We start from the raw sequence: 56012 nt of genomic DNA, 5'->3' as shown, positions 1-56012 counted from the left end.
GGCGGGCTCCTCCATCGCGGTGAGCGCCATCAGCTGGAGCAGGTGGTTCTGGATGACGTCACGGGCGGCGCCGATGCCGTCATAGTACCCGGCCCGGCCGCCGATGCCGATGTCCTCCGCCATGGTGATCTGCACGTGGTCCACGAAGGACCGGTTCCAGATCGGCTCGAACATGGTGTTGGCGAAGCGCAGCGCCAGGATGTTCTGGACGGTCTCCTTGCCCAGGTAGTGGTCGATGCGGAAGACCTGGTCCGGGGCGAAGACCTCGTGGACGACCTTGTTCAGCTCCTCGGCCGACTCCAGGTCGTGGCCGAACGGCTTCTCGATGACCGCGCGCCGCCAGGAGCCGCCCGTCTGGTCGGCCAGCTGGTGCTTCTTCAGCTGCTGGATGACGACCGGGAAGGACTTCGGCGGTACGGACAGGTAGAAGGCGAAGTTGCCGCCCGTGCCCTGCGCCTTGTCGAGTTCCTCGATGGTGCCGCGCAGCCGTTCGAACGCCTCGTCGTCGTCGAAGGTGCCCTGCACGAACCGCATGCCCTGGCTGAGCTGCTGCCAGACCTCCTCGCGGAACGGCGTGCGCGAGTGCTCCTTGACGGCGTCGTGCACGACCTGGGCGAAGTCCTCGTGCTCCCAGTCGCGCCGGGCGAAGCCGACCAGCGAGAAGCCCGGCGGCAGCAGGCCGCGGTTGGCGAGGTCGTAGACGGCGGGCATCAGCTTCTTGCGCGACAGGTCGCCCGTCACGCCGAAGATGACCAGGCCCGACGGCCCCGCGATACGCGGGAGCCGTCGGTCGGCGGGGTCACGGAGCGGGTTCGCCCCGGTGCCGGAAAGAGGCGACAAGGCGTCAGCCCTCCGCGGGGGCGAGGCGCTCCAGCTCCGCCTCGGTCGACTTCAGCAGGTCGTTCCAGGAGCCCTCGAACTTGTCGACGCCCTCGTCCTCCAGGACCTGGACCACCTCGTCGTAGGAGATGCCGATCCTCTCCAGGGCGTCGAGGTCGGCACGGGCCTGCTCGTAGGTGCCGCGGACCGCGTCGCCGCGGATCTCGCCGTGGTCCTCGGTGGCCTCCAAGGTGGCCTCCGGCATGGTGTTCACCGTGTTCGGCGCCACCAGTTCCTCGACGTACATGGTGTCCTTGTACGCCTTGTCCTTCACACCGGTGGAGGCCCACAGCGGACGCTGCTTGTTCGCACCGGCGTTCTCCAGCGCGTTCCAGCGGTCGGAGGAGAAGACCTCCTCGTAGGCCTGGTAGGCCAGGCGCGCGTTGGCCACGCCGGCCTTGCCGCGCAGGGCCTTGGCCTCGTCGGTGCCCATCTCGTCGATGCGCCGGTCGATCTCGGTGTCGACGCGGGAGACGAAGAAGGACGCCACCGAGTGGATCTTGGACAGGTCCAGGCCGCGCTCCTTGGCCTTCTCCAGGCCGCTCAGGTAGGCGTCCATGACCGCGCGGTAGCGCTCCAGCGAGAAGATCAGCGTGACGTTGACGCTGATCCCGTTGCCGATGGTCTCGGCGATGGCCGGCAGACCCGCCTGCGTGGCCGGGATCTTGATGAGCGTGTTGGGGCGGTCCACCAGCCAGGCCAGCTGGCGGGCCTCGGCGACCGTCGCCTTGGTGTTGTGCGCCAGACGGGGGTCGACCTCGATGGAGACCCGGCCGTCCTGGCCGTCGGTGGCGTCGAAGACCGGGCGCAGGATGTCGGCGGCGTCGCGGACGTCCGCCGTGGTGATCATGCGGATGGCCTCTTCGACGGTGACCCGGCGGGCGGCGAGGTCCGACACCTGCTGGTCGTAGCCGTCGCCCTGCGAGATCGCCTTCTGGAAGATCGTCGGGTTGGTGGTGACGCCCACGACGTGCTGCTGGTCGATCAGCTCGGCGAGGTTGCCGGACGTGATCCGCTTGCGCGACAGGTCGTCCAGCCAGATCGCGACGCCTTCATCGGAGAGGCGCTTGAGTGCGTCTGTCATGGAAATTGCATCTCCTACGTGTCGTATATGAGCGTCAGCGCTGGGCGGCGGCGAGGGATTCCCGCGCCTTGGCGGCCACGTTCTCGGCGGTGAAACCGAATTCGCGGAACAGCACCTTGGCGTCGGCGGAAGCACCGAAGTGCTCCAGGGAAACAATGCGTCCGGCGTCCCCGACGTACTTGTGCCAGGTCAGGGCGACACCGGCCTCGACCGCGACGCGGGCGCGCACGGCCGGGGGCAGCACGCTGTCCCGGTACCCCTGGTCCTGCTCCTCGAACCACTCGACGCACGGCATGGACACCACGCGGGTGGGAACGCCGTCGGTCTGGAGCTGCTCCCGGGCCTCCACGGCCACGTGCACCTCGGACCCGGTGGCGATCAGGATGACCTGCGGCTCGCCGCCCTCGGCCTCGAACAGGACGTAGCCGCCGCGCACGGTGTCGTCGTTGGGCTCGTACGTCGGCACGCCCTGGCGGGTCAGCGCGAGGCCGTGCGGGGCGCCCTTGCCGAACTCCTTGGTCCAGCGGCGCTGGATCTCGGTCCAGGCGATGGCGGTCTCGTTGGCGTCGGCGGGGCGGACCACGTTCAGGCCGGGGATGGCGCGCAGCGAGGCGAGGTGCTCGACCGGCTGGTGGGTGGGGCCGTCCTCGCCCAGGCCGATGGAGTCGTGCGTCCACACGTACGTCACCGGCAGGTGCATCAGCGCCGACAGGCGCACCGCGTTGCGCATGTAGTCGGAGAAGACGAGGAAGGTGCCGCCGTACGCGCGGGTGTTGCCGTGCAGCGTGATGCCGTTCAGCTCGGCGCCCATCGAGTGCTCGCGGATGCCGAAGTGGATCGTGCGGCCGTAGGGGCTCGCCTCCGGCAGCGGGTTGCCCTCGGGCAGGAACGACGACGTCTTGTCGATCGTGGTGTTGTTCGAGCCGGCCAGGTCGGCGGAGCCGCCCCACAGCTCGGGCAGCACCTCGCCGAGGGCCTGGAGCACCTTGCCGGAGGCCGCGCGGGTGGCCACGCTCTTGCCCGCCTCGAAGACCGGGACCTTCTCGGCCCAGCCGGCCGGCAGCTCGGCGGCGGCGATGCGGTCGAACTCGGCGGCCCGCTCCGCGTTCGCCTCACGCCAGGCCTGGAAGGACTTCTCCCAGACGGCCTTCGCCTCCCGGCCGCGCTCCAGAGCCTCGCGGGTGTGGCCGATGACCTCGTCGGAGACGTCGAAGTGCTTGTCGGGGTCGAAGCCGAGGACGCGCTTGGTGGCCGCGACCTCGTCCTCGCCCAGCGCCGAGCCGTGCGCGGCCTCGGTGTTCTGCGCGTGCGGGGCCGGCCAGGCGATGATCGAGCGCATCGCGATGAAGGACGGCCGGTCGGTGACCGCCTTGGCCTCCTGGATCGCCGCGTAGATGGCCTGCGGGTCCAGGTCGCCGTCGGCCTTGGGCTCCACGCGCTGCACGTGCCAGCCGTAGGCCTCGTACCGCTTGACGGTGTCCTCGGAGACGGCCGTCTCGGTGTCGCCCTCGATCGAGATGTGGTTGTCGTCCCACAGCAGGATCAGGTTGCCGAGCTTCTGGTGGCCGGCCATCGAGGACGCCTCGGCGGAGATGCCCTCCTGGAGGCAGCCGTCACCGGCGATGCAGTAGACGAAGTGGTCGAAGGGGGACTGGCCGGCGGGGGCCTCCGGGTCGAACAGTCCGCGCTCGTAGCGGGACGCCATCGCCATGCCCACGGCGTTGGCCACGCCCTGGCCCAGCGGACCGGTCGTCGTCTCCACACCGGCCGTGTGCCCGTACTCCGGGTGGCCCGGGGTCTTGGAGCCCCAGGTGCGGAAGGACTCCAGGTCCTCCAGCTCCAGGCCGAACCCGGCCAGGTACAGCTGGGTGTAGAGGGTCAGGGAGGAATGACCGGCGGACAGCACGAAGCGGTCGCGGCCCACCCACTGCGGGTCGGCGGGGTCGTGCCGCATCACCTTCTGGAACAGGGTGTAGGCGGCAGGAGCCAGGCTCATCGCCGTACCCGGATGGCCGTTTCCGACCTTCTGTACGGCATCGGCGGCCAGGACGCGCGCGGTGTCCACCGCACGCTGGTCCAACTCGGTCCACTCGAGGTCTGTGGTGGTCGGCTTGGTGCTCACCCTGGTTCAGGGCTCCTCTCCACATGTCGGATGCCGGTGCGCGTGTCCGGGCACCGGCTGCCGGCGTTCTGGCGCCGGCCGGCCGCTGTTGAGCCTACCCCCGTAAAGACGTGCGTTTTTTCGAGTCATTCAAGACTGCCGGGACTCCGGGAAATCCGCCTCCCGACGGCTCCTTCCCTTATTCGGCAAGTGAATACGGGGGCGCTCATCCGATCGCTCATTCGAGCCGTCGCGCGCCCGTCGGAAACCCATTCCGGACGCCCGCGCCGGCCCGCCCCCGCGACCGGCGTCCGGCGGCTGCCGGGCGGGCTGCGCCAACACGACCCACCCCCGCGAATGTCCGGGTCTGGGCAACGTCTACAGTGGCGTGGTACGCGCGAGTCTTTACCCCCTGTTCACAGGGGCGGGGCTCGCTGGGAGTCTCTGTCAGGGGTGTGCGTGACGGCCGTCGAATCCCGTCCTGGGGGTCCCTCCCAGGCCCTTAAGGCCCTGGGGGAGGGAGTACTCGGTGCAGGTCAGAGCCCGAGCAACCGGTCGTTCGGGGCCCGTGTCAAGGCGTTCGTGGCACTGACCAAGCCGCGGATCATCGAGCTGCTGCTCATCACCACCGTTCCGGTGATGTTCCTGGCGCAGCAGGGTGTGCCCAACCTGAAACTGGTGCTGCTCACCTGCGTCGGCGGCTACCTGTCCGCGGGCGGCGCCAACGCGCTCAACATGTACATCGACCGTGACATCGACGCGCTCATGGACCGCACCTCGCAGCGCCCGCTGGTCACCGGGATGGTCAGCCCGCGCGAGTGCCTCGCCTTCGGCATCACCCTGGCGGTCGTCTCGACACTGCTGTTCGGTCTCACCGTCAACTGGCTGTCGGCGTGGCTGTCGCTCGGAGCGCTCCTCTTCTACGTCGTCGTCTACACGATGATCCTCAAGCGGCGCACGTCGCAGAACATCGTGTGGGGCGGCATCGCCGGCTGCCTGCCGGTGCTCATCGGCTGGTCCGCGGTCACGAACTCGATGTCGTGGGCGCCGGTCATCCTCTTCCTCGTCATGTTCTTCTGGACGCCGCCGCACTACTGGCCGCTGTCCATGAAGGTCAAGGAGGACTACGCGCGCGTGGGCGTGCCGATGCTCCCGGTGATCGCCTCCAACAAGGTGGTGGCCCGGCAGATCGTCATCTACAGCTGGGTGATGGTCGTCGTCTCGCTGCTGCTGACGCCGCTCGGCTACACGGGCTGGTTCTACACGGTGGTCGCCCTGCTGGCCGGCGGCTTCTGGCTGTGGGAGGCGCACGGGCTGCAGAACCGCGCCAAGGCCGAGGTGACCGGCGCGAAGCTGAAGGAGATGCGCCTGTTCCACTGGTCGATCACCTACGTGTCGATCCTCTTCGTCGCGGTGGCGGTGGACCCCTTCCTGCGCTGACATCCCCTGACGTCCGCCACGGGCGGGGCACGTGGTCAAGGCCACGTACCCCGCCCGTCGCCGTTCGCTCTACCCGTCGGTAGCATCCTGGCCATGGCAGACACGCAGCAGGTTGACCCCAAGGCCGAGCGCAAGGCGGCCCGCCTCGCCCAGCGGATCGGCTCCTTCGCCAAGGCGCACGGCGGGGCCGAGGGACAGGTCGCGTACATCGGACAGCGCGGCGCCCGGATCGTCCTCGTCGGCGAGGACGGCACCTGGGGCGACGTCGTGGCCCCCACCTACGCCATCGCCGAGCAGGCCGTGCGCGAGTCCGGGATCACCGTCCACGAGTCCTTCGACGGCGAGTTCGCCGCCAAGGTGCGGACGGGCCCCTACGAGTGGAAGCGGATGGCCGGCATCCAGCTCGGCGGCCCGGCCAACGGCTGAACAAAGCCGCGGGGCGGGCAACACCTGAGAGCCGGTTCACCCGTTAGGACCTTACGGAGGATGTGGTCCAGCCGGGGGAGACCGGATGATCGAAACGCCGTCCCTCGTGGACCAGCACTGCCACGGCGTCCTGCGGACGGAACTGGGCCTCGGCACCTTCGAGGCCCAGCTGGCCCGCACCGAGGGGCCGCCCGCCCCGGGCACCACCCTCTTCGACACCCAGACCGGTTTCGCCGTACGCCGCTGGTGCCCCCCGCTGCTCGGCCTGGAACCGCACTGCCCGCCCGCCCGCTACCTCGCCCGGCGCCGCGAGCTGGGCGTCCTGGAGGCCGGCCGCAGACTGCTGCGCGGTAGCGGCGTCACCGCCTACCTGGTGGACACCGGGCTCCCCGGCGACCTCACGGGACCCGGCGAGATGGCCTCGGCGGGGGCCGCCGCCGCCCACGAGGTCGTCCGCCTGGAACTCCTCGCCGAGCAGGTCGCCGACACCTCGGGAACCGTCGGGTCCTTCCTGGCGAACCTCGCCGAGTCGGTGCACGGCGCGGCGGCCCAGGCGGTCGCCTTCACCTCCGTGGCGGCCCTGCGGCACGGCCTGGCGCTCGCGCCCGAGCCGCCGGGGCCCAGCCAGGTGCGCGGCGCCGCGGGACGCTGGCTGGCTGGGCGTGAGGTCGGCGGGGAGCTGAGCGATCCGGTGCTGCTGCGCCACCTGCTGTGGATCGCGGTGGCCTCCGGGCGGCCGCTCCAGCTGCACGCCGGGCCGGCCGGGCCGGGCGGACGCGCCGGCCGCACGGACCCGGTGCTGCTGACGGACTTCGTCCGCGCGACCGCGGGTCTGGGCACGGACCTGGTCCTGCTGCACGGCTACCCGCACCACCGCAACGCCGCGCACCTCGCCGCGGTCTTCCCGCACGTGTACACCGACTCGGGCGCCGCGCCGGCGCGCACCGGCGCACGGGCCGCCACGGTGCTCGCCGAGGTCCTGGAGCTGGCCCCCTTCGGCAAGGTCCTCTTCTCCAGCGGCGCCGGCGGACTGCCCGAGCTGCACCTGGTGGGGGCCCGGCTGTTCCGTGAGGCGCTGGGGCGGGTGCTCGGCGCCTGGGTCGCGGAGGGCGCCTGGTCGGCGCAGGACGCGCGGCGGGTGGCACGGATGGTCGCGGCGGGCAACGCACGGCGGGTGTACGGACTGGAGTGACCCGTCGGCTTCCGTGACCGGCGGGGCGCCCCTGGGCGCGGGCTCCGCGCGCGGGCGCCCTGCCCGCAGGCGCCCCTGTGCGCGGATCCCCGACGCGGCCCGGCGCCGTTACGCCTTCGTCAGCGAGGCCGTCTCCACCGGCGCCTCCGGCAGCCTGCCGCTCACCGTCTCAGGCCGCTCGCGCAGCGACAGCAGCACCCGCAGCACGCCGATCCACATCAGGCAGGACCCCAGCATGTGCAGGCCCACCAGGACCTCCGGCAGGTGCGTGAAGTACTGCACGTACCCGATGACGCCCTGGGCGAGCAGGACCAGGAACAGGTCCCGCGTGCGGTGCAGCGGCCCCTTGGGCGCGTCCACGGCCTTGAGGACGAACCACAGGGCGAACGTCAGCGTCACCACGATCCAGGCCAGCACCGCGTGCGCCTTGGCGACCGTCTCCCAGTCGAGCGGGATGCGCTCGACCTCCGCGGAGTCGCCCGCGTGCGGACCCGCGCCGGTCACCACCGTGCCCGCCGCGATCAGCAGCACGCTCGCGACGACCAGGAACCACACCAGCTGCTGCACCGCCTTGCCGACCAGCGGACGCGGCTGCCCGTCACCCTCACGGGTGCGCTGCCACATCACCGTGGCGACCGCGATCAGCGCGGTGGTGAGCAGGAAGTGCGCCGCGACGGTGTAGGGGTTCAGCCCGACGAGGACGACGATGCCGCCGAGCACCGCGTTGCCCATGACCACCCAGAACTGCGCCCAGCCCAGCCGGGTCAGGCCGCGCCGCCAGGGCTTCTGCGCGCGGGCGGCGACGATGGCCCAGCCGACGGCGGCGCACAGCACGTACGTCAGCATGCGGTTGCCGAACTCGATGACCCCGTGGAAGCCCATCGCACGGGTCGTGGTCAGCGAGTCGTCGGTGCAGGTCGGCCAGGTGGGGCAGCCCAGGCCGGAGCCGGTCAGCCGCACGGCGCCGCCGGTGACGACGATGATCACCGCCATGACGAGCGCGGCCATGGCCGCCCGCCGGACGGTCCTTGGCTGCGGGGTCCAGCGTCCGGCGATGAAGGCGAGCGGGTTGCGTACGGCGGACACGGCGTCGTCGCGGGTCAGGTTCGGCACGCGTTCCATCGTAGGGCGCCGCTTGTGCACGCTTTCACGAGGGTCCGTCTCACGAGGGTCCATGGGGTCCGCGGTCCTACTCCCAGCGGAAGAACTTCCCGGCGGCGGCCAGGGCCACGACCGCCCACCCGGCGAGGATCCCGGCGTCGCCCCACGGCATCGCGGCGCCGTGCTGGAGCACGTCCCGCAGCCCGTCGGACAGGGCCGAGATCGGCAGCAGACCCAGCACGTCCTGGGCGCCGGCGGGGAACTTGTCCAGCGGCACGATCACGCCGCCGCCGACGAGCAGCAGCAGGAACACCAGGTTGGCGGCGGCCAGGGTCGCCTCGGCCTTGAGCGTGCCGGCCATCAGCAGGCCGAGCCCGGAGAACGCGGCCGTACCGAGCACCAGCAGCACCAGCACGGCGAGCGGCCCGCCGTGCGGGGACCAGCCGAGCGCGAAGGCGATCACCGTCAGCAGGATCACCTGGAGCACCTCGGTGACCAGCACGGACACCGTCTTGGCGGTCATCAGGGCCCAGCGCGGCAGCGGGGAGGAGGCCAGCCGCTTCAGAACGCCGTAGCGGCGCTCGAAGCCGGTGGCGATGGCCTGCCCGGTGAACGCCGTCGACATGACGGCGAGCGCCAGGACGCCGGGTGTGAGGAAGTCCACGGCCTTGCCCGCGCCGGTGTCCACGATGTCCACGGAACTGAACAGCGCCAGCAGCAGGGTCGGGATGACGACGGTGAGCAGCAGCTGCTCGCCGTTGCGCAGCAGCATCTTCGTCTCCAGCGCCGCCTGTGCCGCGATCATGCGGCTCAGCGGGGCGGCGCCGGGATCGGGCGTGTACGTGCCCGTCGGTGAGCCGGTGGCGGTGGTCACGAGCGCAGCTCCTTGCCGGTCAGCTCCAGGCTGTGTCCTCCCGGGGGGCGACCCCCGGACCCCCGGCCGGGCTCGGTGCGGGACGGATTCATGAACGCAGCTCCTTGCCGGTCAGCTCCAGGCTGTGTCCTTCCGGGGGGCGCCCCCCGGACCCCCGGCCGGGCTCGGTGCGGGACGGGTTCATGAACGCAGCTCCTTGCCGGTCAGCTCCAAAAAGACGTCCTCGAGTGTGTGCCGTTCCACGGAGATCCGGTCGGGCATCACACCGTGCTGCGCGCACCAGGACGTCACCGTGGCGAGCAGTTGGGGGTCGATCTCGCCGACCACCCGGTACGCGCCGGGCGTCAGTTCGGCGGCGGAGGACTCGGGGGGCAGGGCCTTGAGCAGGGAGGCGACGTCGAGGCCGGGGCGGCCGCTGAAGCGCAGGGTGTTCTCCGCGCCGCCGCGGCACAGCTCCTCGGGGGAGCCCTGTGCGATGACCCGGCCGGCGTCGATGATCGCGACGTCGTCGGCGAGTTGTTCGGCCTCGTCCATGTGGTGGGTGGTGAGGATCACGGACACCCCGTCGGCGCGCAGGTCGCGCACCAGGTCCCAGGTGGCCCGGCGGGCCTGCGGGTCGAGACCGGCGGTCGGTTCGTCGAGGAAGACCAGCTCGGGGCGGCCGACGACGGCCATGGCGAGCGCGAGGCGCTGCTGCTGGCCGCCGGAGAGGCGGCGGTAGCTCGTCCGCCCGCAGCCGCCCAGCCCCAGCCGTTCGATCAGGGCGTCCACGTCCAGGGGGTGGGCGTGCAGCCTGGCGACGTGCCGGAGCATCTCCTCGGCCCTGGCCCCGGAGTAGACGCCGCCGGACTGCAGCATCACGCCGACCCGGGGGCGCAGCGCGGCGGACTGCCCGACCGGGTCGAGGCCCAGGACGCGCACCGTGCCGGAGTCCGGCTTCCGGTACCCCTCGCAGGTCTCGACCGTGGTCGTCTTGCCGGCGCCGTTGGGACCGAGAACGGCGGTCACACCCGCCCGCGCCACCAGGTCGAGGCCGTCCACCGCGGTCTTGGTGCCGTACCGCTTCACCAGGGACTGCACCTGGACCACTGGCTCACTTCGCATGGGTCCAGAGTCTAGGGACGCGCCGGGCGCTTCAGGCGGGCGGGTGCGTGATGTCCTCCTCACGGGGACGGTGCAGGGGGAGCCAGCGTTCGGCGTAGGCGACCGCGTCGGCCACGGGGAAGAGCCGGGCGTCGGCCGCGCCGACCTTTCCGATGGCGACGGGCCGGTCCCGTTCGAAGTCGTGCCCGAGTTCGCCGAACCGTTCGGAGGTGACCGACACCTCGGTCACGGTCTCCCAGCCGCGCGGTCCGGGTCTGCCCTCCCGCACGAGGGGCGCGGGGACGCGGTACTCGGCGAGGTGGAAGCAGGTGCAGGTGTCGTATCCGGCACCGAGCAGGAGCACGCGGGCGCCGGCGGCCTCCAGCCGGGCCAGGGGACTTTGCTCGCCCAGCCGGCAGTCGGTGGCGTGGCCGTCGGTGATCTCCCGCGCGCGCGGGCCGACCGCGGCGAACGACGTCTGGGGGTGGGCGCTGCGCAGGGCGCCCGGCCAGGTCCGGACGGTCTCGGGGACGACGCCGACGCCGCAGGTGGGCGTCGTGGCGGGGTCGTAGGCGGGCAGGGTGGCCCGGATGGTGTCCCACCACTCCTCGGGCACCGGCGGGTTGCCCCACAGGGCCGGGTCGGAGAGGTCGCCGCTGTGGGCGGGGACGACGAGGGTGCCGTCCGGGCCGAGGGCGTCGAGGAGCCCCCGGACGACGGCGACGGGGCCTCCGCAGACCCAGCCGAGGGACTTCAGGGAGGAGTGGACCAGAAGGACCTCGCCGGGCCGTACTCCGAGGGCGCGCAGGGCGGCGGCGACCGTGTCGCGGGTCACAAGAGGGCCGGTCGGCAGGGGTGCGGGCATGGCCGGGGAGTCTGGCGCACCCGGAGGGAAGCCGCCACCCGTTTGATCGATCACCGACCGTTTCCGCAGGTCGGATTAGGTTCGCCTAAGTGACGCAGGGCACCGTGCGCCCTGACCGGCGGCGCTTGTCAGGGTCCGAGGAATTACGCAACAATGGCGTTGTGAAAAACGTCGGCGAGGCTCGGGAGACCCCCACGGGGGCCCCGCAGGAGGAGTTCGCGACCGGGGAGCGTTCCACGCGCAACCGGGTCGCGCGGTCCATCCTGGACCACGGTCCCTCGACCGTCGCCGAGCTGGCCGGCAGGCTGGGGCTCACCCAGGCCGCCGTGCGGCGCCACCTGGACGCGCTGGTCGCCGACGACGTCGTGGAGGCCCGCGAGCGGCGGGTGTACGGCGCCCGGACGCGCGGCCGGCCCGCCAAGGTCTTCGCGCTCACCGACTGCGGCCGGGACGCCTTCGACCAGTCGTACGACAAGCTCGCCGCGGACGCCATGCGCTGGATCGCCGAGCGCGAGGGCGGCCAGGAGGCGGTCGCCGCCTTCGCCCGGGCCCGCATCGCCGCCCAGGCGAGCGCCTACCGCCGGGCGATCGAGGCGGCGGGCCCCGGTGAACGCGCCGAAGCGCTCGCCAAGGCCCTGAGCCAGGACGGGTACGCTGCTACGGCGCGCAGCGCACCGGTCGGCGAGCAGCTCTGCCAGCACCACTGCCCGGTCGCCCACGTCGCGGAACAGTTCCCCCAGCTGTGCGAGGCGGAGACGGAGATCTTCGCCGAACTGCTGGGTACCCATGTCCAGCGACTGGCGACCATCGCCCACGGCGACGGCGTCTGCACGACGTTCATCCCCAGGATTTCCCAGACAGACAACGCATCCGCAAGCACGGCCGGGAGGAACCCCGCATGACTCTCCCCACGGAGACTGCCCACCCCGAACTCGAGGGCCTGGGCAAGTACGAATACGGCTGGGCCGACTCCGACGTGGCCGGTGCCTCTGCCAGGCGCGGCCTGAACGAGGACGTCGTCCGTGACATCTCGGGCAAGAAGTCCGAGCCGGAGTGGATGACGAAGCTGCGCCTCAAGGGCCTGAAGCTCTTCGAGAAGAAGCCCATGCCGAACTGGGGCTCGGACCTGTCGGGGATCGACTTCGACAACATCAAGTACTTCGTGCGCTCCACGGAGAAGCAGGCGGAGTCCTGGGAGGACCTGCCCGAGGACATCAAGAACACCTACGACAAGCTGGGCATCCCCGAGGCCGAGAAGCAGCGCCTGGTCGCCGGTGTGGCCGCCCAGTACGAGTCGGAGGTCGTCTACCACCAGATCCGCGAGGACCTGGAGGAGCAGGGCGTCATCTTCCTGGACACCGACACCGCCCTGAAGGAGCACCCGGAGCTCTTCAAGGAGTACTTCGGCACGGTCATCCCGGCCGGCGACAACAAGTTCGCCGCGCTGAACACCGCCGTGTGGTCCGGCGGCTCCTTCATCTACGTGCCGAAGGGCGTGCACGTCGAGATCCCGCTCCAGGCCTACTTCCGCATCAACACGGAGAACATGGGCCAGTTCGAGCGGACCCTGATCATCGTCGACGAGGGTGCCTACGTGCACTACGTCGAGGGCTGCACGGCCCCGATCTACAAGTCGGACTCCCTGCACTCCGCGGTCGTCGAGATCATCGTCAAGAAGAACGCCCGCTGCCGCTACACGACCATCCAGAACTGGTCGAACAACGTCTACAACCTGGTCACCAAGCGCGCCGTCGCCTACGAGGGCGCGACCATGGAGTGGATCGACGGCAACATCGGCTCCAAGGTGACGATGAAGTACCCGGCCGTCTACCTGATGGGCGAGCACGCCAAGGGCGAGACCCTGTCCATCGCCTTCGCGGGCGAGGGCCAGCACCAGGACGCCGGTTCCAAGATGGTGCACATGGCGCCGAACACCTCCTCCAACATCGTCTCCAAGTCGGTGGCGCGCGGCGGCGGCCGCACCTCGTACCGCGGCCTGGTCGAGATCGGTGAGGGCGCCGCGGGCTCCAAGTCCAACGTGCTGTGCGACGCGCTGCTCGTCGACACCATCTCCCGCTCCGACACCTACCCCTACGTGGACGTCCGTGAGGACGACGTGTCCATGGGCCACGAGGCGACCGTCTCCAAGGTCTCCGAGGACCAGCTCTTCTACCTGATGAGCCGCGGTCTGTCCGAGTTCGAGGCGATGGCGATGATCGTGCGCGGCTTCGTCGAGCCGATCGCCAAGGAACTCCCCATGGAGTACGCGCTGGAGCTGAACCGGCTGATCGAGCTGCAGATGGAAGGCGCGGTCGGCTGACGACCGCCCGCCGAGACAGCCAGCGAACACTGACGTAGGAAGAGAGCAGACCGACAGCCATGGCTGAGGCCCAGAACTCCCCCCAGTCCCCGACTCCGCTCGGACAGGGGGCGCCCCCACCGGTGGGTTCCACCACCGCCGGCCAGATCGCGGTGGCCGCGGAGTCGACCGTCGCCACCCGCATGAGCGCGCCCCCGTCCTTCGACGTGGCGGACTTCCCGGTCCCGCACGGCCGGGAGGAGGAATGGCGCTTCACCCCGCTGGAGCGGCTGCGTGGTCTGCACGACGGCACCGCGACCGCCACCGGCACCGGCGTGAAGGTGGACATCCAGGCCCCCGAGGGCGTGACCGTGGAGAGCGTCGGCCGTGACGACGCGCGGCTCGGCAAGGCCGGCACCCCGGTCGACCGCGTCGCCGCGCAGGCCTACTCCGCCTTCGAGCAGGCCTCGGTCGTGACCGTCCCCAAGGAGACCGTCCTGACCGAGCCGATCCGCATCGCGGTGCACGGCGAGGGCGGGGTCGCCTACGGCCACCAGGTCGTCGAGCTGGGCGCCTTCGCCGAGGCCGTCGTCGTCATCGACCACACCGGTGACGCGGTCCTCGCCGCCAACGTCGACTACCTCCTGGGCGACGGCGCCAAGCTCACCGTCGTCTCCGTCCAGGACTGGGACGACAAGGCCGTCCACGTCGGCCAGCACAACGCGCTGGTCGGCCGGGACGCCACCTTCAGGTCGGTCGTCGTCACCTTCGGCGGCGACGTGGTCCGGCTGCACCCGCGCGTGACGTACGCCGGGGCCGGCGGCGAGGTCGAGATGCTCGGCCTGTACTTCACCGACTCGGGCCAGCACCAGGAGCACCGCCTCTTCGTCGACCACGACGCCCCGCACTGCAAGTCGAACGTCGTGTACAAGGGCGCCCTCCAGGGCGAGCAGGCGCACGCGGTGTGGATCGGTGACGTGCTCATCGAGGCCCGGGCCGAGGGCACCGACACCTACGAGATGAACCGCAACTTGGTGCTGACCGACGGCGCCCGGGTCGACTCCGTGCCGAACCTGGAGATCGAGACCGGTGAGATCGTCGGCGCCGGCCACGCCTCCGCCACCGGACGCTTCGACGACGAGCAGCTCTTCTACCTGATGGCCCGCGGCATCCCGGAGCACGAGGCCCGCCGCCTCGTCGTCCGTGGCTTCTTCGCCGAACTGGTCCAGCAGATCGGTGTCAAGGACATCGAGGAGCGCCTGCTCGCCAAGATCGAGGAGGAGCTGGAGGCGTCCGTCGCATGAGCGGTGCCTTTGTACGTGTGTGCGCGCTGAGCGAGCTGGAGGAGGACACCCCGAAGCGGGTGGAACTCGACGGCACGCCCATCTCCGTGGTGCACACCGAGGGCGAGGTGTTCGCGATCCACGACATCTGCTCGCACGCGAACGTCTCGCTCGCCGAGGGCGAGGTCGACGACTGCCACATCGAGTGCTGGCTGCACGGCTCGCGCTTCGACCTCCGTTCCGGCAAGCCCGACAGTCTTCCGGCGACGCGTCCCGTCCCCGTATACCCCGTAAAGATCGAAGGGGACGACGTGCTCGTCTCCCTCTCCCAGGAGTCCTGAGGCATCCATGGCAACGCTTGAAATCCGAGACCTGCACGTCACCGTCGAGGCCGACAACGCCACGAAGGAGATCCTCAAGGGCGTCGACCTCACCGTGAAGCAGGGCGAGACGCACGCCATCATGGGCCCCAACGGCTCCGGCAAGTCGACCCTCGCCTACTCGCTCGCGGGTCACCCGAAGTACACGATCACCGGCGGCACCGTCACCCTCGACGGCGAGGACGTCCTGGAGATGTCCGTCGACGAGCGCGCCCGCGCCGGCCTGTTCCTGGCGATGCAGTACCCGGTCGAGGTCCCCGGCGTCTCGGTCTCCAACTTCCTGCGCACCTCCGCCACCGCCATCCGCGGCGAGGCCCCCAAGCTGCGCACCTGGGTGAAGGAGGTCAAGGAGACCATGGAGCGGCTCCACATGGACCCCGCCTTCGCCGAGCGCAACGTCAACGAGGGCTTCTCCGGCGGTGAGAAGAAGCGCCACGAGATCCTCCAGCTCGAACTGCTCAAGCCGAAGGTCGCGATCCTCGACGAGACCGACTCCGGCCTGGACGTCGACGCGCTGCGGATCGTCTCCGAGGGCGTCAACCGCGTCCGCGAGACCGGCGAGGTCGGCACCCTGCTGATCACGCACTACACGCGCATCCTGCGCTACATCAAGCCCGACTTCGTGCACGTGTTCGCCGACGGCCGCATCGCCGAGTCCGGCGGCGCCGAGCTGGCGGACAAGCTGGAGAACGAGGGCTACGAGGCATACGTGAAGGGTGGCGCATCCGCGTGACACAGCTGCCGGGCCTCCTCGACACCGAGGCGATCCGCAAGGACTTCCCCGTGCTGGACCGGCTGGTCCACGACGGCAAGAAGCTCGTGTACCTGGACAACGCGGCGACCTCGCAGACCCCGCGCCAGGTGCTCGACGTGCTGTCCGAGTACTACGAACAGCACAACGCCAACGTGCACCGCGGTGTGCACGTGCTCGCCGAGGAGGCCACGGCGCTGTACGAGGGCGCCCGCGACAAGGTCGCGGCGTTCGTCAACGCGCCCAGCCGCGACGAGGTGATCTTCACGAAGAACGCCTCCGAGTCGCTCAACCTCGTGGCGAACATGCTCGGCTGGGCCGACGAGCCCTACCGGGTGGACCATGACACCGAGATCGTCATCACCGAGATGGAGCACCACTCCAACATCGTGCCGTGGCAGCTGCTGGCGCAGCGCACGGGCGCGAAGCTGAAGTGGTTCGGCCTGACCGACGACGGCCGCCTGGACCTGTCGAACATCGAGGAGGTCATCACCGAGAAGACGAAGATCGTCTCCTTCGTGCTGGTCTCCAACATCCTCGGCACCCTCAACCCGGTCGAGGCGATAGTGCGCCGCGCCCAGGAGGTCGGCGCCCTGGTCTGCATCGACGCCTCGCAGGCCGCCCCGCACATGCCGCTGGACGTACAGGCCCTGCAGGCCGACTTCGTGGCCTTCACCGGCCACAAGATGTGCGGCCCGACCGGCATCGGCGTGCTCTGGGGCCGCCAGGAACTCCTGGAGGACCTGCCTCCGTTCCTCGGCGGCGGCGAGATGATCGAGACGGTGTCGATGCACTCCTCGACCTACGCCCCCGCCCCGCACAAGTTCGAGGCCGGCACCCCGCCGATCTCGCAGGCCATCGGCCTGGGTGCGGCGATCGACTACCTGAACGCGATCGGCATGGACAAGGTCCTCGCGCACGAGCACGCGCTCACCGAGTACGCGGTGAAGCGGCTCGCGGAGGTCCCCGACCTGCGCATCATCGGCCCGACCACGGCCGAGGACCGCGGCGCGGCGATCTCCTTCACGCTCGGCGACATCCACCCGCACGACGTGGGCCAGGTCCTCGACGAACAGGGCATCGCGGTCCGGGTCGGTCACCACTGCGCCCGGCCGGTCTGCCTGCGGTACGGAATTCCTGCGACCACGCGAGCGTCGTTCTATCTGTACTCCACGCCGGCCGAGATCGACGCCCTGGTCGACGGCCTGGAGCACGTACGGAACTTCTTCGGATGAGGGGCTGAGGCGTGAAGCTGGACTCCATGTACCAGGACGTCATCCTGGACCACTACAAGCACCCGCACGGGCGGGGCTTGCGGGACGGTGACGCCGAGGTGCACCACGTCAACCCGACGTGCGGCGACGAGATCACCCTCCGTGTGAAGTACGACGGTACGACGATCGAGGACGTCAGCTACGAGGGGCAGGGCTGCTCCATCAGCCAGGCCTCGGCCTCGGTGCTGAACGACCTCCTGGTCGGCAAGGACCTGGCCGAGGCGCAGAAGATCCAGGAGACCTTCCTGGAGCTGATGCAGTCCAAGGGGAAGATCGAGCCCGACGACGCGATGGAGGAGGTCCTGGAGGACGCGGTCGCGTTCGCCGGGGTGTCCAAGTATCCGGCCCGGGTCAAGTGCGCCCTGCTGAGCTGGATGGCCTGGAAGGACGCGACGGCCCAGGCGCTGGACGGCGCCGACGCCGAAAGGAAGACGGCATGAGCGAGACCGTGGAGATGAAGCCCGCCTCGGAGGAGGAGCTCCGCGAGGCCCTGATGGACGTCGTCGACCCCGAACTGGGCATCGACGTCGTCAACCTCGGCCTCATCTACGGCATCCACGTCGACGAGTCGAACATCGCGACCGTCGACATGACCCTGACGTCGGCGGCCTGCCCGCTCACCGACGTCATCGAGGACCAGGCCAAGTCCGCCACGGACGGTCTCGTCAACGAGCTGCGCATCAACTGGGTCTGGATGCCGCCGTGGGGTCCGGACAAGATCACGGACGACGGCCGCGAGCAGCTGAGGGCGCTCGGGTTCAACGTCTGACGGACGCGGCGACGGACGGCGGCACCCCCCGGGTGCCGCCGTTTCGCTGTCCGCGCCCCCTGTTCCCGGCCCTCCGCCGTTATGTACGCTCGTACACATGGGATACCTCTTCCTGGCCGGGGCCATAGCCGCCGAGGTCGCCGGAACCACCGCCATGAAGTACAGCGAGGGGTTCAGCAGGGTGGGTCCCTCGGTCCTGACCGCGCTCGGCTACCTGATCTCCTTCGCGCTGCTCGCCCAGACCCTCAAGACCCTCAACGTCGGCACGGCCTACGCCATCTGGTCCGGCATAGGCACCGCGGCCATCGCCACCATCGGTGTGGCCTTCATGGGCGAAGGCATGAACCTCGTGAAGGCCGCCGGGATCGCGCTGATCATCGTCGGCGTGGTCGTGCTCAACCTGGGCGGCGCCCACTGATGCCCCGGCGCTACGATCCCGGCCGGCGGCAGCGGATCATCGACGCGGCGATCCGGGTCGTGGGGGCCAAGGGCATCGCCGGGCTCAGCCACCGCACCGTCGCCGCCGAGGCCGATGTGCCGCTGGGCTCCACGACCTACCACTTCGCCACCCTCGACGATCTGCTGGTCGCAGCCCTGCGCCAGGCCAACGACGGCTTCGCCGAGGCGGTCGCCGCACGCGGCGCGCTGGCCGCCCCGCACCCCGACCTGGCGCGCGAACTCGCCGCCGCGACGGGGGAGTGGCTGGCCGGCGACCGTACCGGAGTCGAGCTGGAGTACGAGCTGTACCTGGCCGCCCTGCGCCGCCCCGCCCTGCGTCCGGTCGCCGCCGAGTGGGCCGACGGCCTCGCCGCCCTCCTGTCCCGGCACACCGACCCGGTCACCGCCCGCGCGCTGGTGGCCCTGGTGGACGGCATCTGCCTCCAGGTGCTGCTGACGGGCGGTTCGTACGACGAGGAGTACGCCCGCGAGGTGCTGGCTCGGGTGATCCCACCGAGGCCGCCCGGCACGTGAGACACGGTTCGCTCCCGCACCCGCCCCCACGTTAGGTTTTCCCCATGACCGACACTGCTCCCCGCACCACCGGCGCCGTCGCCGCCGGACTCGCCACGATCGCCGCCGACGGCACCGTCCTCGACACGTGGTTCCCCGCCCCCGAACTGACGGACGAGCCCGGCCCGGCCGGGACCGAGCGGCTGTCCGCCGAGCGCGCCGCCGGACTGCTCGGCGGCGGCGCGACCGCGGCGACCGGTCCGGACGCCCGCCGGGGCGTCGAGGTGGTCGCGGTCCGTACGGTCATCGCCTCGCTGGACGAGAAGCCGATCGACGCGCACGACGTCTACCTGCGCCTGCACCTGCTCTCCCACCGCCTGGTCAAGCCGCACGGCCTGAGCCTGGACGGCATGTTCGGCTTCCTCGCCAACGTCGCCTGGACCTCGCTGGGCCCGGTCGCCGTCGACGACGTCGAGAAGGTGCGGCTCAACGCCCGCGCCGAGGGCCTGCACCTGCAGGTGACCTCCATCGACAAGTTCCCCCGCATGACGGACTACGTGGCCCCCAAGGGCGTCCGTATCGCCGACGCCGACCGGGTCCGCCTCGGCGCCCACCTCGCCGAGGGCACCACGGTCATGCACGAGGGCTTCGTGAACTTCAACGCGGGCACCCTGGGCACCTCCATGGTCGAGGGCCGCATTTCCGCGGGTGTCGTGGTCGGCGACGGCTCGGACATCGGCGGCGGCGCCTCCACCATGGGCACGCTCTCCGGCGGCGGCAACGTGATCATCTCCATCGGCGAGCGCTGCCTGGTCGGCGCCGAGGCGGGCGTGGGCATCGCGCTCGGTGACGAGTGCGTCGTGGAGGCCGGCCTGTACGTCACCGCGGGCACCCGCGTCACCATGCCCGACGGACAGATCGTCAAGGCCCGCGAACTCTCCGGCGCCTCCAACATCCTCTTCCGCCGCAACTCGGTCACCGGCGCCGTCGAGGCCCGCCCGAACAACGCGGTCTGGGGCGGACTGAACGAGATCCTGCACAGTCACAACTGACGTCGCGCCAGCGATCGTCACGGTGCGGCGTCCTTTCCGTCAGGAGGGGCGCCGCATGCTTTTGCAGCGGTGACGGCGGTTGGACCCACGGCGTGACGGAGGGCGCGAAGGCGGTCGGTGCCGCGAGGTGCGGGGTGCGTCGGCTCCTGCACGGGTTCACGTGGTGGATCAGGGTGGCCCCCCGGGGGCCCTGCCGTCGTGGGCGCGGGGTCCGCCGGGCTCTTTGCGTCGCCGCACCCCGGCGAGCGGGCGGCCCGCCGCGTGCGCCGTGCGGGGTCAGGGCGCGGACGCCATGAGCCGTTCGCGGGCCGTGAGCAGGGCGTCGACCGCCTCCCGGTCCGCGGGGCGCAGGGGCGCGCGGACCGGGCCCGCGGGCAGCCCGAGCGCGTTCAGCAGGCCCTTGACGGTGACCGCACCGGGCAGTCCCGCGGACATCGTCAACTCGACGAGTTCCGTGGCCTGTTGCTGCAACCGGGCGGCCCGCGCCGTGTCGCCCGCGTCGAACGCGTCCAGGACGGCGCGCAGTCGGCCGGGAACGACGTTCGCGACCGTGCTGACGTATCCCGCGCCGCCGACCGCGTAGAGAGCGAGGTTGTGCTCGTCGCAGCCCGCGTAGAACGCCAGGTCCGTGCGCGCCAGCAGCTTCTGGACGCCGAGGAAGTCGTAGGAGCAGTCCTTGACGGCGACGATGCGCGGGTGCGCGGCCAGGCGCAGCAGCGTCGTGGCCTCGATGCGGGTGCCGGTGCGGCCCGGGATGTCGTAGAGCACGACGGGCAGTCCCGAGGCGTCCGCGACCGTGCGGAAGTGCGCCTCCACCGCGTCCTGCGGGGGTCTGCTGTAGTACGGCGTCACCACCAGCACCGCGTCGGCACCGGCCTTCTCGGCTGCCAGGGCGAGGTCGACGGTGTGCCGGGTGTCGGCCGTGCCGACGCCCGCGACCAGTGTGGCCCGGTCCCCGACGGCCTCCCGGACGGCACGGACCAAGTCCGCCTTCTCGGCGTCCGTGGTGGTCGGCGACTCGCCGGTCGTGCCGTTCAGGACGAGCCCGTCGCACCCCTCGCTCACCAGGTGGTCGGCCAGGCGCCCGGCGCCGTCCAGGTCGAGGGCGCCCGACGGGGTGAAGGGCGTGACCATGGCGCACAGGGTGCGGCCGACGGGGCGGGCGGGGGCACCGGCACCCGGTGTGCTCTTCGTGATCGTCGTCATGGAGGTAGTCTCGGCGGACTGTTCATGAAGCTCCACTTAATTCTTCTACAGAGAATCGGTAAGCAATGCTGGAACGACAGTGTGCTGTGTCCAAAGTCGGCCGTTTGGGTCACCATGGGGGGTGAAGGTCACTGACCGGCAGCTCATGGGAGGCGTCATGAAGCTCGGCAAGGCACTGGCCACCGGAGTCGCGCAGGAGGAGGAGCAGCCGCGGCCGGTCGAGGAGGAGACTCCCGCGGAGGCCGTCCGGGTCCCGGAGGAGACACCCGCCGCCACCGCGCCCGAAGAGGTCCCGGCCGCCCGATGAGGCTGCGGCTGCCGACGGAACACCCGACGGAGCCGCCGACCGGTTACAAGATCGCCCACCCGGTGCTGTCACGGGACGGCACCCGGGCCGGGTTCACCGGAGTGTCGCTCGGCGGTGCGCTGCCGTACGGCGTCGTCGCGGACGCCGGCTGCGTCTACGGTCGCCGGCACCGGCCGCCCGCCCGGCTCTGCGACTGCGGCTTCCACTGCGTGCACGAACGCGCCGCCGCGCAGGCGCTGTTGTGCACCGCCGAGCACCGGTCCGCGGTGCTCCTGGAGGTGTCCGTCCTCGGTGCCTACATCCGCTTCGAACGCGGGTACCGCTATGCCCGCCAGCGGGTGCGGGCGATGACGGTCGGACCGTGCGCGTGTGGCGCGCCTGCCGCCGCGCTGGCCGACGCGGGCTGGGGCCGGCCCGGCCGGCTGGCCCTGGCCGCCGCCTGCGCGGGCTGCGTGCGCGGACGTACGGCCCTGACCCTCACCGGGTTCGCCCGGCTGGCCGGGGACGGGCTGCGGGTCCTCGCGGAACCCGGCCCGGCGGATGAGGCCGGGCAGGCCGCGGCGAGCGCTGCGGGCGCTGCGGGCGCTGCGGGCAGTCCGGCGGGGCTCGCGGACGTGGCCGGTCCGGACGGCCGGGGCGGCCCGGGCGTGCCCGAACTCGTCGCCGAGGCCGCCCTGTTGCAGGCCCGGCTCGACTGGTTCCAGACCCAGCTGGCCCTGCTCGGCGAGCGCGGCCCGGGCCAGGGGTAGCGGAGGCGTCGACGGGTACCCGGCCGTCCCGGACCGAGAGGAGGCGGGACACCGTGACCGGGACCATCGATGCCAGACCTGTCCGCGCGCAGCACCCCGTAGCGGGCGACCGCCCGGCGCACGACCGGTCGGTGGGCGAACTCGTCCACGACGCCACCGAACAGCTCTCCCTGCTGGCACGGCAGGAAGTCGCCCTCGCCAAGGAGGAGCTGACCGCCAAGGGGCGGCGCATGGGGCGCGGCGGCGGACTGCTGGGCGCCGCGGGCGCACTCGCGTACGTGGGGGTGTTCGCGCTCGCCGGGACGGGCGTGGCCGCACTCGCGCTGGTGCTGCCCGTGTGGGCCGCCGCACTCATCGTGACCGGCGTGCTGTTCGCGCTCGCGGGCCTGCTGGCCCTGACCGGACGCGCCCAGTTGCGGCGCGCCGGACCGCCCACACCGCAGCAGGCGCTCGGCAGCGTCAAGGCGGACGTCGAGGAACTCAAGGAAAGGGCACACCACCGATGACCGACGGCAGGCAGGGGGCGGCCGGCGGGGCCGCGCGAGCCCTGGGAGCGAAGGGGCCGGACGAACTGCGCCGGCAGATCGAGCAGACCAGGACCCGGCTCGGCGACACCGTCGAGGAACTGGCGGCGAAGGCCGACGTCAAGGGCCGCACCAGGGCCCGCGCGGCCGACCTGCGGGACCGCGCCGGGGCCATGAGCGTCCAGATGCGCAGCGGTGCCGCGCAGGCCGGGCACCGCGCCGAGGAACGGGCCGCCGACGCGCTGCGGCGCACGCGGCAGTCCGCCGGCCGGCCGGTGAGCGACGCAGCCCGCGCCTGCCGCCGCCATCCGCGCCCGCTGCTGATCCTGGGCGCGGCGGGAATGGTCGCGCTGACGGCGGGACTGCTGAGGCGGCGGCGCGCGCACAGGTGAGAGGACGCAGAGTACGGCCGAGGTGCGGCGCGCCACGAGCCAGTGGCGCGCCGCACACGTGCGCCGGGGCGCGCGTGCGCGCGTCCGAGGGCGGGCGGAGGAGGGGCGGCGGCGTACCCGTACGGGAGACGGCCCGCGGATAGGGCCGCGCCCCGGATACGGCCGCGCCCGCGGATACGGCCGCCCCCCGATACAGCTGGTTCGCGCATAGGGGTGGTACGGGCACGGGCCGCTCGCGGGCAGGGTGGTGTGGTGCCTCGGACACGGCTGGTAGGCGGACGCGGCTGGTACGCGCATGGGGCGTGGGCCGACACGAGCCGCACGCCGAGAGGGCCGTCACGCCGAGAGGACCGGTGCGCGGATATGGCTGGTACGGGGGCATGGGCCGCATACGGACGGGGCTGGTGCCCTCGGATACGGCGGGCACGGCGGGCACGGCGGGCACGGCCGGTACGCGGACCGGGGCGGAACCGTGCCGCGCGAAGCGGGGTTGACCTCGACTTTGGTTGAGGTCCGAGAGTGGGGGCGTCCCGGTCGGACGCCGTCGCGTCCGTCGTGTCCCGCGAGCACGGAGGCCCGCCCAGATGATGTCCGTACCCCGTACGACCCGCCGTACCACCGCGCACCCCGACCTCACCGACCCGCGCGTGGGCGCCCCCCTCTTCAGCACGTGGCGGGTGGGCACCCCCGAGCGGCAGCGGCAGACCGTCGAGGCCATCGCCGAGACCTGGACCCGCCGCCCGTGGCCGGCCCGCGACCTGCTCTCGTACCACGTCTACACCGGCGAGGACGGCTCCACGCTGCTCCACCACTCGCAGTGGGCGAGCGAGCAGGCGTTCGAGGCGTTCGTGAAGGCGCACCGGCAGGAGCGGGTCGACGAGATCGACACCGCCGTTCCCGGCATCGAGCGGGTCCGGCTCGGCCGCTACCGGTACCACCGCGGCTCCGCCGGCCGTCCTGGACGGGTGCCCGGGAGCATCGTGATCGTCGACGTCGAGTTCGACGGCCCCGACCCCGGCCGGCAGCGCGCCTGGGCCGACGCGGTCCTCGAAGCCCTGGACGCGGAGCCGGACCCGCACCCCGGCGGGATCGCCGCCCACTTCCACCTGAGCACCGACGGCACACGGGTCCTGAACTACGCCGAGTGGGAGAACGCCCGGGCGCACCGGGAAGCGCTCGCGGCCCCGGGCGAGGGCGTCGGGTCACCGACCGGACAGTGGAAGCGCGTCCAGACCTGGCCCGGCGTCAAGAGCAGCACCGTCAGCCGCTACGAGCACGCGCTCGGGCTCGTCCCCGCCTGAAGCCGGCCGGCCCGGCCGCGGCCGGGCGCGTCGCCGCCCGGCCGCAGCCGCCCGCTACGGGCGCAGCCGCAGCACCTGCGGGTCGTGGTCGCTGATCTGGTCGTGGAACTCGGAGTTGATGTGCACGCTGTCGTAGTCGAAGCGGTGGCCGTGCCGGATCGACGGGCTGATCAGGATCTGGTCCAGGACCTGCGCGTTGCCCTGGTAGTCGTACGTGTACCGCTCGCTCCTGGGCAGCGACTTGATCGCCGACCACAGCTCGCCGCCGCCCTCCAGGATCCGCGCGGTGCCGGAGAACTCGAAGTCGTTGATGTCACCGAGGGCGATCACGTCCGCGTTCCGCTGGACCTTCAGGATGTCCTTGACGAAGGAGTTCACCTCGGCCGCCTGGAGGTGGCGCTGCGTCTCCGAGCTGCGCACCGGCGGCTGGTACTGCGAGGTCAGCCCCTGGTCGCCGCCCTTGGACGCGAAGTGGTTGGCGATCACGAAGACCGTGCGGCCGTGGAAGACGAACTCGCCCGCCAGCGGCTTGCGGCTGGACTTCCAGGCCTCGCTCGCCGGGTCGACGCGCCCCGGGGAGGCGGTCAGGGCGGCCTTGCCGTGCACCCGGGTGACGCCGACGGCGGTGGTGGAGTCCCCGCCGGGGCGGTCGGTGAAGGAGACCCGGGCCGGGTTGAACAGGAAGGCCTGGCGGATGTTGCCGCCGGGCTCGCCGCCGTCCTGGTCGTTGACCGGGTCGATGGAGCGCCACTCGTACCGCGGGCCGCCCGCCGCGACGATCGCGTCGATCAGCTTGGTCATCGTCACGCCCGCGGTGACCGTGCCGTCGTCGGTGGCGCCGTTGTCGTCCTGGATCTCCTCCAGCGACACGATGTCGGGCGAGCGCAGGTTGTGCACGATCGCCGAGGCGTGCGCCGCGAAAGTGGTGTCGGACGGGTCCAGGTTCTCCACGTTGTAGGTGGCCACCGCCAGCTCGCCGCGGGACTGCGCGCGGGTCGTCTCGCGCCGCAGACCGCCGCTCTCCAGCGTGCCGAGCCGGTCGGCGACCAGCGTGTAGCCGCCGAACTGGTTGTAGTCCAGCGGGCCGGTGGTGGCGCCCGCGAGGGTGTCCCCGACGTCCGCCACCGGGAAGCCGGCGGTGGGGCCCAGCGACTGGATCTGGAGCCGGCCGGTGTTCTGGGAGTCGTAGGAGCCGTACACCGTGCCGCCGCGCCGGGTGGCGTGCTCGTGCGGCTTCACCGTCACCCACAGCTCGGTGTACGGGTCGGTGGCGGTGACCACACGGGCGTCCTGGACCTGGACGTTCATGCCCTCCAGCGACTCGTAGCGGTCCAGGGCGTAGCGCTCGGGGCGCAGCGGCAGGGCGTTGACCGAGCCGTTCGCCGCGCTGTCGCCGGCCGGGGCGTAGGCCGCGGGCACCGACTCCGCGTCGAGGACGACCGGGGCCGGGACGGCGTTGCCGTGGGAGAGCACGGTGACGGCGGGCTTGGTGATCTCGGTGATCGACTGGTTGCCCGAGGAGGTGCCGCCGGGGACGTACTCGGAGACCGTGCCGGTGACCGTCACCGAGTCGCCCACGGCCGCCTTCGGGGCGGAGCTGGTGAAGACGAAGACGCCCTCGCTCGTGGCCGGGTCCGCGTCCGGGTCGGGGTCCTGCATCCAGAAACCCTTGGAGGAGCCGTAGGCACGGACCCCGGTGACGATTCCGGCCACGTCCGAGACCTTCTGGCCGGCGTACGGGGAGATCCGGGTCGTGCCCTGGATGTCATGGATGCGCACGGAGTCCGCGTGCGCGGGCGCGGGGAGCACGATCATCTGGGTGACCGCCGCCGCGGAGCAGACGGCGGCGACGGTCAGCGCGGCCAGCCGCGCGGAAGACTTGCTGGGCAACGGAATCCCTCCGGGGACGTACAGGAGCGCCGGGACGAGGGTGGTGCGTGGAACCGGACGCCGCGACCGACGGGCGGCGCGGCGCGCAGAGCAGTCGGTGAACAGCTGTCCCCCGAATTTCTACGCGCGTCAATCTCCTGCGCGGCCAGGGTGGTTGTCAAGGTTTCGGCCATGTACGCGAGGGGTCCGGCAGATGAACCGGTCGGCATGGGTGGAAATCCGTCTAGGCTGAGCGGTTGAGTCGTCAGGCTTTTTCGGCCCGGGGGCGCGCACCCCCGGCCACCAGGTCCTAGGAGAACCAGTCGATGTCAGACACGTCCCCGCTGCCGCCGGTGCGGCTGGCTTCCGAACCGGAACTGGCCCGGGACGCCCTCGCCACCCCGCTCCTGTCCCGGGCCGCCCGGCTCGCCCGGTGGGCCGGACCCGGGACCCGGGTCGACGCCGGCGGCGCGCTGGTGCCGGAGCAACTGCCCACCGCCGCCGGGGAACTGGGGCTCGACGGCGACGACGCGGCGGCCTGGGCGAGCGAGGCCTGGCGGCTGGCCGTCGACACCGGGCTCGTCGAGATCACCGACGAGGAGGAGGGAACCGTCACGGCGGGCGCGGAACTGCGGCTGCTCACCGGCGGCTCCCCGCACGACGTGCTCACCGTCTGGCTGGCCGCGCTGGACGCGGTCCTGGCCGACGCGAGCGTGCCCGACCTGGACGGCCTGATCGGCGCGATGGACGAGGGCGGCGCCGTCGACCTCTCCACGCTGGACTGGGACCCGCAGGCCGAGGCGGAGTTCCTGGACGGGGTGCTCGCCAACCTGTACCTGCTCACCGTCGGCGAGGAGGGCCCCGCCGGCGCACCCGTGCCGCTGCCCGCGCTCGCCGCCTCCATGATCGTGCCCAGCGACATGGGGGAGCCCACCGACGACATACTGGAACAGGTCTCCGAGGCGATGATGCGGCTGGACGACCAGTTCCGGCTGCTGGAGCCCGTCGGGCTCGTCGACTACCGGCCGGTGGACGAGGCCCTTCTGGAGGACACGGGGGAGGCCGCGGACGGCGAGGGCGCGGGGCGGACGGGGGAGACCGCCGCGACGCCGGTGACCGACGACGAGGTGGAGGTCGCCCGGTACGGCATGGTGCGGCTCACCCCGCTCGGGCTGTACGGCATGCGCGCCCGGCTCCTGGAGGCCGGCCACGACGCCCCGGCCGTCGGCGACCTCGCGGACAAGGGAGCGGACGCGCTGCTCGACGGCACCGCCGCCTTCCCGCCCGCCGCCACGCACGCCGAGACCGAGCAGTGGCTGGCGCGCCGCGAACCCCTGGCCGCCGCCCGCGAACTGCTCGCCGCGGCGCGCGGCACGGACGCCGGGGCCCCGCTGCGCCGGCTGCGCTGCCAGCAGGCGCTGTCCCTGGTGGGCGCCGTGGCCGAACCGGCGCTGCGCGAGGTGCTCGACGACGCCGAACTGGGCGGCCTCGCCCGGGTCTGGCTGACCGAGCGCGGCCTTCCGGACGTGCCCCCGCCGACCCAGGACATGGTCTTCTGGCTCACCATCGACACCGTGGCCGCGCAACTGGCCGCCGAGGGCGAGTCCGACGAACTGCACGCCCTGGTGCAGGGCCTCGCCGAGCAGCACAGCGGGTTCTTCGCCGCCGCCTGGCGGGTGGACCACCCGCGGACGGCGGACGTCCTGGAGGCCATGGGACGGCTGCACCCCGACAAGAAGATCGCGAAGGAGGCCCGCAAGGCGGCCTTCAAGGCGCGCTCCGCGCAGGGCGGTTGAACCAACCGGGGTGAACGCGGCCGGCCGGAGCACGGACGGGCCGGCCGCGGAACAAATTCGTTCGCCCGGCCCGCGGTCTCCCTCCTAGAGTGATGCACGTCCAGGTGCGACAGGCAGGACCTACTTCCATTCATCTTGGGGAGGCCGCGGGTTCGAATCCCGCCACCGGCACCACGCGCCGGTGTGGCTCAGAGGCAGAGCACCACACGTCGGTTCAGCCGCCCTCGATCTCTGGACACCGAAAGCTTCACGCACCTCCCGGTGCGCGGGCCGCGGCTACTTCTTCGCACAGAATCCACGCCGCTGCCGAACTGATCTCGGGAGGCGCGGCTCATGGTGGGTGCCCGGTGCGCAGGCAACGGTTACTTCTTCGGATCGGACGGTTGCGGGTTCGAATCCCGTCACCGGCTCAGGGCCGGTGCAGCTCAAACGGCAGAGCATCTGACACAGTCCGTCGCCGACCCCTGATCTCGGGCACCTTCCTTTTGCTGCGCCTCCCTTTCGAAGACCGGCACACGCCGCCGGCGACGAATTCGGGGGAATTCACCATGGCGCGATTCAACACCAAGGCCGCCCGGCCGCGGCCCGTTTCCCGGGTCACGTCCACGGGCCGCGTGCTGCGCACCCACGAGGGCGGCCGGGGCCGGGAGCGGGACACGCGCTCGGAACTCTTCCTGCTCGCGGTCTCCCACATGGTGTCGCAGCAGACCTTCTACGAGGACGGCGCCGGCCGCGACGACCGGTTCGTGCGGCTCGTGCGCGACCTCGCCGTCACCGACCCGGCCTGGACGGCCGGTCTGCTCGGCTGGCTGCGCGGCGAGGGCAGCCTGCGCACCGCGGCGGTCGTGGGCGCCGCCGAGTACGTGCACGCCCGGCTGGCGGCGGGCGCGACCGACGGCCCCGCCAACCGGCGGGTCGTGGACTCGGTGCTGCGGCGGCCGGACGAGCCCGGTGAACTGCTGGCGTACTGGACGGCGACGTACGGGCGGGCCGTGCCCAAGCCGGTCAAGCGCGGGATCGCCGACGCCGTACGCCGGCTGTACCACGCCCGGTCGCTGCTGAAGTACGACACCGCCTCCAAGGGCTACCGCTTCGGCGACATCCTCAACCTCGTGCACGCGGTGCCCGACCCGGACAGGCCGGGGCAGGGCGAACTGTTCCGGTACGCGCTGGACCGCAGGCACCACCCCGAGACGGCGGTGCCGCCGGCGTCCGACCCGGTGCTCACCGCGCACCGGGAGCTGATGGCGCTGCCGGTGGCCGAGCGGCGCGCGGTGGTCACCTCCGCCGGCGGCGCCGAGCGGCTGGCCGCGGCGGGCCTGACCTGGGAGGCGCTGGCAGGCTGGCTGCAGGGCCCGATGGACCGGGCGGCCTGGGAGGCCGTGATCCCCTCCATGGGCGTGATGGCGCTCGTGCGCAACCTGCGCAACTTCGACCAGGCCGGTGTCCCGGACGAGGTCGCCGCACGGGTCGCGGCGAAGATCAGCGACCCGGAGCAGGTGGCCCGCTCACGGCAGTTCCCCTTCCGGTACCTGGCCGCCCACCAGCACGCGCCGTCGCTGCGCTGGGCGTACCCGCTGGAGCAGGCGCTCGGCCACTCGCTGGCCAACGTGCCCGCGCTGCCGGGCCGCACGCTGGTGCTCGTGGACCGCTCGGGGTCGATGTTCTGGTCGCGGATGTCGGAGCGCTCCGAACTGAACCGGGCGGACGCGGCGGCCGTCTTCGGCACGGCGCTGGCGCTGCGCGCGGCGCACGCGGACCTCGTCCAGTTCGGGTCGTCGAGCGACCCGGTGCCCTTCCGGCGGGGCGAGTCGGTGCTGAAGATCCTGGACCGCTTCGGCGACCTCGGCGGCACCGACACCACCGAGGCGGTACGGCGCCATTACCGGGGGCACGACCGGGTGCTGATCGTCACCGACGAGCAGTACGCCTCCAGCCGGCACGGCGACCCGACCGAGCAGATCCCGCCGCACGTGCCGGTCTACACCTGGAACCTCGCCGGGTACCGCGCGGGGCACGGGCCGTCCGGCCGGGACGGACGGCACACCTTCGGCGGCCTGTCGGACGCGGCCTTCCGGATGGTGGGGCTGCTCGAAGCCGGGCGGGACGCCGACTGGCCGTGGACCGGCTGAGGACGGGACCGCCGGCCCCCGGCGCCGGACGAGCCCGTCGTCCGGGGCCGGGCCCGGCCGTGCGTCCAGCGCTCCGGTAAATTACGGAGATGGTCCCCGGTTCGCGAGGAGGGTCTGGATGACGCAGGTCAGGCCGATGCGCGCGGACGCCCGGCGCAACTACGAGCGGCTGCTCGAGGTGGCGGCGCGGGCCTTCGCCGAGCACGGGGAGAACGCGTCCCTCGACGACATCGCCAAGCGCGCCGGCGTCGGCTCCGGCACGCTGTACCGGCACTTCCCGAACCGGCAGGCGCTGCTGGAGGCGGCCTACGTCGACCGGATCGAGGCGATCGCCGCCCGCGCGGGCGAGCTGGCGCAGGACCTGCCGCCGGGCGAGGCGCTGACGGCCTGGCTGGAGGAGCTGTGCGTCTGGACGATCCAGGCGCGCGGTCTGAAGGCGCTGCTCGGGTCGGCCGTCACGGACGGCAGCGCGGCGGCGGTCACGGTGTGCGGTACGTCGCTCAAGGGCGCCGCGGCCCGGCTGGTGGAGGCCGCGCAGCGGGAGGGGACCCTGCGGGCGGACCTGGAACCGCTCGAACTGCTGCGGCTGGCGCACGGCGTGGCGACGGCGTCCGAACTGGCCGACGGACAGCAGGCGGGACAGGGGGCGCACATCCGGCGCTATCTGTCCCTGCTGCTGGAGGGCCTGCGGGCCTGAGCGCACCCGTGCCCGGGGCCGCGGGCCTCGGGCCCGGGGAAGCGCCGGGCGTCGGGCGGCGGGAGAGGGCGGGGCGGCCCGGGGCCAGGAGGTGTGCCGGGCCCCGCGCCGCCGCCGTGGTGCCTACAGTGCCTGGGCGGCCGGTTTCACCATGTTCCGTACGGTGCGCGCCTTGACGAAGTCGCCGATGGCCGTCATCTCCCACTCGCCGGAGTACTGCCGGATCAGCTTGGCCATCATCACGCCGGTCTGCGCCTCGGCGCCGGTGAGGTCGAAGCGGACCAGCTCCTCGCCCGTCCCGGCGTCCAGGAGCCGGCAGTACGCCTTGGCGACCTCCGTGAACTTCTGGCCGGAGAAGGAGTTGACCGTGAAGACGAGGCCGGTGACCTCCTGCGGGAGGCGCCCGAGGTCGACCACGATGACCTCGTCGTCACCCGCGCCCTCACCCGTGAGGTTGTCGCCGGAGTGCTTCACCGCGCCGTTCAGGATGGACAGCTTGCCGAAGTAGCAGCTGTCGACGTGGTTGCGCTGCGGGCCGTAGGCGATGACCGAGGCGTCCAGGTCGATGTCCGCGCCGCGGAAGGCGGGCTCCCAGCCGAGGCCCATCTTCACCTGGGACAGCAGGGGCCGGCCGCCCTTGACGAGGGACACCGTCTGGTTCTTCTGGAGGCTGACCCGGCCCTTGTCGAGGTTGACCTTCCCGGTGCCGGCGGCGGGCGGGGCCGGCGGCGGGGGCGGCACGGCCGGCCCGGTGACCTGGGTGTGAGGGGCGGGCGGCGGGGCCATCGGCTGGGGCGGGGTGCCCGGGTGCGGCGGGGCCACCGGCTGCTGCGGGGCGGCCGGTGCGGCCGGCGGTTCCTCCACGCTCACGCCGAAGTCGGTCGCGATGCCGGCGAGCCCGTCGGCGTACCCCTGGCCGACGGCCCGCGCCTTCCACTGCCCGCCGCGCAGGTAGATCTCCACGATCACCAGCGCCGTCTCGGCGCCGAGCCGGGGCGGGGTGAACGTGGCCAGCGGGGAGCCGTCGTCCGCGTCGCGGATGGTGGCCGTGGGCTCGATGCCCTGGAAGGTCTGCCCGGCGGCGTCCGGGCTGGCGGTGACCACGATCTTCTCGATGCCCGGCGGCACCGCGGCCGTGTCGACGGTGATCGCGTCCGGGGCGGTGCCGCCGCCCGAGCGGTAGGTCACGCCCGGGCCGGAGGGCTGGTTGTAGAAGATGAAGTCGTCGTCCGAGCGCACCTTGCCGTCGCCGGTGAGCAGCAGGCCCGAAACGTCCAGCCGCACGGGCGCGGTCACGTCGACCGTGACACGGGCGGCGGAGAGGGGAATGTTCGAGCCGGGGGTCATAGCTGTCATGCCGGGTGAACGAGCGAGGGGACTTTGCCGTTCCCTTACTCGGCGGGAAGGGGCCGTCCGGGGGACGGGCCGGAGGGCGCGGGCCGCAGCGGCCCCCAAGGAACGGACCTGCGGCGGCGCCGCAGCGGCCCACAGAGTTCCGCCCCCGCCGCGCCTTCCCTTCCCGTCACCGGGGGCTGCCGCCCCCAGACCCCCGTTTCGGCCTGGACGGCCTCGTCCTCGAACGCCGGACGGGCTGATTCACGGCACCACCACGATCTTGCGGCCCACCCCCGCCGCGAACTGCTCCAGCGCCTGCGGATAGCTCTCCAGCGGGAGGCGGTCGCTGATGAAGACGTCCGGGTCCAGGACGCCGTTGGCGAACAGTTCGGCCGCACGCTCGTAGCTGTGCAGCACGGCCATGGACCCCGTGATGGTGATCTCCTGGTTGTAGATGCGGTACGGGTCGATCTCCACCCGCGTGGCGTAGTCGGCCACGCCGAACTGGAGGAACGTGCCCGCCTTGGCGACCCGGCCCAGGCCGTCCTGGATGGCCGCCGCGTTGCCGGTGGCGTCGATGACCAGGTCCCAGCCCTCGGGCCGGTCCAGTTCGTCCGCGTTCGCGGCCGATGCCGAGACCCCCAGACCGCGGGCCGTCTCCAGCCGGGCGGGGTTCACGTCGACCACGTCGACGCTCGCCGCGCCGGTCCGCTTGGCCAGCTCCAGCATCATCAGGCCCATCGTCCCGGAGCCGTAGACCAGGACGTGGGCGCCGAGCCGGGACCGCAGGACGTCGTAGCCGCGCACCGCGCAGGACAGCGGCTCGATCAGCGCCGCGTCCTCGGTGCGGACGTGTTCGGGGAGCTTGACGCAGTTGGCGACCGGGGCCAGCGCGTACTGCGCGGCGCCGCCCGCCGTCGTCACGCCGATCGCGGCCCAGCGTTCGCACAGGTTGTTGTGGCCGGTGCGGCACTGGCGGCACTCGTAGCAGTACAGGGACGGGTCCACCGCCACCCGGTCGCCCGCCGCGACCTCGGTGACCTGGGTGCCGACGGCGACGACGCGGCCGGCGAACTCGTGGCCCGGCACGATCGGCAGCTTGGGCGCGAACTCGCCCTGCAGGATGTGCAGGTCGGTCCCGCACAGGCCGCAGGCGGCGACCTCCACGACGACCTCGCGCGGCCCGGGCGTCGGGTCGGGGACCTCGGTGACGACGGCACGGCCCACGGACTCGATGACGGCGGCCTTCATTTCACGGCTCCCAACGACAGGCCCTGGACCAGTTTGTCCTGGGCGGCGAACCCCGCGGCGAGCACCGGCAGGGAGATGACGAGCGACGCGGCGCACACCTTGGCCAGGAACAGGCCCTGGCTGGTGATGAAGCCGGTCAGGAAGACGGGGGCGGTCTCGGCGACCACGCCGGTGAGCACCCGCGCGAAGAGCAGTTCGTTCCAGCTGAAGATGAAGCAGATCAGCGCCGTCGCCGCGATCCCGGGGACGGCGATGGGGGCGACCACCCGGGCCAGGATCGTGGGCAGGCGGGCGCCGTCGACGCGGGCCGCCTCGATCACCGCGACCGGCACCTCGGCGAGGAAGGACTGCATCATCCACACCGCGATCGGCAGGTTCATGGAGGTGTAGAGGATGACGAGCAGCCAGATGTTGTCGAGCATCCCGGCGTTCTTGGCGAACAGGTAGATCGGCAGCAGTCCGGCGACCGCCGGCAGCATCTTGGTGGACAGGAAGAAGAACAGCACGTCCGTCCACTTCCGCACCGGCCGGATCGACAGCGCGTACGCCGCCGGAAGGGCCAGGACCAGGACGAACAGTGTCGAGACCACCGAGGCGACCGCCGAGTTGACCAGCGCGGGCCAGGGGCTGGGGCCGCCGCCGCTGCCGAAGAAGTCGCGGTAGCCGTCCAGGGTGAGGGAGGCGGCGAAGGAGGGCGGGTTGGTCGCCGCGTCCGCCTCCGAGTGGAAGGAGGTCAGCGCCATCCAGGCGATGGGCAGGAAGAAGACGATGCCGGCCAGCCAGGCGACCAGGCCGAGACCGTTGCGCTTGAGGACGTTCATGCGCGGGACGCCTCCTCGCGGAACAGGGACGAGACCACGCGCAGGGCGAAGGTCGCGATGACGATCGAGCCGATGACGACCAGGACACCGGCGGCCGAGGCCAGTCCGTTCTCGTGGGCCTGGTAGAAGCTCTGGTAGACGGTGTAGGGCAGGTTGGCGGTGCCCAGGCCACCGGAGGTGAGGGTGAACACCGCGTCGAAGTTCTGCACGATGTAGATCGAGCCGAGCAGCGCCCCCAGTTCGAGGTAGCGGCGCAGGTGCGGCAGCGTGAGGTGGACGAAGATCTGCCAGTCGCCGGCGCCGTCCACCCGGGCGGCCTCGATCTGCTGCTGGTCGCGGCTCTGCAGGCCGGCCAGCAGGATCAGCATCATGAACGGCGTCCACTGCCACACCAGTGAGGCCTCGACCGCGAGCAGCGGGGTGTTCGAGATCCAGTCCGGCTGAGGTCCGCCGACGTAGTGCAGCAGGCCGTTGAGCAGGCCGTACTCGGGGTTGTAGAGCACGTGTTTCCACAGCAGGGCGGCGGCGACCGGCACGACGAGGAACGGGGCGATCAGCAGGGTGCGCACGGCTCCCCGGCCGGGGAAGCGGCGGTCCAGGAGGAGGGCGAGGGCCAGGCCCAGGACCAGGCTGGCCAGCACCACCGCCACGGTCAGCAGGACCGTCGTCCACACCGAGTGGCGCAGGTCCGCGTCGGTGAGCACCTGCTGGTAGTTGTCCAGGCCGGTGAAGCGGCGGGCCTTGGGGTAGAGCGCGTTCCAGTCGAAGAAGGAGATCACCAGCGTGGCCACGAACGGGAGCTGGGTCACGGCGATCATGAAGACGAGGGCGGGCAGCAGCGGGGCGCGGGTCGCCCAGGCGCGCAGCCGGGGGGAGGGCCGCCGGGGCGCGAGCGGCTCGGTGGCGGCCACGGGGGCCGTGGTCGTGGCGGTCATCGTCCCTCGTACTCCTTGGCGATCTTCTCGGCGAGCTGCTGGGACTTCTTCAGGGCCGACTCGACGGACTGGCGTCCGGCGACGGCCGCGCTGATCTCCTGGGAGACCTTGGTGCCGAGGTCGGTGAACTCGGGGATGTCGACGAACTGGATGCCGGGCGCGGGCCGCGGCTGGACGCCCGGATCGTGGGGGCGGGCACTCTCGATGGCGTTCTTCGTCATCTCCTGGAAGGCGGCGGCCTCTTGGCGGTAGGCGGGGTTCTCGTACGTCGAGGCGCGCTTGCCGGCCGGGACGTTCGACCAGCCGTAGGTCCTGCCGACCAGCTGCTCGTACTCCTTGCCGGACGCCCAGGAGACGAACTTCCAGGCCTTGTCGGGGTTGCGGGAGGCGTTCTGGATGCCCCAGGCCCAGGTGTAGAGCCAGCCGGACGACCGGGTCTTCTCCACCGGCGCGGGGGCGTAGCCGACCTTGCCCTTGACGGGCGAGCCCTTGGCCTCCAGAGACCCGGCCGCGCTGGTGGCGTCGTACCACATGGCGACCTTGCCCTGGGTCATGTTGTTCAGGCACTCGGCGAACCCGGACTGGGCGGCGCCCGACTCGCCGTGCTGCCGGACCAGGTCGACGTAGAACTTCGTCGCCTTCGTGAACTCGGGCGAGTCCAGGTGCGCCTTCCAGTCCTTGTCGAACCAGGTGCCGCCGAAGGTGTTCACGACCGTGGTCAGCGGTGCCATCAGCTCGCCCCAGCCGGGCAGGCCGCGCAGGCAGATGCCCTTCATCCCGGGGCGGGCGCCGTCGGCCTTCGCGGCGAGACCGGCGATCTGCTGCCAGGTGGGGTGGGCGGGCATGGTCAGGCCCTTGGCCGTGAACACGTCCTTGCGGTACATGAGGAAGGACGACTCGCCGTAGAAGGGCTCGCCGTAGAGCTTGCCGTCGTCGGCGGTGAGGGACTGGCGCATCGGCGCGAGGACGTCCTGCTGGTCGAAGCCCGGGTCGCGGGCGACGTAGGAGTCCATCGCGTGCAGCCAGCCGTTGCGGGCGTAGATCGGGATCTCGTAGTTGGAGAGGGTGGCCACGTCGTACTGGCCGGCCTGGTTGGCGAAGTCCTGGCTGATCTTGTCGCGGACGTCGTTCTCCGGCAGCACGGTGAAGTTCACCTTGATGCCGGTCTCCTTGGTGAAGTGCGCGGCGGTGAGCTTCTGCAACTCCGTCATCTGCGGGTTGTTGACCATCAGCACGTTGATGGAGTCGCCGCCGGAACCGGCTCCGCCCGCCCCGACCCAGCAGCCGGAGAGCAGCGGGGCGAGCAGCGTCCCTGCGGCGGCCAGGGCGAGTGTCGCTCGCGGTGGCCGCCGTCGGCTCTGGGTTCGCATGGATCGCTCCTGGACGTAGGGGAGTGGGATGGATGGGGGGACAAGGGGTGCGGCAGGGTGTGCGGGGCCGACGGCCGGGGGTGTTCCGCGGTCGGGGAGCCGGGGCCGGGTGCCCGGACGGGCGCGGGCCGGGTGGCCGGGCGGGCCGGGTCTCAGACCCGGACGACCTGCGGGCCGAGCAGGGCGTAGCGGTGGGCCTCGGCCGCCGGGAGCAGGGTGCTGGTCACGATCGCCTCCACCGCGCCGACCTCGGCGAACCGGCAGAAGCTGACCGCGCCGAACTTGGTGTGCGTCCCGGCGAAGACGGTGCGCCGGGCCGCCCGCATCGCCTGTGCCTTGACCTCGCTGACGGCCGGGTCGGGGGTGGTCAGACCGTGTTCGCGGGAGATGCCGTTGGCGCCGATGTAGGCGAGGTCGAGGACGAAACCCGCGAGCATCTTCGTCGTCCAGTGGTCGACGGTGGCCAGCGTGCCCGCGCGGACCCGGCCGCCGAGCAGCAGCACCGACACGTTCGCGGCCCCGGCCAGGGCGCCCGCGACCGGCAGGGAGGCGGTGACCACGGTCAGCGGCCGGTCCCTCGGCAGGGCCTCGGCGATGAGCTGCGGGGTGAACCCCTCGTCCACGAAGACCGTCTCGGCGTCCCCGAGCAGATCGGCCGCCGCCGCGGCGATCCGGCGTTTCTCGGGGACGTGGCTGGTGGCCCGGAAGGCGAGGGTCGTCTCGAACCCGGCGCTCTCCACCGGGTAGGCGCCGCCGTGGGTGCGGCGGACGAGACCGTGGTCCTCCAGGGCGCGCAGGTCCCTGCGGATGGTCTCCTTGGCCACGCCGAGTTCGCCGGCCAGCGCGGTGACGTCGACCTGGCCGGTGGCCCGCGCGGTCCGCACGATCTCCCGTTGCCGTTCCTCCGCGGTCCGCGCGCCCATGGTCTGCACCTGCCCTCCTGGCGTTGCCCGTTCGGGCCCTGTGGGGCCCTCGGGGCACAGTTGTACAGCGGGTGCGCGGCGCCGACCAGGTCTGTTGCGGGCTCGATGCTGCCCGGGTGTGCCCGTTCGCGGGGGTGCGTGTCCGTCTCGGACCTGCGGGGCTGCCCGCAGGGAGGTGGGATCGGGCACGGCGGATGCCCGTACAGGGAGGCGGGCGGGCCCGTTCGGTGCCCGCCCGCCTTCGGACGGGAGGTGGCGGGGGCGGTTCCCGGCCGTGCGGAGCGGCCCTCGGCCGGCCGGCGGGGCGGCCGGCGTGGCCGGATCGGCACGGGCGTCAGGGGCACCGGCCGGCGGGCCGTCAGGGGGGCGGGAGGCCGTGAGCGGAGCCGGGCCGGCCGGGCCGTCGGGGGAGCCCGGACGGGCGGGGCCGTCAGTAGGGCCAGATCGGCGGGTCGGTCACGAAGTGGCCGCCCAGGTAGGCGTGCGCCTTGTCGTCCGGGTCGAGTTCGCCCTGCTCGGCGATGAGCTTCGCGGCGTACGGCTCGGAGTCGTCCCGCGGTTCGTAACCGAGCGCCCGCGCGGTGGACAGGTCCCACCACAGGCGGGTGTTGGCGGAGGAGCCGTGGACGACGGTGTGGCCGACGTTCTCGGCGGTGAGGGCGGCGTGGAAGAGGCGGGCGCCGTCGGCGGGGCTCATCCACACCGAGAGCATGCGCACGCTGGTCGGCTCGGGGAAGCAGGAGCCGATGCGCACGGAGACGGTCTCCAGGCCGTGTTTGTCCCAGTAGAGCTGGGCGAGGTCCTCGCCGAACGACTTCGACAGGCCGTAGAAGGTGTCGGGGCGGCGCGGGGTGTCGACCGGGATCAGCGGGTCGTCGCCGCGCGGGCGGGGGGTGTGGCCGATCGCGTGGTTGGAGGAGGCGAAGACGATGCGTCCGACGCCCTCCTCGCGGGCCGCCTCGTACAGGTTGTACGTGCCCTCGATGTTGGCCTTGAGGATCTTCTCGAACGGAGCTTCCAGGGAGATCCCGGCGAGGTGGACGATCGCGTCGACGCCCCGGACCGCGGCGCGCAGGGCCTCCTTGTCGCCGAGGTCGGCGGTGACGGCGTCCGGCTCGCCCTCGACCGGCCGGATGTCGAGGAGGCGGAGCGTGTAGCCGTACTCGGGCAGCAGGTCCCGCATCAGGGTGCCGAGCCCGCCGGCGGCGCCGGTGAGCAGAACGGTGCGGGGAGCGGGCATCTACGGTCTCCTTGCGTCAACCAGCCGTGTGCGGGGACGTGAACCGGGCGTACGGGCGGCGGGAACCACGCGTACGGGAGTACGAGGTCGGGCGTACGGAAAAGCCGTATGCGTGGACGCGATTCACATGCATGGACACGCTAGGGATCGCGGGCGCGCGCCGTCAAGTGTGCCGCGTGCGGGGGAAATCCGCTGCCGCTTGCCGGTTTGCCCGCTTGACCGGCCAGGTGAGGGCCGCTTAGCGTGGGCGTGTTCATGAATATGGACATCGATCAGAAGCGTGAGTGTCTGCCCCCTAGGGAGAGCCCGTGCCGTCAGCCCTCGCCGAACGCCTCAGCATCCCCAGCGGGCCGCTGTTCTTCCCCGTCACCGCCTACGGCCGCGACGGCGCCCTCGACCTGGACGCCTACCGCGCCCACGTGCGCCAAGGGGTCGAGGCCGGTGCCGCCGCCGTCTTCGCGTGCTGCGGCACCGGCGAGTTCCACGCGCTGACACCCGAGGAGTTCGAGACCTGCGTCCGCGCCGCCGTCGAGGCGGCCGAGGGTCGTGTCCCGGTCGTGGCGGGCGCCGGGTACGGCACCGCGCTCGCCGTGCGCTACGCCCGCCTCGCCGAGGCCGCCGGGGCGGACGGGCTGCTCGCCATGCCGCCCTACCTCGTCGCCGCCGCGCAGGAAGGACTGCTGCGGCACTACCGCGAAGTGGCCGCCGCGACCGCGCTGCCCGTCATCGTCTACCAGCGCGACAACGCGGTGTTCACCCCGGACACCGCCGTCGCCCTGGCCCGCACCGACGGCGTCATCGGCCTCAAGGACGGCCTCGGCGACCTGGACCTCATGCAGCGCGTCGTCAGCGCGGTGCGCACCGAGGTCCCCGGCGACTTCCTGTACTTCAACGGCCTGCCCACCGCCGAACAGACCCAGCTCGCCTACCGGGGCCTGGGCATCACCCTCTACTCCTCCGCCGTCTTCTGCTTCGTCCCCGAGATCGCCCTCGCCTTCCACCGGGCGCTGCGCGACGGCGACGACACCACCGCCCACCGGCTCCTGGACGGCTTCTACCGTCCCTTCGTCGAACTGCGCGCCCAGGGCAGGGGGTACGCCGTCTCCCTGGTCAAGGCGGGCGTACGGCTGCGGGGACTGGACGTGGGCGAGGTGCGGCCGCCGCTGCACGAACCGTCCGAGGACCACGTCAAGCGGCTCGCCCGGCTCATCGAACGCGGGTACGCGCTGCTCGGGGGTGACGTGTGAGGGCGTCGGCGTTCGTCTACCCCTGGGACGTCAACGGCGATCCGGCGGCGGCGGAGCGCATCGCCGGGCTCGGCGTGGAAGGGGTGACCCTGGCAGCCGCCTACCACTCCACGCGGGCGCTGACCCCCCGTCACCCCCGCCACCGCGTCGTCACCGCCGAGTACGCGGCCGTCCTCTACCCGCCCGGCGACCGCTGGCAGGGGCGGGCGCTGCGGCCCCGGCCCGCCGGTGACTGGGCGCCGGGGGACGCGTACGGCGAGGCGGCGCGGGCACTGGCCGCGGCCGGACTGGAGGTGCACACCTGGGTCGTCCTCGCGCACAACTCGCGGCTCGGCGCCGAACACCCCGGGACCTCCGTCGTCAACGCCTACGGCGACCGCTACCCGTGGGCGCCCTGCATCGCCCAGCCCGCCACCCGCGCGTACCTCGTCGACCTGGCAGCCGAGGCCGCCGTACGGCCCGGCGCGCACGGCACCGAACTGGAGTCCCTCGGCTGGTACGGGCTCGCCCACCTGCACGCCCACGACAAGACCGCCGGGATCGGCCCGGGCGACGCCGGCCAGTACCTGATGTCCCTGTGCTTCTGCCCGGTCTGCCGCGCCGGCTACGGCGGCCAGGGCCTGGACCCGGACGCCCTGGCGGACGCCGTGCGCACCGCGCTGGAGCCGGTGTGGCGGGGGGCGCCCTCCGGGGACGGCTGGCCCGCGGTCGAGAAGCTGCTCGGCGCGCGCGAGGCGGCGGGCACGCGCGCGTGGCGCGACGAGAGGGCCCGCACCCTCCAGGAGGAGGCCGTCGCGGCGGTCCGCGCGGCGGCGCCCGAGGGCTTCCGGGTGCTGCTGCACGCCGACCCGGTCTCCTACCACTGCGGCGCCAACGCCGGCGTCGACCCCGCGCACGTCCTGTCCGTCGCGGACGGGGTCGTGGTGCCCTGCACGGGCGGTGCGGGTCTGCTCGCGCCCTTCGCCGGGCAGGAGCGCGCGGACGCCGTCCTGGCCGCCAACCTCACGATCGTCTCCGGCATGGGCGGCGACCCGGGCGGCCTCGCCGCCGACGCCGCCCGCGCCCGGGACCTCGGCGCGAGCGAACTGCGGCTCTACCACGCCGGGCTGGCCTCGGACGCCGACCTGGCGGCGACGCGGGCCGCGCTCGCGCGGGTGTGAGGCGGGGGAACGGGAGGGGAATCCGGGCCGGGCGGGGGCGGGGGCCGGGTCAGGTGCTGCCGGTGCCGGGGCCGGGGCCGGGGTCGGCGGTGGCCGCCGTCGGGGGGTGCTGCGGCCCGTGGGCCGGGGCCGCCAGGGCGGCCGACACGGTCAGCAGGGCCGCGCCCAGCACGCCCAGCAGAAGCCGGTGGCCGACGCTCCCGGCCAGCCACGCGCCCACCGCCAGGCCCACGACGTTCGGCACCAGCACGAGGGTGTGCGCCGTCGCCGTCACCCGGCCGGTCAGCGCACCCGGTGTCCCGTGCTGCACGGCCGTGAACACCGCGATCAGCACGCAGGGCAGCCCCGCCCCGATCGCCGCGCAGCAGCCCAGCACCACAGGGTCGGACGGAACGGCCCGCAGGGCCACCGCGACGGCCGTCAGGGCGATCCCGTACGCCGCGAACCGACGCCCGCCCAGACGGCGCAGCCCGGCGCCCGAGGCGAGCCCGGTCACCACCGAACCGGCGCCCTGGACCGCGTACAGCACTCCCGCGTACGCGGGTGCGTGCCCGAGGGAGTCCACGACCGTGTAGACCAGCGCGCCGTTCACGCCCGCGCACAGCATCGTGGCCGCGCCGGCCAGCACCAGCGGGCGCAGGCGCGGATCGGACCACAGGCGGCGCACGCCCTCGGCGGTGTGCGCCCGCCAGGAGCCGGCCGGTCGCCGCGGCGGCTGTTCGCGGACGCGCAGCAGGGCGTACAGGGCCGCCGCCAGCACGAACGTGACCGCGTCGAGCAGCGCCACACAGGCGCCGCCGTACGCGGCGTACAGGCCCGCCCCGGCCGGCGGGGCCAGCAGTTTCATGCCCTCCGTCGCGGTCGTCCGCAGCCCGTTGAAGTCGCCGAGCAGCGCCGGGTCGACGGCCTCGGCGACCAGGGCGGACTGGGCGGCGTCGGCCACCACGCCCAGGGTGCCGTAGAGGAACAGCACCGTGTACAGGAGCCAGAGCCGGCCGGGGGAAGCCAGGGCGAGGAGGGGCAGGAGGAGGGCCGCGAGCAGCAGGTTCGTGGTGATCAGCAGGGGCTTGCGGCGGGCGCGGTCGGCGAGTGCGCCCAGGGGCGGTCCGGCCAGGGTGGGCGCCCACATCGCGGCCAGGCACAGCGCGGCCGGGCCGGTGGAGCCGGTGAGGTCCTTGGCCCACACGCCGGACGCCAGCCACAGCGCGGAGGTCCCGAAGCCGGAGACCACCACGGCGGCCAGGCACAGCCCCGCCCGCCGGTCGCGCAGCACGCGCAGCAGGGGCGGCAACGTCACGTCGGTCGTCGTCATGTCTGCTGAGAGTGCGGCTGAGGTCCCGCCGTGCGGATCGGGCAGGTGCCCCGGTGCGCGCACCGGGCGGGCGGGGGACCGCGGTGCGGCATCCGTCATGTTCCGGGGGCGGGGGCCGAAGCGGGGAGCGGACGGTCCGCGCCACGGGTCCGGGGCGGCTGAGCGCACCGGACCCCGGCGCCCCGCCCCTCCCCCCGCACGTACCGCCGGCCCGGCGGCCGATGAGATCCGGTGCCGGGGGCGGTCTGCCCCTGTGGTGAGGGAAGACCTCCCGCGATCTCGAGGAGCAGACGATGACCGAACCGATCTTCGATCTGGGACCACAGGCCGCTGTCGTGGCCCGGCTGGCGCGGGGAGTGCGCGCGGAGCACCTCTCGGCCCCGACGCCCTGCCCGGACCTGGCGGTCCGCCATCTCCTGGGACACCTGCTGGGCCTGTCCGTCGCCTTCCGTGACGCCGCCCGCAAGAACCTGGGCGCCACGACCGACACCCGGCCGGACACGACCGTGCCGGACGTCGGGCCGGGCTGGCGCGAGGAACTGCCCCGCGTGCTCGACGGCCTCGCCGAGGCATGGCGCGATCCGGCCGCCTGGACCGGCATGACCCGCGCGGGCGGCGTCGACCTGCCGGGGGACGTCGCCGGCGCCGTCGTCGCCGACGAACTGGTCATCCACGGCTGGGACCTGGCCCTGGCCACGGGCCAGGCCTACGAGCCGGATCCGGCCGCGCTCCGGGCGGCCTACGGCTTCCTGCGCGCCGCGGCCGGCCAGAACCCGGAGCAGGGCGCCGGCATCTTCGGGCCCGTCGTCCCCGTCCCCGAACACGCCCCGCTCCTGGACCGGGCGGTGGGCCTGAGCGGCCGGAACCCGAACTGGCGGCCCCGCCCCTGACCAGCCGGCCCCGGCCCGTCCGCGCCGGCTCTCCTCCGCACCCGGCGATATCCCTCAACCCCTTTTTCTGTCAGAAGCGTTGACGAAGTCCCGTGCCCCTCTTACCTTCATCGCGTCGTACTTCGTACGTCATATATGAGACGCGATACGCGAGATCCGAGAGGCGCGCATGACCTCTGTGCCCACGCCCATCCCCTCCCGCACGCAGTTCGTGCAGGAGGGGATCAAACACCGCATCCTCACCGGGCAGCTGACCCCCGGGCAGGCGCTGGTCGAGACCGAACTCGCCGCACAGTTCGGGGTGTCGAAGACCCCCGTGCGCGAGGCGCTCAAGACCCTGGCCGGTACCGGACTGGTGGTGATGAACCAGTACAAGGGCGTCACCGTGCGCATGGTGGACGCGGACATGGCGCGCGAGGTCTACGACGTACGCCTCCTGCTGGAGCCGGAGGCGCTGCGGCGCTCGGTCCGGCGCGCCGCCTCCCTCGACGCCGCCCAGGACGCCCTGCGGCGCGCCGACGAGGCCACGGACACCGCCGAACGCTCGCTGGCCAACCGCGAGTTCCACCGCGCCCTGTACCTGCCCTGCGGCAACCCGCTGCTCGGGCGGATGCTCGACGAGGTCCGCGACCAGGCCGCCCTGGTCTCCGCCGTGGCCTGGTCCGCCGACCCCTCCTGGGAGCGGGAGGCCGCCGAGCACCGGGAGATCCTGCGGCTCGCCCTCGCCGGCGACGCCGACGGCGCGGCCCGCGCCCTGCACTCCCACATCGCCTCCTTCGTGCACCGGGCCTTCCCCGGGGTCCTCGACACCCCGGACGCCCCCGACAGCCCCGCCGAGGAGGGCCGGAAATGAGCGGCGCGACCTTCGAGACCCAGCGGGCGGCCCTGGCCGACGTGGTGGCGATCCCGGTGACCCCGTTCGCCGAGGACGGCTCCGTCGACCGCGACACCCACCGGGCCCTGCTGCACCGCCTGCTCGACGGCGGCATCACCACCCTCACCCCGTGCGGCAACACCGGCGAGTTCTACGCCCTCACGCCCGAGGAGCGCCGGCTGGTCACCGAACTGACCGTCGAGGAGAGCCGGGACCGGGCGAACGTCCTCGTCGGCGTCGGCCACGACATCCCCACCGCCGTCGCCTCCGCCCGGCACGCCCGCGAACTGGGCGCGCGGATGGTCATGGTCCACCAGCCCGTCCACCCCTACGTCTCCCCGGGCGGCTGGGTCGACTACCACCGCGCCATCGCGGAGGCCGTGCCCGACCTGGGCGTCGTGCCCTACCTGCGCAACGCCCAGCTGCCGGGCGCCCGCCTCGCCGAACTCGCCGACGCCTGCCCCAACGTCGTCGGCGTCAAGTACGCCGTCCCCGACGCGGCCCGCTTCGCCGCGTTCGCCCGGGACGCGGGCCTGGACCGCTTCGTCTGGGTGGCCGGCCTCGCCGAGCCGTACGCGCCCTCCTACTTCTCCGCCGGGGCCACCGGCTTCACCTCCGGCCTGGTCAACGTCGCCCCCGCCGTCTCCCGGAACATGCTGGAGGCGCTGCGGGCCGGCGACTACCCGGCCGCGATGAAGGTGTGGGAGCAGATCCGCCGCTTCGAGGAACTGCGCGCCGCGGGCGGCTCCGCCGACAACGTCACCGTGGTCAAGGAGGCCCTCGCCTCGCTCGGCCTGTGCCGCCGGGACGTGCGCCCGCCCAGCAAGCCGCTGCCCGAGAGCCGGCGCGCCGAGGTCGCCGCCATCGCCGCCGGGTGGTCGATATGAGCGAGCCCCGCAAGCGTCCCGAGGACCTCCGCAGCCACCAGTGGTACGGCACCGACGGCCTGCGCTCCTTCAGCCACCGCGCCCGCACCCGCCAGCTCGGCTACCTGCCCGAGGAGCACCTGGGCAAGCCGGTCATCGCGATCCTCAACACCTGGTCCGACATCAACCCGTGCCACGTCCACCTGCGCGAGCGCGCCCAGGCCGTCAAGCGCGGGGTGTGGCAGGCGGGCGGCTTCCCGCTGGAGTTCCCGGTCTCCACCCTCAGCGAGACCTTCCAGAAGCCGACGCCGATGCTCTACCGCAACCTGCTCGCCATGGAGACCGAGGAGCTGCTGCGCTCCTACCCGGTCGACGGCGCCGTGCTGATGGGCGGCTGCGACAAGTCCACGCCCGCCCTGCTCATGGGCGCGGCCAGCGTCGACCTGCCCGCCGTGTTCGTGCCCGCCGGGCCGATGCTGCCGGGCCACTGGCGGGGCGAGGTCCTCGGCTCGGGCACCGACATGTGGAAGTACTGGGACGACCGGCGGGCCGGCCTCATCGGCGACTGCGAGATGGCCGAACTGGAGAGCGGCCTGGCCCGTTCGCCCGGACACTGCATGACCATGGGCACCGCCTCCACCCTCACGGCCGCCGCCGAGGCGCTCGGCGTGACCGTGCCCGGCGCCTCCAGCATCCCGGCGGTGGACTCCGGTCACGACCGGATGGCGGCCAGGGCCGGGATGACGGCCGTCGGACTCGTCCACAAGGACCGCCGGCTGAGCGACATCCTCACCCGCGAGGCCTTCGAGGACGCCGTCACCACCGTCCTCGGGCTCGGCGGCTCCACCAACGCGGTCATCCACCTGATCGCGATGGCCGGCCGGGCTGGGGTGAAGCTCACCCTCGACGACTTCGACCGCATCGCCCGCACGGTGCCGGTCCTCGCCGACGTCCGTCCCGGCGGCCGGAAGTACCTCATGGAGGACTTCCACTTCGCGGGCGGCCTGCCCGGCTTCCTCTCCCGCATCCCCGACCTGCTCCACCTGGACCGGCCCACCGCCGCCCACGACAGCCTGCGCGAACAGCTCGCCGGCGCCCGGGTGCACGACGACGACGTGATCCGGCCGCGCCACAACCCGGTCGCGCCCGAGGGCGGGGTGGCCGTCCTGCGCGGCAACCTCTGCCCCGACGGCGCGGTCATCAAGCACATCGCCGCCGAACCGCGCCTGCTGCGGCACACCGGCCCGGCCGTCGTCTTCGACGACTACCGGACCATGCAGCGCACCATCGACGACCCGTCGCTGCACATCACCGCCGACAGCGTGCTGGTGCTGCGCAACGCCGGCCCCCAGGGCGGCCCCGGCATGCCCGAGTACGGCATGCTCCCGATCCCCGGCCACCTCCTCAAGCAGGGCGTGCGGGACATGGTCCGCGTCTCCGACGCCCGGATGAGCGGCACCAGTTACGGCGCGTGCGTGCTGCACGTGGCGCCCGAGTCGTACGTCGGCGGGCCGCTCGCCCTGGTCCGCACCGGCGACGCGATCACCCTCGACGTCCGGGCGCGCACCCTGCGGCTGGAGGTCGACGACGAGGAACTGGCGCGCCGCCGGGCCGAGTGGACCCCGCCGCCCGCGCGCTACGAACGCGGCTACGGCGCCCTCTACGCCGACCAGATCACCCAGGCCGACACCGGCTGCGACTTCGAGTTCCTGGCCCGGCCGGGCAACGTCCCGGACCCGTACGCGGGCTGACCCGCGCCGTACCGGGGAAGCCCCCGGATCCCCCCATCACGTGTCCATAGCAAGCGCTTCCCGCACGTGCTGTACCCGCCCCACTGCGAACGGAGAACAGTCATGGCCCAAGCCGCAGCCGTGGCGAAACCGCCCGCGCCACCCCGGCGGCGCCGTGCCTCCGCCACGCCGCGCAGGCTGCCCTACCTGCTGATCGCCCCCGCCGCCCTGCTCATGCTGGGCTTCATCGCCTACCCGGTGCTCAGCGTCTTCTACTACAGCCTGCGCAACTACAACCCCACCAAACCGTGGCGCAACGGCTGGGCCGGCCTCGACAACTTCACCCAGGCCTTCCGCCACGACCCCCAGTTCTGGGACACGCTGACCTTCAGCGCCAAGTGGGTCGTCGTCGAGGTCGGCCTCCAGCTCCTGTTCGGACTCGCCCTCGCCCTGATCGTCAACCAGACCTTCGTGGGCCGCTCGCTCGGCCGGGCGCTGGTGTTCTCCCCGTGGGCCGTCTCCGGGGTCCTCACCTCCGCGATCTGGGTGCTGCTCTACAACTCCCAGACCGGCATCAGCCGCTACCTCGCCGACCTGGGCCTCGGCTCCTACGGCACCAGCTGGCTGTCGGACACCTCCACCGTCTTCCCGGCGGCGGTCGTCGCCGACCTGTGGCGGGGCGTGCCCTTCTTCGCCATCCTCATCCTCGCCGACCTCCAGTCCGTCTCCAAGGACCTGTACGAGGCCGCCGAGGTCGACGGGGCGAGCCGCCTCAAGCAGTTCTGGCACATCACCCTGCCCCATCTGAAGGACGCCATCGTCCTGTCCACGCTGCTGCGCGCGGTGTGGGAGTTCAACAACGTCGACCTGCTCTACACCCTCACCGGCGGCGGCCCGGCCGGCGAGACCACCACGCTGCCGCTCTACATCGCCAACACCAGCGTGGACGCCCACAACTTCGGCTACGCCTCCGCCCTGACCACGGTGGCGTTCGTGATCCTGCTCTTCTGCTCGATCGTCTATCTGCGGCTGAGCAAGTTCGGAGGTGACGAGAAGTGATCACCGAGATCGCCCCCGCGCCCGAACGGGCGGCCCCTGCGCCCGAGCGCCCGCGCGGCCGGCGCCGCGCCTGGGACGAGGTACCGCGCCGGCACATCTACCTGCCGCTGTCGGTCTACCTGGTCTTCACCCTGATCCCGTTCTACTGGATCCTGCTGTTCGCGCTGCGCCCGGCGGGCTCCACCTCACTGGTGCCCTGGCCGGTCACCTTCGACCACTTCGAGAAGGTGTGGACCGAGCGCAGTTTCGGCACCTACTTCCAGAACAGCGTCCTGGTCGGCCTGGCGACGCTGGTGCTCACCACGGTGGTGGCGCTGGCCGGCGGCTACGCGCTCGCCCGGTTCGACTTCCGGATGAAGCGGGCGTTCATGCTGGGGCTGCTGTGCTCGCAGTTCGTCCCCGGTGCGCTGCTGCTGGTCCCGCTCTTCCAGATCTTCGCCAAGCTGTCCATGATCAACTCGCTGGGCAGTGTCATCCTCGCCGAGACCGTCTTCCAGCTGCCGCTGTCGATGATCCTGATCAGCGGCTTCATCCGGAACGTGCCGCCCTCCCTGGAGGAGGCCGCCTGGGTGGACGGCTGCAACCGGTTCGCCGCCTTCCGGATCGTCGTCCTGCCGCTGCTGCGGCCCGGACTGATCGCCGTCGGCTCCTTCGCCTTCGTGCACGCCTGGAACCACTTCCTGTTCGCCCTGATGTTCCTGTCCGACCAGGGCAAGCAGACCATCCCCGTCGGCCTCAACACCCTGATGAGCGCGGACAGCGTCGACCTAGGCGCCCTGGCCGCGGGCGGCATCATCGCCGCCGTCCCGGTGGTCGTCGTCTTCGCCTTCATCCAGAAGTGGCTGATCACCGGCTTCAGCGCGGGGGCGGTGAAGGGATGACGACCGCACCCGCCCCGGTACCCCTGTCCCTGCCCGTCCCCGTCGTGCTCGCCGGGGCCCGCGGCCACGGCCGCACCCACCTCGACAACCTCCGCCGCCTCCAGGGGAAGGGCCTCGTCCGGCTGGTGGGCATCTGCGAACCGGCCCCGCTCACCGCCGGCGAGATCCCCGCCGGACTGGGCAGCCCCGCGCAGTCCGCCGACCTCGGCGCCCTGCTGGACACCACCGGCGCGCGCGTCGCCGTCCTGTGCACCCCCATCCCCACCCACACCGGCCTGGCGCTCACCGCCGCCGAGCGGGGCGTGCACATCCTCCTGGAGAAGCCGCCCACGCCGTCGATGGCCGAGTTCCGGCGCCTGTCCGACGGGATCGCACGGGCCGGCGTGGCCTGCCAGATCGGCTTCCAGTCACTGGGCTCGCACGCCGTGCCCGCCGTCCGGGAACTGATCGCCCAGGGCGCGATCGGAGAGGTCACCGGAGCGGGCGGCGCCGGAGCCTGGGCACGCGACGAGGCGTACTACCGGCGCGCCCCCTGGGCCGGCAGGCGCCGCCTGAACGGCACCGACGTGGTCGACGGCGTCCTCACCAACCCGCTCGCCCACATCACCGCCACCGCCCTCGCCCTGCTCGGCACCACCCGCGCACAGGACGTCACCGGCATCGAGACCGAGCTGTGGCGGGCCAACGCCATCGAGTCCGACGACACCTCCTGCGCCCGCCTCACCACCACCCGCGCACCGCTCACCGTCGCCGCCACCCTGTGCGCCGAACACCCCGGCGAGCCGTACGTCCTGGTGCACGGCACCAGCGGCCGGATCACCTTCTGGTACAAGCAGGACAGGGTGCTGCTGCAACGCGCGGGCCACGGCCCGCAGGAGTTCCACCACGGCCGCACCGACCTGCTGGAGAATCTGCTCGCGCACCTCACCTCCGGCACGGACCTGCTGGTCCCGCCCGACACCACGGGCGCCTTCATGCGGCTCGTCGAAGCCGTCCGCACCGCCCCGGACCCCGCGCCGCTGCCCGCCGCGGCCTGGCGGACGCCCCCCGGTGAGCACCGGCGGACCGTGCCCGGCGTCGACGCACTGGTCGCGGCCGCGGCCGACACCCTCTCCCTCTACTCCGAACTCGGCGCCGCCTGGGCCCGGCCGAAGGAGATGACCCGCGGATGACAGCGAACGACTCCCCGGTGCTGCGGGTCGCGGGCCGCCCGGTCGCCCGCTGCGTCACCCGGCCCGAACTGCCCGGCCGGCTCGCCCCCCGCCCCTTCCTGCACCCCGTCACCACCCTGGCCGGCACCGCCGTCACCGAACTGAGCCCGGCCGACCACCTCCACCACCTCGGCGTCGGTGTCGCCGTCCCCGACGTCGAGGGGCACAACTTCTGGGGCGGCCGGACCTTCGTCCGCGACCGGGGCCCGGTCGAACTGGACAACCACGGCGCCCAGCGGCACACCGGGTTCCCGCTGCGCGGGAGCGACCGCTTCGAGGAGGAGCTGCGCTGGGTGGCCGTCGGCCGTGAACTGCTCAGGGAACACCGCACCGTCATCGCCGCCCCGCTCACCGGCACCGCCTGGACCCTGGACCTCTCCTTCTCCCTCACCAACGTCACCGGCGCCCCGCTCTCCCTCGGCAGCCCCGCCACCAACGGGCGCCCCGGCGCGGCCTACGGCGGTTTCTTCTGGCGCGCCCGCAAGGAGGACGAGCCCGCGCACGCCTTCACCGGCGCGGCCGACGGCGAGGCGGCGGTGCACGGCACCCGCGCCGACTGGCTGGCCCTGGCGGGGCGCACCTGGACCCTGGTGTTCGCCGGGGCCACCGACGCCACCCGCCGCGACCCCTGGTTCGTACGGGCCGCCGACTACCCGGGCGTCGGCTCCTCGCTGGCCTGCGCCGAACGGCTGGCCGTCGCCCCCGGCGAGAGCGTCGTACGCCGCGTCGTCACCGTCGTCGCCGACGGCCGGCTCGGCCGCGACGAGGCGGCGGCCCTGGCCCGCGAGGCGGTGGCCCGATGAGCCTGCCCGGCGCCGACCTCGGCGACGGCACCTACGCGAACCCCGTCCTGGACGCCGACTGGTCCGACCCCGACGTGCTGCGCGTCGGCGACGACTACCACCTCACCGCCTCCAGCTTCGGCCGCGCCCCCGGCCTGCCGCTGCTGCACTCCCGCGACCTGGTCAACTGGACCCTGGTCGGGCACGCCCTCGAACGCCTCGAACCGGACGCCGAGTTCCGCCTGCCCCGCCACGACCGGGGGGTGTGGGCGCCCGCCCTGCGCCACCACGACGACCGCTTCTGGATCTTCTGGGGCGACCCCGACCACGGCATCTTCCAGATCAACGCCCCCGCCTTCCGCGGCCCCTGGACCCGCCCCCACCTCGTCAAGGCAGGCAAGGGACTCATCGACCCGTGCCCGCTGTGGGACGAGGAGACCGGCGAGGCCTATCTCGTGCACGCCTGGGCCCGCTCCCGCTCCGGCGTCAAGAACCGGCTCACCGGCCACCGCATGCACCCCGACGGCACCGAACTCCTCGACGAGGGCAAGGTGATCGTCGACGCCGACCGGATCCCCGGCTGGTTCACCCTCGAAGGGCCCAAGCTGTACCGGCACGACGGCCGGTTCTGGATCCTGGCCCCCGCCGGGGGAGTGGGGACCGGCTGGCAGGGCGCCTTCCGCGCGCGCGACTTCTTCGGACCCTACGAGCACCGGGTCGTCCTGGAGCAGAAGGACACCGGCGTCAACGGCCCCCACCAGGGCGGCTGGGTGCGCACCCGGCAGGGTGAGGACTGGTTCCTGCACTTCCAGCAGCGCGGCGCGTACGGCAGGGTCGTCCACCTCCAGCCGATGCGCTGGGAGGGCGGGGACGGCTGGCCGGTCATCGGTGACGACGGCGCCCCCGTCGCCGTCCACCGCAAACCCGCCCTGCCGCCGCAGCCGCCCGCCGCGCCCGCCACCGACGACGACTTCCCCGGCGGCCGGTACGGCCGGCAGTGGCAGTGGAGCGCCAACCCCCGCGACGGCTGGGCCACCCACCACTCGGGCGACGGCCTGCGGCTGACCTGTGTCCGCTCGCAGGGTGCCGACGACCTGCGCACCCTGCCCCATGTCCTCACCCAGCGGCTGCCGGGCCGGCCCTGCACGGTCGAGACGGAACTGCGCCTGGACGGCACCGGCCCGGGGGCGCGGGCGGGACTGGCCGTCCTCGGGGACGCGTACTGCTGGATCGGGCTGCGCCGCGAGGGCGACGGCACGGTCCGCCTGGTGCACCGGTTCGCCGAAGGGGACGGCGGCGGCGAACGCGACGCCGGCCCCGCGTGCCCCGCACCCGGCGGACGGGCCGGGCTGCGCGTCGAGATCGGCGCCGGGGCGCGCTGCCGCTTCTTCTACGACCTCGGCGACGGTCCGCGGCCCTCCGGCCAGGTCTTCGCCGCCACCCCCTGGCGCTGGGTCGGTGCCCTGCTCGGCCTGTTCGCGTGCGCGCCCGCCGGGCCGGGGCACGCCGGGACGGCCGGCTTCACCCGGTTCCGCGTCACCGCTCCGTGAGACACCCCCCGCGACCTCGACGAACGCCCGACCTCACCGATCTCCCGACCTCGTCTGTCTCCCGATCGCACCCGTCTCCCGATCTCAACGACTTCCCGCTCCGCACCGCTTCACGATTTCTCGTCGCATCCGGAAGAAGAGAGCCGATCCATGAAGAGCCGATCAGTGAAGACCACCATCCACAGAAGCAGGCGCCGCGCCGCCCTCGCCGTCGCGCTGGGCTCCGCGCTCGCGCTCACCGCCACCGCCTGCGGCGACGACGGCAGCGGGTCGGGCGGCGCCAAGGGGGCCGAGGGGTCCGGCAAGGGCGAGATCACCTTCTGGGACAACAACGGCGGTGTGCGCACCGACATCTGGAAGCAGGTCATCGCCGACTTCGAGAAGAAGTACCCGGACATCAAGGTCAACTACGTCGGCATCCCGGCGGCGAGCGCCCAGTCCAAGTACGACACCGCGATCCAGGGCGGCGGACTGCCCGACGTCGGCGGCGTGGGCACCGCCATGCTCGCCGAACTGGCGGCCCAGGGCGCCCTTGAGCCGCTGGACGGGCGGCTGGCGAAGAGCACGCTGAACGGGAAGCTCAGCCAGAACCTGCTCGGCGTCAGCAAGGCGGCGGGCGGCGGCGAGACCCTCTACCAGGTGCCGACCTCCGTGAACAACGGGACGCTGTGGTACCGCACGGACCTGTTCGAGAAGGCCGGTCTGGACGCCCCGACCAGCTGGCCGAAGTTCTACCAGGCCGCGGACAAGCTCACCGACAAGGGCAAGAACGCCTTCGGCTTCACCATCCGCGGCGGCGAGGGCGCCATCGCCCCGGCCCTGGACGCGGTCTACGGGCAGAGCGGCATCACCTCGTTCTGGGACGGCGACAAGACCACCGTCGACGACCCGAAGAACGTGGCCGCCCTGGAGAAGTACGTCGCGCTCTACAAGAAGGACACCCCCTCCGCCGACGTCAACAACGACTTCACCAAGATGGTCGCCCAGTGGGACAGCGGCACCATCGGCATGCTGAGCCACAACCTCGGCTCCTACCAGGACCACCTCAAGGCGCTGGGCAAGGACAAGTTCCGCGGCATCCCCAACCCGACGCTGGCCGACGGCAGCCGGGTGCAGGTGTCCAACCCGGTGGACGGACTCAGCCTGTTCAAGGCCGGCAAGAACAAGACCGCGGCCTGGAAGTTCATCGAGTTCGCCGTCTCGGCCGCGGAGAACTCCAAGTTCAACGAGGCCGCCGGACAGGTGCCCGCCAACACGGAGGCCGCCAAGGACGCCTGGATCCAGCGGTCCGAGCCGACGAAGCTGGCGGCCGAGGCGCTCAACGGCGGCAACACGAAGATCGTGCAGCTGCCGTACTACCTGCCCGACTGGAACACCATCTCCAAGGCCGACAACGAGCCGAACTTCCAGAAGCTGCTGCTCGGCAAGATGACCGCGAAGCAGTTCCTGGACACGCTGGCCGGCCAGCTGAACAAGGCGCAGGCCGAGTGGAAGCAGCAGAGGGGCTGACCGGCGGCATGTCCCTCACCGGCCCCGCCGGCCTTGCCGGCCCCTCTCGCAGACAGCTCACCGCCGCGGCCCTCGCCGCCGTGCCGGCCGCCCTCGCGGCGCCCGGCACGGCGCGGGCCGCGGGCCGCCGCTACCCGGCCCGCACCCTCCACATCGCCGGTGACTCCACCGCCGCCCAGAAGTACGCCGACGAGGCCCCCGAGACCGGCTGGGGCATGGCCCTGCCGGTCTTCCTGGGGCACCGGGTCACCGTCGCCGACCACGCCGTGAACGGGCGCAGTTCGAAGAGTTTCGTCGACGAGGGGCGGCTCGCGGTCGTCCTCTCCGTGATCCGCCCGCACGACGTCCTGCTCGTCCAGTTCGCGCACAACGACGAGAAGCGGGACGACCCCGCCCGGTACACCGAGCCCTGGACGACGTACCAGGACCACCTGCGCCTGTACGTCGAGGGGGCCCGCGCCCGCGGTGCCCGTCCGGTCCTCGCCACGCCGGTGGAGCGGCGCAGGTTCGACGCGGCCGGAGACGCCGTGCCCACCCACGGCGACTACCCGGCGGCGATGCGCGCGCTGGCCGCGGCGGAGGGCGTGCCGCTGCTCGACGTCGAGGCGCTGTCGCTCGCGCTGTGGCAGCGGCTCGGCCCCGAGGGGACCAAGACGTACTTCAACTGGACCGCCACCGAGCAGGACAACACGCACTTCAACCCGCCGGGCGCCGTCGCCGTGGCACGGCTGGTCGCGCGGGAGCTGCTGCGCACCCGTGTGCTCGCGCCGCACGACGTCGTCCGCCTGCACGACGAGATCCCCCCGTCCTGGATCACCTGGCCGGCTTCGGCCCCGTAAACGAGGAGAACCGCACAGTGCGTACCCCGAGATGTCATGATCACGTCAGTAACGTGGGGCGCGGCAGCGGGAGGTCCGCGGCCCGCGTCCGCCGGATGGCCGCGGTGGCCGCGGGCTGCACGGCCGTGGTGCTGGCGGCCACCACCGCCACCGCCTCCGCCCGGCCCTGCCCCCGGCACACCGACCCCGCCCGCCAGGTGCTGGCCGCCGAGGACGGCTGGGGCGCCTACGGAACCGGCACCACCGGCGGCGCGCGGGCCGACGCCGCGCACGTCTACACCGTCACCACCTGGGACGCCTTCAAGGCCGCCCTCGCCGCCGGCGGGGACGCCCCGAAGATCATCAAGGTCAAGGGGACCATCGACGCGGACGGCCCGGGCTGCGACTCCTTCGCCGTGCCCGGCTACGACTTCGACACCTACCTGAAGACGTACGCCCCCGAGACCTGGGGCCGCGACAAGGACCTCTCCGCCGAGCCCGACGACAGCCCCGAGGGCCTGCGCCGCGCCTCGCAGGCGCGCCAGGACGCCTTCATCAAGGCCTACGTCCCCGCCCGCACCACCATCATCGGCGTCGGCGAGGACGCCGGCTTCAAGGGCGCCAGCCTGCAGATCAAGGGCGTCGACGACGTCATCGTCCGCAACCTCACCTTCGAGAGCCCGCTGGACTGCTTCCCGCAGTGGGACCCGACCGACACCGCCGACGGCAACTGGAACTCCGAGTACGACAGCGCCGTCGTCCATGGCTCCACCCACGTCTGGATGGACCACGACACCTTCACCGACGGCGACCACCCCGACAGCACCCTGCCGCACTACTACGGCCGGATCTACGAACAGCACGACGGCGAGCTGGACATCGTCAAGGGCGCGGACTACGTCACCGCGTCCTGGAACGTCTTCACCGACCACGACAAGACCATCCTGATCGGCAACAGCGACAGCGCCGCCACCGCCGCCGTCGACCGCGGCCACCTGAAGGTCACCTTCCACCACAACCTGTTCTCGAACCTGGTCGAGCGCGCCCCGCGGATCCGCTTCGGCCAGGTCGACTCCTACGACAACCACTTCGTGGCGGGCCCCGGTTACGGCTACAGCTACGGCATCGGCATGGAGTCGCAGCTCGTCGCCGAGCACAACGCGTTCACCCTGCCGGCCGGGACCGGCGCGGGCATGATCCTGAAGAAGTGGAAGGAGGCGCCGGTCAGCGCCGCCGACAACTACGTCAACGGCAGGCGCACCGACCTGATCGCCGTCCACAACGCCGAGGTCCCCTCCGAGGTCCTCCAGGCGGGCGCGGGCTGGACGCCCGTCCTGCGCACGCACGTGGACCCCCCGAGGTCCGTCCCGGCCCTGGTCGGCCGCGGCGCGGGCGCGGGCCGCCTGCGCTGACGCGCATGACTCAGGGGGCAGGGGCGGGGGGGGGGGGGGGGCGCGGCCGCCCCCCCGCC

53 protein-coding genes (1 of these 53 running past the window's edge) are annotated in these 56012 nt (G+C 72.5%); 36 read left to right on the top strand and 17 right to left on the bottom strand.

What is annotated here, in order from left to right:
• The 3 genes in view from zwf to tkt are tightly spaced (at most 34 nt apart) and all read right to left on the bottom strand, a layout consistent with a single transcriptional unit that may run on beyond the window.
• Nucleotides 1–840 carry the 5' portion of a glucose-6-phosphate dehydrogenase gene (gene zwf, locus ABZ719_RS19670; protein WP_037860779.1) on the bottom strand. Its footprint begins 699 nt before the window's first position, so 840 of the gene's 1539 nt are visible here — the first part of the coding sequence; it begins with the start codon at nt 838–840; its stop codon lies beyond the left edge, outside the window.
• Between the two features lie 4 nt (nt 841–844).
• On the bottom strand, nt 845–1963 hold the full coding sequence (tal, locus tag ABZ719_RS19665) for a transaldolase (RefSeq protein ID WP_366726451.1): 1119 nt from the start codon (nt 1961–1963) through the stop codon (nt 845–847).
• A gap of 34 nt (nt 1964–1997) precedes the next feature.
• Entirely contained in the window at nt 1998–4085 is a 2088-nt protein-coding gene (gene tkt / locus ABZ719_RS19660; RefSeq protein ID WP_366726450.1) for a transketolase, read from the bottom strand.
• Between the two features lie 489 nt (nt 4086–4574).
• On the opposite strand from tkt, the gene ABZ719_RS19655 reads away from it, so the two are divergent.
• The 3 genes from ABZ719_RS19655 to ABZ719_RS19645 all read left to right on the top strand — a co-directional run bounded on the left by ABZ719_RS19655 (nt 4575) and on the right by ABZ719_RS19645 (nt 7122).
• The gene (locus ABZ719_RS19655) at nt 4575–5504 is read left to right on the top strand and encodes a heme o synthase (RefSeq protein WP_366726497.1); all 930 of its coding nucleotides are present in this window, start codon (nt 4575–4577) and stop codon (nt 5502–5504) included.
• A 93-nt stretch (nt 5505–5597) separates the two neighbouring features.
• Entirely contained in the window at nt 5598–5930 is a 333-nt protein-coding gene (locus tag ABZ719_RS19650; protein ID WP_366726449.1) for a hypothetical protein, read from the top strand.
• Nucleotides 5931–6015: 85 nt separating this feature from the next.
• Nucleotides 6016–7122, top strand: coding sequence for an amidohydrolase family protein (locus tag ABZ719_RS19645; protein WP_366726448.1), 1107 nt, complete (start codon nt 6016–6018; stop codon nt 7120–7122).
• A 108-nt stretch (nt 7123–7230) separates the two neighbouring features.
• Here ABZ719_RS19645 and ABZ719_RS19640 read toward each other — a convergent pair whose 3' ends face one another.
• The 4 genes from ABZ719_RS19640 to ABZ719_RS19625 form a co-directional block, all read right to left on the bottom strand.
• Complete coding sequence (locus ABZ719_RS19640) at nt 7231–8244, bottom strand: COX15/CtaA family protein (protein WP_366726447.1); 1014 nt, start codon at nt 8242–8244, stop codon at nt 7231–7233.
• A gap of 67 nt (nt 8245–8311) precedes the next feature.
• A complete protein-coding gene (locus tag ABZ719_RS19635; protein ID WP_366726446.1) occupies nt 8312–9097 on the bottom strand; it encodes an ABC transporter permease in 786 nt (261 codons plus the stop codon).
• A 180-nt stretch (nt 9098–9277) separates the two neighbouring features.
• The gene (locus ABZ719_RS19630) at nt 9278–10201 is read right to left on the bottom strand and encodes an ABC transporter ATP-binding protein (protein ID WP_366726445.1); all 924 of its coding nucleotides are present in this window, start codon (nt 10199–10201) and stop codon (nt 9278–9280) included.
• 31 nt (nt 10202–10232) lie between these two features.
• Entirely contained in the window at nt 10233–11045 is an 813-nt protein-coding gene (locus ABZ719_RS19625) for an AAC(3) family N-acetyltransferase (protein WP_366726444.1), read from the bottom strand.
• A gap of 161 nt (nt 11046–11206) precedes the next feature.
• On the opposite strand from ABZ719_RS19625, the gene ABZ719_RS19620 reads away from it, so the two are divergent.
• The 11 genes from ABZ719_RS19620 (at nt 11207) to dapD (ending at nt 19804) form a co-directional block, all read left to right on the top strand.
• The gene (locus ABZ719_RS19620; RefSeq protein ID WP_366726443.1) at nt 11207–11947 is read left to right on the top strand and encodes an ArsR family transcriptional regulator; all 741 of its coding nucleotides are present in this window, start codon (nt 11207–11209) and stop codon (nt 11945–11947) included.
• Nucleotides 11944–13365 carry a Fe-S cluster assembly protein SufB gene (gene sufB / locus ABZ719_RS19615; RefSeq protein WP_225828092.1) on the top strand — a complete coding sequence of 474 codons (1422 nt, stop codon included), beginning with the start codon at nt 11944–11946 and terminating at the stop codon, nt 13363–13365. The genes ABZ719_RS19620 and sufB overlap by 4 nt, the downstream gene beginning before the upstream one ends.
• Before the next feature lie 59 nt (nt 13366–13424).
• Complete coding sequence (gene sufD / locus ABZ719_RS19610; RefSeq protein WP_366726442.1) at nt 13425–14648, top strand: Fe-S cluster assembly protein SufD; 1224 nt, start codon at nt 13425–13427, stop codon at nt 14646–14648.
• Nucleotides 14645–14968: a non-heme iron oxygenase ferredoxin subunit gene (locus ABZ719_RS19605; protein WP_360962584.1), complete on the top strand. Its 324-nt coding sequence runs from the start codon at nt 14645–14647 to the stop codon at nt 14966–14968. The genes sufD and ABZ719_RS19605 overlap by 4 nt, the downstream gene beginning before the upstream one ends.
• Nucleotides 14969–14975: 7 nt before the next feature.
• Entirely contained in the window at nt 14976–15740 is a 765-nt protein-coding gene (gene sufC, locus ABZ719_RS19600; protein WP_366726441.1) for a Fe-S cluster assembly ATPase SufC, read from the top strand.
• Nucleotides 15737–16993, top strand: coding sequence for a cysteine desulfurase (locus ABZ719_RS19595; protein WP_366726440.1), 1257 nt, complete (start codon nt 15737–15739; stop codon nt 16991–16993). The genes sufC and ABZ719_RS19595 overlap by 4 nt, the downstream gene beginning before the upstream one ends.
• Before the next feature lie 11 nt (nt 16994–17004).
• The gene (gene sufU / locus ABZ719_RS19590; RefSeq protein ID WP_366726439.1) at nt 17005–17472 is read left to right on the top strand and encodes a Fe-S cluster assembly sulfur transfer protein SufU; all 468 of its coding nucleotides are present in this window, start codon (nt 17005–17007) and stop codon (nt 17470–17472) included.
• Entirely contained in the window at nt 17469–17801 is a 333-nt protein-coding gene (locus tag ABZ719_RS19585; protein WP_010039749.1) for a metal-sulfur cluster assembly factor, read from the top strand. The genes sufU and ABZ719_RS19585 overlap by 4 nt, the downstream gene beginning before the upstream one ends.
• Before the next feature lie 97 nt (nt 17802–17898).
• Nucleotides 17899–18219, top strand: a complete 321-nt coding sequence (locus ABZ719_RS19580; RefSeq protein WP_366726438.1) for a multidrug efflux SMR transporter — start codon at nt 17899–17901, stop codon at nt 18217–18219.
• Nucleotides 18219–18773, top strand: a complete 555-nt coding sequence (locus tag ABZ719_RS19575; protein ID WP_366726437.1) for a TetR family transcriptional regulator — start codon at nt 18219–18221, stop codon at nt 18771–18773. The genes ABZ719_RS19580 and ABZ719_RS19575 overlap by 1 nt, the downstream gene beginning before the upstream one ends.
• Before the next feature lie 44 nt (nt 18774–18817).
• The gene (gene dapD, locus ABZ719_RS19570; protein ID WP_366726436.1) at nt 18818–19804 is read left to right on the top strand and encodes a 2,3,4,5-tetrahydropyridine-2,6-dicarboxylate N-succinyltransferase; all 987 of its coding nucleotides are present in this window, start codon (nt 18818–18820) and stop codon (nt 19802–19804) included.
• Nucleotides 19805–20080: 276 nt separating this feature from the next.
• Here the strand turns inward: dapD and dapA are convergent, their stop codons facing one another.
• A complete protein-coding gene (dapA, locus tag ABZ719_RS19565) occupies nt 20081–21010 on the bottom strand; it encodes a 4-hydroxy-tetrahydrodipicolinate synthase (RefSeq protein ID WP_366726435.1) in 930 nt (309 codons plus the stop codon).
• Between the two features lie 157 nt (nt 21011–21167).
• On the opposite strand from dapA, the gene ABZ719_RS19560 reads away from it, so the two are divergent.
• The 5 genes from ABZ719_RS19560 (at nt 21168) to ABZ719_RS19540 (ending at nt 24283) form a co-directional block, all read left to right on the top strand.
• Nucleotides 21168–21317: a hypothetical protein gene (locus tag ABZ719_RS19560; protein WP_366726434.1), complete on the top strand. Its 150-nt coding sequence runs from the start codon at nt 21168–21170 to the stop codon at nt 21315–21317.
• The gene (locus ABZ719_RS19555; RefSeq protein ID WP_366726433.1) at nt 21314–22066 is read left to right on the top strand and encodes a hypothetical protein; all 753 of its coding nucleotides are present in this window, start codon (nt 21314–21316) and stop codon (nt 22064–22066) included. Before ABZ719_RS19560 ends, ABZ719_RS19555 begins: the two co-directional genes overlap by 4 nt.
• Nucleotides 22067–22119: 53 nt before the next feature.
• A complete protein-coding gene (locus tag ABZ719_RS19550; protein ID WP_366726432.1) occupies nt 22120–22572 on the top strand; it encodes a phage holin family protein in 453 nt (150 codons plus the stop codon).
• Nucleotides 22569–22982 carry a DUF3618 domain-containing protein gene (locus ABZ719_RS19545; protein WP_366726431.1) on the top strand — a complete coding sequence of 138 codons (414 nt, stop codon included), beginning with the start codon at nt 22569–22571 and terminating at the stop codon, nt 22980–22982. The genes ABZ719_RS19550 and ABZ719_RS19545 overlap by 4 nt, the downstream gene beginning before the upstream one ends.
• A 584-nt stretch (nt 22983–23566) precedes the next feature.
• Nucleotides 23567–24283, top strand: a complete 717-nt coding sequence (locus tag ABZ719_RS19540; RefSeq protein ID WP_366726430.1) for an antibiotic biosynthesis monooxygenase — start codon at nt 23567–23569, stop codon at nt 24281–24283.
• 54 nt (nt 24284–24337) lie between these two features.
• Here the strand turns inward: ABZ719_RS19540 and ABZ719_RS19535 are convergent, their stop codons facing one another.
• A complete protein-coding gene (locus ABZ719_RS19535) occupies nt 24338–26173 on the bottom strand; it encodes an endonuclease/exonuclease/phosphatase family protein (RefSeq protein WP_366726429.1) in 1836 nt (611 codons plus the stop codon).
• Nucleotides 26174–26478: 305 nt separating this feature from the next.
• Here ABZ719_RS19535 and ABZ719_RS19530 point away from each other — a divergent pair, with 305 nt between their 5' ends.
• The 3 genes from ABZ719_RS19530 (at nt 26479) to ABZ719_RS19520 (ending at nt 30777) form a co-directional block, all read left to right on the top strand.
• Nucleotides 26479–27948: a hypothetical protein gene (locus ABZ719_RS19530; RefSeq protein ID WP_366726428.1), complete on the top strand. Its 1470-nt coding sequence runs from the start codon at nt 26479–26481 to the stop codon at nt 27946–27948.
• A 548-nt stretch (nt 27949–28496) separates the two neighbouring features.
• Nucleotides 28497–30080 carry a TROVE domain-containing protein gene (locus tag ABZ719_RS19525; RefSeq protein ID WP_366726427.1) on the top strand — a complete coding sequence of 528 codons (1584 nt, stop codon included), beginning with the start codon at nt 28497–28499 and terminating at the stop codon, nt 30078–30080.
• Nucleotides 30081–30198: 118 nt separating this feature from the next.
• Nucleotides 30199–30777 carry a helix-turn-helix domain-containing protein gene (locus ABZ719_RS19520; protein WP_366726426.1) on the top strand — a complete coding sequence of 193 codons (579 nt, stop codon included), beginning with the start codon at nt 30199–30201 and terminating at the stop codon, nt 30775–30777.
• 123 nt (nt 30778–30900) lie between these two features.
• Here the strand turns inward: ABZ719_RS19520 and ABZ719_RS19515 are convergent, their stop codons facing one another.
• The 7 genes from ABZ719_RS19515 to ABZ719_RS19485 form a co-directional block, all read right to left on the bottom strand.
• A complete protein-coding gene (locus tag ABZ719_RS19515; RefSeq protein WP_366726496.1) occupies nt 30901–32124 on the bottom strand; it encodes a TerD family protein in 1224 nt (407 codons plus the stop codon).
• A 249-nt stretch (nt 32125–32373) separates the two neighbouring features.
• On the bottom strand, nt 32374–33363 hold the full coding sequence (locus tag ABZ719_RS19510) for a zinc-dependent alcohol dehydrogenase family protein (protein ID WP_366726425.1): 990 nt from the start codon (nt 33361–33363) through the stop codon (nt 32374–32376).
• Entirely contained in the window at nt 33360–34184 is an 825-nt protein-coding gene (locus ABZ719_RS19505) for a carbohydrate ABC transporter permease (RefSeq protein ID WP_366726424.1), read from the bottom strand. The genes ABZ719_RS19510 and ABZ719_RS19505 overlap by 4 nt, the downstream gene beginning before the upstream one ends.
• Complete coding sequence (locus ABZ719_RS19500) at nt 34181–35119, bottom strand: carbohydrate ABC transporter permease (RefSeq protein ID WP_037860823.1); 939 nt, start codon at nt 35117–35119, stop codon at nt 34181–34183. Before ABZ719_RS19500 ends, ABZ719_RS19505 begins: the two co-directional genes overlap by 4 nt.
• Entirely contained in the window at nt 35116–36489 is a 1374-nt protein-coding gene (locus tag ABZ719_RS19495; protein ID WP_366726423.1) for a sugar ABC transporter substrate-binding protein, read from the bottom strand. Before ABZ719_RS19495 ends, ABZ719_RS19500 begins: the two co-directional genes overlap by 4 nt.
• Nucleotides 36490–36641: 152 nt before the next feature.
• Nucleotides 36642–37412, bottom strand: a complete 771-nt coding sequence (locus ABZ719_RS19490; protein WP_366726495.1) for a DeoR/GlpR family DNA-binding transcription regulator — start codon at nt 37410–37412, stop codon at nt 36642–36644.
• 430 nt (nt 37413–37842) lie between these two features.
• Entirely contained in the window at nt 37843–38652 is an 810-nt protein-coding gene (locus ABZ719_RS19485) for an NAD(P)-dependent oxidoreductase (RefSeq protein WP_366726422.1), read from the bottom strand.
• A gap of 308 nt (nt 38653–38960) precedes the next feature.
• Here ABZ719_RS19485 and ABZ719_RS19480 point away from each other — a divergent pair, with 308 nt between their 5' ends.
• Together ABZ719_RS19480 and ABZ719_RS19475 are read left to right on the top strand one after the other, a co-directional pair.
• Entirely contained in the window at nt 38961–39899 is a 939-nt protein-coding gene (locus ABZ719_RS19480; protein WP_366726421.1) for a 5-dehydro-4-deoxyglucarate dehydratase, read from the top strand.
• The gene (locus ABZ719_RS19475) at nt 39896–41059 is read left to right on the top strand and encodes a hypothetical protein (protein WP_366726420.1); all 1164 of its coding nucleotides are present in this window, start codon (nt 39896–39898) and stop codon (nt 41057–41059) included. The genes ABZ719_RS19480 and ABZ719_RS19475 overlap by 4 nt, the downstream gene beginning before the upstream one ends.
• Nucleotides 41060–41108: 49 nt before the next feature.
• Here the strand turns inward: ABZ719_RS19475 and ABZ719_RS19470 are convergent, their stop codons facing one another.
• The gene (locus tag ABZ719_RS19470) at nt 41109–42371 is read right to left on the bottom strand and encodes an MFS transporter (RefSeq protein ID WP_366726419.1); all 1263 of its coding nucleotides are present in this window, start codon (nt 42369–42371) and stop codon (nt 41109–41111) included.
• 293 nt (nt 42372–42664) lie between these two features.
• On the opposite strand from ABZ719_RS19470, the gene ABZ719_RS19465 reads away from it, so the two are divergent.
• The 12 genes from ABZ719_RS19465 (at nt 42665) to ABZ719_RS19410 (ending at nt 55953) form a co-directional block, all read left to right on the top strand.
• Nucleotides 42665–43261, top strand: a complete 597-nt coding sequence (locus tag ABZ719_RS19465; RefSeq protein ID WP_366726417.1) for a TIGR03086 family metal-binding protein — start codon at nt 42665–42667, stop codon at nt 43259–43261.
• 169 nt (nt 43262–43430) lie between these two features.
• Nucleotides 43431–44114 (top strand): GntR family transcriptional regulator, encoded by a 684-nt coding sequence (locus ABZ719_RS19460; protein WP_366726416.1) that lies wholly within the window; start codon nt 43431–43433, stop codon nt 44112–44114.
• Nucleotides 44111–45022: a dihydrodipicolinate synthase family protein gene (locus ABZ719_RS19455; protein ID WP_366726415.1), complete on the top strand. Its 912-nt coding sequence runs from the start codon at nt 44111–44113 to the stop codon at nt 45020–45022. The genes ABZ719_RS19460 and ABZ719_RS19455 overlap by 4 nt, the downstream gene beginning before the upstream one ends.
• A complete protein-coding gene (gene araD / locus ABZ719_RS19450) occupies nt 45019–46752 on the top strand; it encodes an L-arabinonate dehydratase (protein ID WP_366726414.1) in 1734 nt (577 codons plus the stop codon). The genes ABZ719_RS19455 and araD overlap by 4 nt, the downstream gene beginning before the upstream one ends.
• A 102-nt stretch (nt 46753–46854) precedes the next feature.
• Nucleotides 46855–47790: a sugar ABC transporter permease gene (locus ABZ719_RS19445; RefSeq protein WP_366726413.1), complete on the top strand. Its 936-nt coding sequence runs from the start codon at nt 46855–46857 to the stop codon at nt 47788–47790.
• On the top strand, nt 47787–48671 hold the full coding sequence (locus tag ABZ719_RS19440) for a carbohydrate ABC transporter permease (RefSeq protein ID WP_366726412.1): 885 nt from the start codon (nt 47787–47789) through the stop codon (nt 48669–48671). Before ABZ719_RS19445 ends, ABZ719_RS19440 begins: the two co-directional genes overlap by 4 nt.
• Nucleotides 48668–49843 carry a Gfo/Idh/MocA family oxidoreductase gene (locus ABZ719_RS19435; RefSeq protein ID WP_366726411.1) on the top strand — a complete coding sequence of 392 codons (1176 nt, stop codon included), beginning with the start codon at nt 48668–48670 and terminating at the stop codon, nt 49841–49843. Before ABZ719_RS19440 ends, ABZ719_RS19435 begins: the two co-directional genes overlap by 4 nt.
• Entirely contained in the window at nt 49840–50685 is an 846-nt protein-coding gene (locus tag ABZ719_RS19430; RefSeq protein WP_366726410.1) for a PmoA family protein, read from the top strand. The genes ABZ719_RS19435 and ABZ719_RS19430 overlap by 4 nt, the downstream gene beginning before the upstream one ends.
• Nucleotides 50682–52214: a family 43 glycosylhydrolase gene (locus tag ABZ719_RS19425; protein WP_366726409.1), complete on the top strand. Its 1533-nt coding sequence runs from the start codon at nt 50682–50684 to the stop codon at nt 52212–52214. The genes ABZ719_RS19430 and ABZ719_RS19425 overlap by 4 nt, the downstream gene beginning before the upstream one ends.
• A 165-nt stretch (nt 52215–52379) precedes the next feature.
• Nucleotides 52380–53723 (top strand): sugar ABC transporter substrate-binding protein, encoded by a 1344-nt coding sequence (locus ABZ719_RS19420; protein WP_366726494.1) that lies wholly within the window; start codon nt 52380–52382, stop codon nt 53721–53723.
• An 8-nt stretch (nt 53724–53731) separates the two neighbouring features.
• Nucleotides 53732–54562: a rhamnogalacturonan acetylesterase gene (locus ABZ719_RS19415; protein ID WP_366726493.1), complete on the top strand. Its 831-nt coding sequence runs from the start codon at nt 53732–53734 to the stop codon at nt 54560–54562.
• A gap of 95 nt (nt 54563–54657) precedes the next feature.
• Nucleotides 54658–55953, top strand: a complete 1296-nt coding sequence (locus ABZ719_RS19410; RefSeq protein ID WP_366726408.1) for a pectate lyase — start codon at nt 54658–54660, stop codon at nt 55951–55953.
• The last annotated feature ends 59 nt before the right edge of the window (nt 55954–56012 follow it).

It is taken from the genome of Streptomyces sp. NPDC006743 (assembly GCF_040703815.1).
GTDB lineage: Bacteria > Actinomycetota > Actinomycetes > Streptomycetales > Streptomycetaceae > Streptomyces.
This window is presented reverse-complemented; position numbering and strand designations above follow the sequence as displayed.

Excerpts from the sequence above, each read along its gene's own strand:
- ABZ719_RS19585 (WP_010039749.1), top strand. The coding sequence starts at position 17,469 with ATGAGCGAGACCGTGGAGATGAAGCCCGCCTCGGAGGAGGAGCTCCGC.
- ABZ719_RS19425 (WP_366726409.1), top strand. The coding sequence starts at position 50,682 with ATGAGCCTGCCCGGCGCCGACCTCGGCGACGGCACCTACGCGAACCCC.
- ABZ719_RS19580 (WP_366726438.1), top strand. The coding sequence starts at position 17,899 with ATGGGATACCTCTTCCTGGCCGGGGCCATAGCCGCCGAGGTCGCCGGA.
- ABZ719_RS19430 (WP_366726410.1), top strand. The coding sequence starts at position 49,840 with ATGACAGCGAACGACTCCCCGGTGCTGCGGGTCGCGGGCCGCCCGGTC.
- ABZ719_RS19505 (WP_366726424.1), bottom strand. The coding sequence starts at position 34,184 with ATGAACGTCCTCAAGCGCAACGGTCTCGGCCTGGTCGCCTGGCTGGCC.
- ABZ719_RS19555 (WP_366726433.1), top strand. The coding sequence starts at position 21,314 with ATGAGGCTGCGGCTGCCGACGGAACACCCGACGGAGCCGCCGACCGGT.
- ABZ719_RS19465 (WP_366726417.1), top strand. The coding sequence starts at position 42,665 with ATGACCGAACCGATCTTCGATCTGGGACCACAGGCCGCTGTCGTGGCC.
- ABZ719_RS19605 (WP_360962584.1), top strand. The coding sequence starts at position 14,645 with ATGAGCGGTGCCTTTGTACGTGTGTGCGCGCTGAGCGAGCTGGAGGAG.
- ABZ719_RS19445 (WP_366726413.1), top strand. The coding sequence starts at position 46,855 with ATGGCCCAAGCCGCAGCCGTGGCGAAACCGCCCGCGCCACCCCGGCGG.
- ABZ719_RS19410 (WP_366726408.1), top strand. The coding sequence starts at position 54,658 with ATGGCCGCGGTGGCCGCGGGCTGCACGGCCGTGGTGCTGGCGGCCACC.
- ABZ719_RS19575 (WP_366726437.1), top strand. The coding sequence starts at position 18,219 with ATGCCCCGGCGCTACGATCCCGGCCGGCGGCAGCGGATCATCGACGCG.
- ABZ719_RS19435 (WP_366726411.1), top strand. The coding sequence starts at position 48,668 with ATGACGACCGCACCCGCCCCGGTACCCCTGTCCCTGCCCGTCCCCGTC.
- araD (WP_366726414.1), top strand. The coding sequence starts at position 45,019 with ATGAGCGAGCCCCGCAAGCGTCCCGAGGACCTCCGCAGCCACCAGTGG.
- ABZ719_RS19520 (WP_366726426.1), top strand. The coding sequence starts at position 30,199 with ATGACGCAGGTCAGGCCGATGCGCGCGGACGCCCGGCGCAACTACGAG.
- dapD (WP_366726436.1), top strand. The coding sequence starts at position 18,818 with ATGACCGACACTGCTCCCCGCACCACCGGCGCCGTCGCCGCCGGACTC.
- ABZ719_RS19650 (WP_366726449.1), top strand. The coding sequence starts at position 5,598 with ATGGCAGACACGCAGCAGGTTGACCCCAAGGCCGAGCGCAAGGCGGCC.
- ABZ719_RS19545 (WP_366726431.1), top strand. The coding sequence starts at position 22,569 with ATGACCGACGGCAGGCAGGGGGCGGCCGGCGGGGCCGCGCGAGCCCTG.
- ABZ719_RS19415 (WP_366726493.1), top strand. The coding sequence starts at position 53,732 with ATGTCCCTCACCGGCCCCGCCGGCCTTGCCGGCCCCTCTCGCAGACAG.
- ABZ719_RS19625 (WP_366726444.1), bottom strand. The coding sequence starts at position 11,045 with ATGCCCGCACCCCTGCCGACCGGCCCTCTTGTGACCCGCGACACGGTC.
- sufC (WP_366726441.1), top strand. The coding sequence starts at position 14,976 with ATGGCAACGCTTGAAATCCGAGACCTGCACGTCACCGTCGAGGCCGAC.
- ABZ719_RS19540 (WP_366726430.1), top strand. The coding sequence starts at position 23,567 with ATGATGTCCGTACCCCGTACGACCCGCCGTACCACCGCGCACCCCGAC.
- ABZ719_RS19640 (WP_366726447.1), bottom strand. The coding sequence starts at position 8,244 with ATGGAACGCGTGCCGAACCTGACCCGCGACGACGCCGTGTCCGCCGTA.
- ABZ719_RS19515 (WP_366726496.1), bottom strand. The coding sequence starts at position 32,124 with ATGACCCCCGGCTCGAACATTCCCCTCTCCGCCGCCCGTGTCACGGTC.
- ABZ719_RS19460 (WP_366726416.1), top strand. The coding sequence starts at position 43,431 with ATGACCTCTGTGCCCACGCCCATCCCCTCCCGCACGCAGTTCGTGCAG.
- tal (WP_366726451.1), bottom strand. The coding sequence starts at position 1,963 with ATGACAGACGCACTCAAGCGCCTCTCCGATGAAGGCGTCGCGATCTGG.
- ABZ719_RS19510 (WP_366726425.1), bottom strand. The coding sequence starts at position 33,363 with ATGAAGGCCGCCGTCATCGAGTCCGTGGGCCGTGCCGTCGTCACCGAG.
- ABZ719_RS19470 (WP_366726419.1), bottom strand. The coding sequence starts at position 42,371 with ATGACGACGACCGACGTGACGTTGCCGCCCCTGCTGCGCGTGCTGCGC.
- sufD (WP_366726442.1), top strand. The coding sequence starts at position 13,425 with ATGGCTGAGGCCCAGAACTCCCCCCAGTCCCCGACTCCGCTCGGACAG.
- ABZ719_RS19485 (WP_366726422.1), bottom strand. The coding sequence starts at position 38,652 with ATGCCCGCTCCCCGCACCGTTCTGCTCACCGGCGCCGCCGGCGGGCTC.
- dapA (WP_366726435.1), bottom strand. The coding sequence starts at position 21,010 with ATGACGACGATCACGAAGAGCACACCGGGTGCCGGTGCCCCCGCCCGC.
- ABZ719_RS19630 (WP_366726445.1), bottom strand. The coding sequence starts at position 10,201 with ATGCGAAGTGAGCCAGTGGTCCAGGTGCAGTCCCTGGTGAAGCGGTAC.
- ABZ719_RS19455 (WP_366726415.1), top strand. The coding sequence starts at position 44,111 with ATGAGCGGCGCGACCTTCGAGACCCAGCGGGCGGCCCTGGCCGACGTG.
- ABZ719_RS19490 (WP_366726495.1), bottom strand. The coding sequence starts at position 37,412 with ATGGGCGCGCGGACCGCGGAGGAACGGCAACGGGAGATCGTGCGGACC.
- ABZ719_RS19500 (WP_037860823.1), bottom strand. The coding sequence starts at position 35,119 with ATGACCGCCACGACCACGGCCCCCGTGGCCGCCACCGAGCCGCTCGCG.
- ABZ719_RS19525 (WP_366726427.1), top strand. The coding sequence starts at position 28,497 with ATGGCGCGATTCAACACCAAGGCCGCCCGGCCGCGGCCCGTTTCCCGG.
- sufB (WP_225828092.1), top strand. The coding sequence starts at position 11,944 with ATGACTCTCCCCACGGAGACTGCCCACCCCGAACTCGAGGGCCTGGGC.
- ABZ719_RS19530 (WP_366726428.1), top strand. The coding sequence starts at position 26,479 with ATGTCAGACACGTCCCCGCTGCCGCCGGTGCGGCTGGCTTCCGAACCG.
- ABZ719_RS19495 (WP_366726423.1), bottom strand. The coding sequence starts at position 36,489 with ATGCGAACCCAGAGCCGACGGCGGCCACCGCGAGCGACACTCGCCCTG.
- ABZ719_RS19560 (WP_366726434.1), top strand. The coding sequence starts at position 21,168 with ATGAAGCTCGGCAAGGCACTGGCCACCGGAGTCGCGCAGGAGGAGGAG.
- ABZ719_RS19645 (WP_366726448.1), top strand. The coding sequence starts at position 6,016 with ATGATCGAAACGCCGTCCCTCGTGGACCAGCACTGCCACGGCGTCCTG.